The sequence below is a fragment of the Paraburkholderia silvatlantica genome (assembly GCF_003096715.1).
GTDB classification, from domain to species: domain Bacteria; phylum Pseudomonadota; class Gammaproteobacteria; order Burkholderiales; family Burkholderiaceae; genus Paraburkholderia; species Paraburkholderia silvatlantica.
Genome location: NZ_QEOL01000038.1, coordinates 1 through 57,671 on the forward strand (window position 1 = coordinate 1; position 57,671 = coordinate 57,671).

The window sequence follows — 57,671 nt, forward strand, 5'->3', positions numbered from 1 at the left end:
TACGAGTTCGTGAAGAACGAGGACGGCAGCGACCGTCTGCAGATCAACGCGCAGAACTGCGTGCACTGCAAGACCTGCGATATCAAGGACCCGACGCAGAACATCGTGTGGGTCACGCCGGAAGGCGGCGGCGGGCCGAACTATCCGAACATGTAAGTTCGGCAAGCGAAAAAAGCCGCTTCAGGTGCGAGCCTGAAGCGGCTTTTTGTTGTTCGCGCAACGAGTACGGCTCACGCCGCACGGTCGGTCTCACTCGTCGCTGGCCGCGATCTTCGGCGTCGTCACGACGACGTCGGCATTCTGCGCGCGGTGGCGCAGCGCGTGATCGATCAGCACGAGCGCGAGCATGGCTTCGGCGATCGGCGTCGCGCGGATGCCCACGCATGGGTCGTGGCGGCCGAAGGTCTCGACCGTCGCGGGATCGCCCGCCTTGTCGATCGAGCGTCGCGGCGTGCGGATGCTCGAGGTCGGCTTGATGGCGATCGAGACGGTGATGTCCTGCCCCGTCGTGATGCCGCCGAGCACGCCGCCAGCGTGGTTGCCGTGAAAACCGTTGGGCGTGAGTTCGTCGCCGTGCACCGAGCCGCGCTGTGCGACGCTCGCGAAGCCCGCGCCGATCTCCACGCCCTTCACCGCGTTGATGCCCATCATGGCGTGCGCGATATCGGCATCGAGCCGGTCGAACAGCGGCTCGCCCCAGCCCACCGGCACGCCGCTCGCCACCACGTTCACGCGCGCGCCGATCGAGTCGCCGTCCTTGCGTAGCGCGTCCATGTAGTCCTCGAGTTGCGGCACGACGTCGGCGTTGGGCACGAAGAACGGATTCTCGTGCACGTGCTCCCAGCTCACGAACGGCACGTCGATCTCGCCGAGCGCGCGCATGTAGCCGCGCACTTGCACGCCGAAGCGCTCGCGCAGCCACTTCTTCGCAACGGCGCCTGCCGCGACCGTGGGCGCCGTGAGGCGTGCCGACGAGCGGCCGCCGCCGCGGTAGTCGCGAATGCCGTACTTCTGCCAGTAGGTGTAGTCGGCGTGACCGGGACGGAAGGTCTCGACAATGTTGCCGTAGTCCTTGCTGCGCTGATCGGTATTGCGGATCAGGAGCGCGATGGGCGTGCCCGTGGTGCGCCCTTCGAACACGCCCGAGAGAATTTCGACCTTGTCCTCTTCCTGACGCTGCGTCACGTGACGCGACGTGCCGGGGCGGCGGCGGTCCAGGTCGGTCTGGATGTCGGCTTCGGTGAGCACCATGCCGGGCGGGCAGCCGTCGATGACGCAGCCAATGGCCGGGCCGTGGGATTCGCCGAAGGTGGTGACGGTGAAAAGCGTACCGAGCGTGTTGCCGGACATGGCGGTCGTCCAAAGGGAATCGGGGAATCCAATATTATGCCAGCCCGCGCGCGGCGACGCCCGACCGCGCGGTCGGGCGACAGGCGGCGCGAGGCCGGTTTGGGCGGCTCAACCGGCCGCCCCGCGTGACCCATGCGTCAGCGCCGCGCGCCGCGCAGCTCCGCCACCGTCTCCTGCAAAAGTTCGAGTGTGGCGTCCGCCGCCGCGATCGGTTCGCCCACCGCGAGCGTCAAACGGCTGGTCAGGCCTCGCCGCCTCGGGTGCTCCTGCCCCGAGGCCGCAAAGCGCGAGAACGCGCTGCCCCAGAGCCCACGCAGCGCCATCGGCACGACGGGAACCGGCGTGCGCCGCAAGATTTCGGTCACGCCGTGCCGGAACGGGTTCATGTCGCCCGTGCGCGTGAGCTTGCCCTCCGGGAAAATGCAGACGAGATCCCCCTCGGCCAGCGCCGCCGCGCACGCGTCGTAGGCCGCGTCAAGTGCGGCCGGATCCTCGTGCGCGGGCGCAATCGGAATCGCCCTGGCATGGCGGAACACCCAGCCGAGGAACGGCGAGCGGAAGATCTGCTGATCCATCACGAAGCGGATTGGCCGCGGGCTCTCGGCCATGATGACGATCGCATCGACATAGCTCACGTGATTGCAGACGAGCACCGCTGCGCCCTCGGGCGGTATGCGTTCGGTGTGTACGAGCCGCACGCGGTAGACCGTATGTACGAGCACCCACGCCACGAAGCGCAGCAGGAACTCGGGCACGAGCGTGTAGATATAGGCCGCCACGACGATATTGAGCAGCGCCGTGGTGAGGAAGATGCCGGGAATGCCGACGCCCGCGGACGTGAGCGCCATCGCCATGAGCGCCGAGACGATCATGAAGAGCGAATTGAGGATGTTGTTCGCGGCGATGATGCGCGCGCGGTGGCTCGGTGTGCTGCGGCTCTGGATCAACGCGTAGAGCGGCACGCTGTAGAAGCCGCCGAACATGGCGAGCAGGAACAGGTCGGCGAGCACGCGCCAGTGCGCGGCGATGCGCAGGAATTCGCCCACCGAAAGCAGATGGGACGCGGGAGGCAACGCGTGGCTCGCAAAGAAGAGGTCGATGCCGAACACGCTCATGCCGATCGAGCCGAGCGGCACGAGGCCCACCTCGATGCGCCGCCGCGAGAGCCGCTCGCAAAGCAGCGAACCCGAGCCGATGCCGAGCGAGAACATCGCAAGCAGCACGGTCACGACGTCGGGATCGGCCGACATCACGTCTTTGGCGAAATTGAAGAATGACGCCAGAAACGTTGCGCCGACGAACCAGAGCCACGAGATGCCGAGCAGGCTCAGAAACACCGTGCGGTTGCCGTGCGCGAGGCGCAGGTTGCGCCAGGTTTCGGAGAACGGATTCCAGTTGATGCGCAGATCCGGCTGCGACGGCTCGCACGGCGGCACGAAAGCCGACGCCACGCGCCCCGCGAGCGCGATCGCGATGCACATGCCGCCAAGCCACCATGCGCCGAGCGGCGGCCCAGCGTCGCCGTGCGCGGACGCGGCATCCATCGCCCCGATACCCGCTGCCACGCCCCCGACGATGGTGCCGAGCAGAATCGCGACGAACGTGCCCATCTCGACGAGCCCGTTGCCGCCGACCAGTTCCTCCGGCGCGAGCCGCTGCGGAAGATACGCGTACTTGACCGGCCCGAACACCGTGGAATGCACGCCCATGAGGAACGTGCACGCATACAGCAGCGGCGCGCTGTGCATCCAGAAGCCGGCCGCGCCGATCAGCATGACCGCGATCTCGAAGGTCTTGACCCAGCGCGTGAGCATCGCCTTGTCGTACTTGTCGGCGACCTGGCCCGAGGTGGCGGAAAAGAGCACGAACGGCAAAATGAATATCGCCGAAATGAGGAACGCGACCGTCTTCGGATCGACGCCCGAAAAGCGCGCGGCCTGATAGGTGACGAGCGAGGTGAAGCCGATCTTGAAGACGTTGTCGTTCATCGCCCCGAGGAACTGTGTCCAGAAAAACGGGGCAAAACGACGCTGGCGCAGCAGCGTGAATTGCGATGCGTGGTCGCCCTCATGGTGCACTTTGCGCTTGTCGCGCTGCGCCGCGGGCATCGGTCTATCGTTCATCGAGCAGGAGTCGCACTGACGGAAATCATGAGGCCCAGACGCGAAAAAGCGCGCCTGACGCGCGCTTTTTCATGCTGACCAACCAGATTGTTGGACGGCGCGCGCTCAGCGCGCCGGCTGATGCTCCTCTTCGGGCCAGTCGCGAATATACGCCTTGAGCAGCTTGTTCTCGAAGCCCTGCGCCTCCACCACGGCCTTCGCCACGTCGTAGAACGAGATCACGCCCATGAGCGAGCGGCTTTCCATGACCGGCAGGTAGCGCACATGGTGCTCGAGCATCATGCGGCGCACTTCGTCGACCTCGGTTTCCGGCGTGCAGGTGATGGGATGATCGTCCATGACCTTGCGGATCGTCGTGGTGCCGACGCTGCCGCCGTTCGCGCGCAGCGTGAGGATGATCTCGCGGAACGTGAGCATGCCGACCAGATCGCCGTACTCCATGACGACGAGCGAGCCGATATCGTGCTCGGCCATGGTGTTGACTGCCTCGTGCAGCGCAGTATCGGGCGTGACGGTGTAGAGCGTGTTGCCCTTCACCTTGAGGATGTCGCTGACACGCATGATGTGTCTCCAGGAATGCCGCTAGCAATGCGGGAAATGCTGAAAAGATGCCTACCTGATTCGATCCTAGCGGAAAGACTGTTAAAAGGAAAGCCGCGCGGCGGGCGCTCCGCGGCGCGCCGAAACGTCTGCCGAAAGCCATGGCAAGGGGTTTTCCGGCGCGAAACTGGCTACGCCCGCGGCCATACGGCGCTCACGCAGGGCGGCCTCCATCCGGCCCAAAACGCCCGGCCCGGCGTCCCCGCGCCCCGCCGCCGGTGTTACGATGCCTTTCACCCTCGATATCAGGCCGGTTCGCGCCGGCCGCGCCGCCACGATGTCATCGAATCCCGCATCGAATCCCGCATCGAATCCCGATAGCCGTTTCGACACGCTCGCGCTGCACGCCGGCGCGGCGCCCGACCCTGCCACCGGCGCCCGCGCGACGCCGATCTACCTCACCACGTCGTTCGCGTTTCGCGACACCGACCACGCCGCCGCGCTCTTCAACATGGAGCGCGCGGGCCACGTGTACTCGCGCATCTCGAACCCGACCGTCGCCGTGTTCGAAGAGCGCGTGGCCGCGCTCGAAGGCGGCGCGGGGGCGATCGGCACCGCCAGCGGCCAGGCGGCGCTGCATCTCGCGATCGCCACACTGATGGGCGCGGGCTCGCACATCGTCGCCTCGGCAGCACTCTACGGCGGCTCGCACAACCTGCTGCACTACACGCTCAAGCGCTTCGGCATCGACACGACCTTCGTGAAGCCCGGCGATCTCGACGCCTGGCGCGCGGCGCTGCGGCCCAATACGCGCCTGCTGTTCGGCGAAACGCTCGGCAACCCGGGCCTCGATGTGCTCGACATCGAAGCCGTCGCGCACATCGCCCACGGCCATGGCGTGCCGCTCCTCGTCGATTCGACGTTCACCACGCCTTACCTGCTGCGCCCCTTCGAGCACGGCGCGGATCTCGTCTATCACTCGGCCACCAAGTTTCTCGGCGGCCATGGCACGACGATCGGCGGCGTGCTGGTCGATGGCGGGACCTTCGACTTCGACGCGTCGGGCCGCTTTCCCGAGCTCACCGAGCCCTATGCAGGCTTTCACGACATGGTGTTCAGCGAGGAAAGCACGGTCGCGCCGTTCCTGCTGCGCGCACGCCGCGAGGGCCTGCGCGACTTCGGCGCATGCCTGCATCCGCAGGCCGCGTGGCAGTTGCTGCAAGGCATAGAAACGCTGCCGCTGCGCATGGAGCGGCATGTGGCGAACGCACGGCGCATCGTCGAATTTCTCGCCGCGCACGAGGCGGTCGAATCGGTCGCGTGGCCCGAGTTGCCGAGCCATCCCGATTACGCGCTGGCGAAGCGTCTGCTGCCGCGCGGCGCGGGCGCCGTGTTCAGCTTCAACCTGCGCGGCGGCCGCGCGGCGGGCAAGCGCTTCATCGAAGCGCTCACGCTGTTCTCGCATCTGGCCAACGTCGGCGACGCGCGCTCGCTCGTGATCCACCCCGCCTCCACCACGCATTTCCGCATGGACGCCGCCGCGCTTGCCGCCGCCGGCATCGCGGAGGGCACGATCCGGCTCTCGATCGGGCTCGAAGACCCCGCCGATCTGGTCGACGACCTCAAGCGCGCGCTGAAGGCGTCGCAAAAAACATCGAACGCCAGGTCCGCCGGCAAGGAGGCGTCATGATCGTCGACGTCGCCGGCAAGCCGGCCTATGTCTACACGGCCTCGCGCGCCATCGATCGCGCGCTGCCGTTCGCGGTGTTCGTCCACGGCGCGCAGCACGACCACAGCGTCTGGGCGCTGCAATCGCGCTATTTCGCAAACCACGGCTTCAATGCGCTGGCCGTCGATCTGCCCGGCCACCTGCGCAGCGCGGGCCCCGCGCTCACGAGCATCGGCGCGCTCGCCGACTGGCTCGCGGCGCTGCTCGACGCGCTGAACGCGCCTCAGGCCTTCGTCGCCGGCCACAGCATGGGCTCGCTCATCGCGCTCGAATTTGCGGCTCGCCATCCTGAGCGCGCGCAGCGCATCGCCCTGCTCGCCACCGCGTTCCCGATGACGGTCGCGCCAACCCTGCTCGAAGCCGCGCGCGAGCGCGAGCCGGAGGCGATCGCGCTCGTCAACGCGTGGTCGCACTCGACGCTCGCCGCCAAGCCGTCGAGCCCCGGGCCCGGTTTCTGGCTGCGCGGCGTGAACCGGCGGCTCATGGAGCGTGTGTCCGCGCGCGGCGAGCCGCAGCTTTTCCATACCGATTTCGCGGCGTGCAACGCTTACGCGGACGGCCTCGCCAGCGCCGCGAAGGTGCGTTGCCCGGTGCGCCTGATCGCCGGCAAAGGCGACGCGATGACGCCCCCGCGCGCGGCGCGCGGCCTCGCCGATGCCCTCGCACAGGCCGGCACGCCGGTGGACACGGTCACGCTGGACGCGGGCCACGCGCTGATGACCGAGCAGCCCGATGCGACGCTCGACGCGCTCTATGCTTTTGCAACGCAGCAAACGCCGGGCGTGGGCAACGGCTGACGGTTGGCGTGAGCCCGGGTTGCACGGTCGTTCGGAACGCCGGAAAATGCCTGAATCAACCATCCCCTGCGTGCTCTCGCAGAAAGGAGGAGACAGTGCAACCCACCACGCATACCGAGCACTTTTCGAGTTTCGCGCAGTTCTATCCGTTCTATCTGAGCGAGCATAGTCATCCTGTGTCGCGGCGGCTGCATTTCATCGGGTCGCTCGGCGTGATCGGCTTCGTCTCCATGGCGATCGCCACCGGCAACTGGCTCTGGCTGCCGCTTGCCATCGTCTGCGGCTACGGCTTCGCGTGGGTCGGACATTTCAGGTTCGAGAAGAACCGCCCGGCCACCTTCCGTCACCCCATCTACAGCCTGATGGGCGACTGGGTCATGTTCGCGGATATCTGCCGCGGCAAGATTTCTCTCTGATTCGAATCCGATGCGGAGGCGCGCCTGTCATAGGCGCGCTCCATCGTCACGCCGCCGGATGCGGGAGCACCGGCGGATGCTCCTCCGTGAGCGCCGGGACACGCCGCGTCGCGATCAGCGACGCGAGGGAAATGCCAAGCTTGTCGTTGTCGAGCGCGCCCAGCAGCAGGTGCGCATCGATACTGCTCGACTTGAGCTGATACGCCAGTTCCTCGCGATCGATCGCGAAGCGGTCGAAGATGCGCGCGACCGAAATGCGCGCGGGATTGCCGATCAGCAGGAACAGCGTTTTCGCGCGTTCCTCCTGTTCGAGACGCCCCACGAGCTCATCCTCTTCAAGGCCGTTGATCAGGCGCGTGACCGTGGCCAGGTCGCGCCGCAGCAGCTGCGCCAGTTGCTCGGCCGTGCGGCCCGGCTCGCCCGCTTCGCGCGCGTCGGCGAGGCCCGCGAGCAGTTCGAGCGCGTCGAGCAGATCGCTGCCCGGAAAGCGTGGCCGGTCGAAGCGCCCGGTGCGGATTTCGGGCAACGCCGAGGTGATCATCGCGCCCACGAGCGTGATGAACCAGCTCAGGTACATCCACAACAGGAACATCGGCGCCGCCGCGAACGCGCCATAAACGGCGGTGTAGGTCGGAATGCGCCGCACGTAGTAGCCGAAGCCGCGCTTGGCCGCCTCGAAGGCGATCGCCGCGGCGATGCCGCCCACCAGCGCGTCGCGCCATTGCACGCGGCAGTTCGGCAAGTACACGTAGAGCATCGTGAACGCGAGCGCCGTGAGCGGCAGCGACGCGCCGATGAGCATCCAGTCGAAAATGCCCGAAACGTGCTGCTCGGTTGCGATCGCAGCGGAACGCGTGAACACGTACGAGGAGATCGACAGGCTCACGCCGATCAGGATCGGCCCGAGCGTGAGGATGGCCCAGTAGACGAGCACGCGCTGCGCGAACGGCCGCGCCTTGCGCACGCGCCAGATCAGGTTGAAGGCCGACTCCACGGTCATCATCGTCATGACCGAGGTGACGAAGAGCACGATCATGCCCATCGTCGTGAGGCCCTTGGCCTTCGACGCGAACTGGTTCAGGTACTTGAAGATCTGGCTGTTGATCTGCGCCGGCATGAGGTGATCGGCGAGAAAGGCCTGCAGCGAGTTCTGGAACGACGCGAAGATCGGAAACGCGGTGAAGAGCGCGAATGCGACAGTGGCGAGCGGCACGAGCGAGAGCAGCGTGGTGAACGTGAGGCTGCCCGCGACCTGCGCAATGCGATCTTCGCGACTGCGCCGCGCCGCGAAGCGCGCGAGCCGCTTCACGATGTCCAGATCGATCTTCACCCTCGACAGCACATCCATTGACCCGCTTTCCTCGCCACCGTGAACACGTTGATTGCCGCGCATCGGCGGCAAACCCAACCCCTATAATATCCCGTCCACCGACGAGGCCCGATGAAACCGATTCTTGTGCTCTATTACAGCCGGCATGGCGCAACGCGCGAACTCGCGCGCGCGATCGCCCAGGGTATCGACAGCGTTGCCGGCGCCGAAGCGCGCGTGCGCACGGTGCCGCCCGTCTCGACGGTCTGCGAGGCCACCGCGCCCGATATCCCCTCCGACGGCCCGCCCTACGTCGAACTGCGCGACCTCGAAGAATGCGCGGGTCTCGCGCTCGGCTCGCCCACGCGCTTCGGCAACATGGCCGCGCCGCTCAAGTACTTCCTCGACGGCACCACGCCCCAGTGGCTTGCGGGCGCGCTCGCGGGCAAGCCCGCCTGCGTGTTCACGTCGACGGGCAGCCTGCACGGCGGCCAGGAAAGCACGCTGCTCTCGATGATGCTGCCGCTGCTCCATCACGGCATGCTGCTCGTGGGCATCCCCTACACCGAAAGCGCGCTCGCCACCACGCAGGGCGGCGGCACGCCCTATGGCGCCTCGCATCACGCGCGCCAGGACGCGCGCGGCCACGGCTTGAGCGCCGACGAGAAGACGCTCGCGAGTGCGCTCGGCGTACGGCTTGCGCGCGCGGCGCTCGCGCTCGGCGCCAGCGAACCAGGCCAGCGGCTGTGAACCCCGGCGCGCAGGGCGTCACCGAGCCCATCGCCCAACGGCGTGGCGCGGCGCTCGGCGCCTTTGCGATGCTCGCCGCGCTCACGCTGCTGTGCATTGCGTGGGAATGGCGGCTCGCGCCGCTGCGGCCCGGCGGCAGCGCGCTCGTGCTCAAGGCCGTGCCGCTCGCCATCGCCCTGCCCGGCGTGCTGCGACGCAGGCTCTACACGCTGCAATGGGCGGCGATGCTCGTGCTGCTCTACTTCGCGGAAGGCATCGTGCGCGGCATGACCGATCCCGCGCCCGGCAACCGGCTCGGCTGGCTGGAAGTCGCGCTTGCGCTAGGCTTCTTCGCGTGCGCGCTTGCCTATGTCGCGCCGTACAAACGCGCTGCAAAGCGTGCCGCAAAGCCGACGAAACGCGAGTCGGCATAGGCGGCTCAATCCGCGCCTCAATCCGCGCCTCATTCCGCGGCTCATTCCACCGCGCATCCACGCCGCGTCGGCATTGTCCGCGACCGCTGCGTGAAGGCTATCCCCGTGTCAAACTACGCGTTTGAGCCTCGCGACTTCAAGACAATCGCGCCGCGAGCCAGTCGAGCCCAGGCGCGAACCTCCGGGACACCATGACCGACTCCACCGCCTGCCAAGCCTTTCTCGACGCCTGCGCCGCCGCCATCGGCGTGCAAAACGTGCTGACCGACGCGCACGACACCGCACCCTACCTCGCCGACTGGCGCCGCCGCTACCAGGGCGCGGCCTTCGCCGTGCTCTGCCCGGCCAATGCCGAGGAAGTCGCCGCTGTCGTGAAACTCGCGCACGCGCATCGCGTCGCGCTCGTGCCGCAAGGCGGCAACACGGGCCTCGCGGGCGGCGCGACGCCCGACACGAGCGGCAGCCAGGCCGTGCTGAGCCTGCGCCGCCTGAACCGCGTGCGCGAAATCGACGCGCACAACAACACGATCACCGTCGAAGCCGGCGTGATCCTCGCCGAAGTCCAGGCGCGCGCACAGGAAGCGGGCCGCCTCTTCCCGCTATCGCTTGCGGCCGAAGGCAGCTGCACGATCGGCGGCAATCTCTCCACCAACGCGGGCGGCACCGGCGTGCTGCGCTACGGCAACACGCGCGAGCTGTGCCTCGGCCTCGAAGTCGTGACGCCCCAAGGCGAGATCTGGGACGGCCTGCGCGGCCTGCGCAAGGACAACACCGGCTACGATCTGCGCGATCTCTTCATTGGCGCGGAGGGCACGCTCGGCATCATCACTGCCGCCGTGATGAAGCTGCATCCGCTGCCGGCCGCGCGCGTCACCGCGCTCGCCGCGCTCGGCTCGGCGCATGCGGCGCTCGACTTCCTCGCGCTCGCGCAGCGCTACGCCGGGCCGCTGCTCACGGGCTTCGAGCTGATGTCGGACTTCTGCATGCAGCTCGTCGGCCGTCATTTCCCGCAACTGCGCTATCCGTTCGCGGAACATCACGCGCAGGTCGTGCTGCTCGAACTCTCGGACAACGAAAGCGAAGCACATGCGCGCGCACTCTTCGAGCGGCTCATGGAAGAAGCGCTCGAACAAGGTCTCGTGGAGGACGCCGTGGTCGCGGAAAGCCTCGCGCAATCGCAGGCGTTCTGGAATATCCGCGAGCACATTCCGCTCGCGCAGGCGCAGGAAGGGTTAAACATCAAGCACGATATCGGCGTGCCGATCTCGCGTATCGGCCACTTCATCGAGGAAACCGACGCCGAAATCGCCCACGCGGTGCCCGGCGCGCGCATGGTCACCTTCGGCCATCTTGGCGACGGCAATCTGCACTACAACGTACAGGCGCCCGAAGGCGGCGACCCGAAGCGCTTCCTCGCCGACAATGAGAAGACGCTGAACCGCATCGTCTACGACAGCGTGGATCGCCATCGCGGCACGATCAGCGCGGAACACGGCCTCGGGCAGTTGAAGATCGATGAAAACCTGCACTACAAGAGCGAGGTCGAACTCGCGCTGATGCGCGCGATCAAGACCGCGCTCGATCCGCTGAACCTGATGAATCCGGGGAAAGTGCTGCGCTGAACGCGCAGGCCGCAAGGAGCCGACATTGTGTTGAAGATCCGCGTGCTGTCCGACCTGCATCTGGAAAACGACGAGCCCGACACGATCCCGCATGCGCAGGCCGATCTCGTCGTGCTAGCGGGCGACATCCACAATCATGGTCTCGGACTGCGCTGGGCGGCGCAAACGTTCGATCCGAACGTGCCGGTGGTGTACGTGCCCGGCAATCACGAGTACTACGACGGCGACCTCGGCGCGCTGGAAACGGCGATGCGCGACGCCGCCTCCACGCTCGACAACGTGCACTTTCTCAACGACGGCGTGTATGTCGATCCGGCGGGCCGCTTCCGCGTGCTCGGCACCACGCTCTGGACGGACTTCGCCCTCTTCGGCGCAGGCGAGGCCGCGCGCGAGGCCGCCATTGCGGCCGCCATGCGCGTGATGCTCGACTTTCGCGGATTGATCCAGGTGTCCTGGCCGGATAGCCCGCAAGCGCTCGCACGCGACTTCACGCCAGCCGACTCGCTCGCGCTCCATGCGCGTTCGCGCGCGTGGCTCGAAGCGGAACTGGCAAAGCCCTTCGCGGGCGCGACGATCGTCGTCACGCACCACGCGCCGCACAGGCAGAGCCTCGCGCCGCGTTACGCGGAAGATCTCGTGTCGGCGGGATTCGTGAGCGATCTCGACGCGCTCGTGCGCGCGCCTGTCGCGCTATGGATTCATGGCCACACGCATACGTGCTTCGACTACACGGTCAACGGCACGCGCGTGGTGTGCAATCCGCGCGGCTATCGCGACCGCCGCACGGGGCAGCCGGAGAATCCGGCCTTTGCGTGGGACAAGGTGGTGGAAATCTAGCGCGGCAAACGTGCCCGCGGCTTTATTGCATGCGTGCGTCGTCGCGGCGCACGCGCAGCGTCACGGGCTGCAGCTGCGCGCGGCGCATGCGCAGCAGATCGCGCGATGCCGCGATGCCGATCAGGCCCATCATCACGGCGATGCCGATCATCAGATGCGTATCCATGTAAGTTCCCGGTGTTGGCAAATAGAGGGTTGCGTGAAACAGTCCCGCTACCTTACCAAGCCGCCGCGCCGCCGGGCGTAAGGAAATGTTGCCATCTGCGCAAGCTGTAACAGGCTGTCACCGGCCGCCTGCCGATCGGGCGCCTGGGCGCAGCGCCTCAGGTGCGTATGAACTGGCGCAGCTCGTTCTGGTCCCGCGCGAGCGTCGAGGGCATGCTCTCGCGCAGCAGTTCGACCCACGTGCGGATCTTCGCGTCGAGATACTGGCGTGACGGATACACCGCGAAGACGTTCATCTCCTGCGACTTGTACTCCGGCAGGATCCATTGCAGTTCGCCGCTGCGCAGACCGCTGATCGCCGAATAGATCGGCAGCAGGCCCACGCCCATGCCCTCGCGCACGGCCACCGCCATCGCCTCCGCCACGTTCACCTGGAAGGTCGCCGCGCCGAGATCGACGGTCGTCTCGCCTTCGGGGCCGGTGAACTGCCACTGCGCGGTCGGGAACACGGGTGTCACCATCTGCAGGCAGGTGTGCTGCGCGAGATCGGCGGGCTTTTGCGGCACGCCGCGCTTTTCCAGATACGCCGGCGAGGCAACCGCGATGCTGAACGCGCTCGTGAGCCGCTGCGATACGAAACCCGAATCCGGCAGATCGGTCGCGACCACGAGGGCCACGTCATAACCTTCGTCGAGCAGGTCCGGCATGCGCTGCGCGAGCGTGAGCTCCACGTGCACGTCGGGATAGCGCTGCTGATACTGCCCCACCGCCGGCACCACATAGTGCTGGCCGAAGCTCGTCATGGCGTGGACCTTGAGCTTGCCCGAGGGGCGCGCATGCGCGTCGCCGGCTTCCGCTTCAGCCTGATCGACGTAGGCCAGGATCTGCTCGCAGCGCTGCAGGTAGCGCTCGCCCGCCTCGGTGAGCGCGATGCGGCGCGTCGTGCGATTCAAGAGACGCGTGCGCAGATGCGCCTCCAGATCGGAGACCGCGCGCGAGGCGTAAGCCGTGGTCGTGTTCAGGTATTGCGCCGCGCCCGTGAAGCTGCCTGCCTCCACCACCCGGACGAATACACGCATGTTTTGAAGCGTATCCATACCAATCCTCTATCTGACACACGAATTGTTTCATATTTCGCAAGATCGATTGTCTCACCTTTCGTAAAAATGCCTTGCATCCTTACCGGTTATTCACCAATCGCGCAAAAAATATAATGACGCACAGTGATTCATAGCCAAGATAAGGAGTAAATCGTGCAGTCTCCGGTACCGAAAGGACTAGCCGCACTCACGGTTCTTACGTTCTCGTTGATAATCGCGGGCTGCGCCAGTACCGGGGGCATCGCACCGCAAGCGCAGCAGGCCGAAGCCGCGCAACTCGACGCCGGAGCGGCGATCCGCGCGGCCAACACCGACGCCGCCTGGCCCGCCAGCGACTGGTGGCGCGGCTATAACGACCCGCAACTCAACGCCTGGATCGAAGCCTCCGTGGCCGGCAACCCTTCGCTTGCCGCCGCCCAGGCGCGGGTGCGCGAGGCGCGCTCGATGGTGGGCGTGGCCCAGGCCGGGCTCCTGCCGCAAATCAACGGCAGCATGTCCATTCAGCGTCAGCAATGGTCCGACAACGTTTATTACGGACCGGGGCCGCTCGCGGGCGCGAACACGTGGAACAACACGGCGACGCTCGGCCTCTCGTATCACCTCGACCTCTGGGGCCAGGACAGGAACAACGCCGAGCGTGCGCTCGACGTGGCGCACGCCACGGCTGCAGACGCGCGCGCGGCGCAGCTCGAACTCGAAGTCAACGTCACGCGCACCTACATCGAGATGTCGATGAACTACGCGCTGCTCGACATTGCGAAGCAAACGCTCGCCCAGCAGCAGCGCATTCTCGCGCTCGCGCAAAAACGCCTCGCCGGCGGCATCGGCACCCAGCTCGAAGTGAGTCAGGCGCAAACGCCGCTGCCCGAGTACGAGCGCCAGATCGACGCGCTCGAAGAATCCATCGCGCTCGGCAAGAACCAGCTCGCGGCGCTCGCGGGCAAGGGGCCGGGCGCCGGCGAATCGATCGGGCGCCCTGCGCTCTCGCTCGCCGCGCCCGCGGGCCTGCCCTCGGCGTTGCCCGCCCAGTTGATCGGCTATCGCCCCGACGTGGTCGCGGCGCGCTGGCTCGTCGCCGCGCAGGCGCGCGGCATCGACGTCGCGAAGGCCGACTTCTATCCGAACGTGAACCTGCTCGTTTCGATGGGCGGCTACGCGGCGGCCGGCCCGCTGTTCCAGTTCCTCAAATCGATGAGCGGCAGCTACTCCGCGGGTCCCGCGCTGTCGCTGCCGATCTTCGACGGCGGACGCCTGCGCGCGCAGCTCGGCGCGCAGTCCGCCTCGTACGACATCGCCGTCGATCAATACAACCAGACGATCGTCACCGCGCTCAAGGAAATCGCCGATCAGGTCGTGCGGATGCGCTCGCTTGCGACGCAGGAAGACGACGCGCATCGCTCGGTCGCGGCCGCGCAGCGCAATTACGATCTCGCGCAGGAAGGCTTCCGCCGCGGCCTGACCGACTATGTCAACGTGCTGATCGCGCAAACGCAACTGTTGCGCGCACAGGAAGGCGTCGCGCACGTCCAGGCCGAGCGCCTCGCCGCGCACGCGACGCTCGTCGCCGCGCTGGGCGGCGGCATGATCGACGCCTCGAGCGATGCCGCGGCGAAGGGCCCGACCGAAGCCGAGCAACGCCCCGCGCACGGCAAGAAGACGCGCGACGTGCCGCTCATGCCCGCGGCGCTGCTCGCCCCGCCCGGCTCGCACGCTTCGTCCGGGCCCGACGCCGCCGATGCGCGCGCATCGGGCACATCGGGCAACGCTGGCGCGACCGGCGCGGCGCACTGAGGCAGCCGACGATGCAAGCGTCCACCTCCTCACCGTCGCAGCCGGGCGGTCAAAGCCTCTACGCCGCGCTCGTCGACTGGGCGCGTACCGACGGCCTCGTCTGGATCTATCTCTTCAAGGCGGTCGCCGCGGCACTGCTTGCGCTCGGCGTCGCCATGAAGCTCGATCTGCCGCAGCCGCGCACCGCCATGACCACCGTGTTCATCGTGATGCAGCCGCAAAGCGGCCCCGTGTTCGCAAAGAGCTTCTACCGGCTTTGCGGCACGCTCGTGGGCCTCGTCGTGATGCTCGCGCTGATCGGCCTCTTCGCACAGCAGCCGGAGCTCTTCATCGTCTCGACGGCGCTGTGGGTTGGCCTGTGTACCGCGGGCGCCGCGCGCAACCGCAACTTCCGTTCGTACGGCTTCGTGCTCGCGGGCTACACGGCCGCGCTCATCGGCATTCCGGCCTCGCAGCATCCCGACGGGGCGTTCATGTCGGCCATGACGCGCGTGGGCGAGATCTCCATCGGCATTCTTTGCTCCGGTTTCGTCAGCGCCGTGGTGTTTCCGCAATTTACGGGCGAACTGCTGCGCTCGAACGTGCGGCGCCGTTTCTCGTCGTTCGTCGACTATGTTTCGGCGGCACTCGCCGGGCATGTCGATCGTTCGCATATCGAAGCGAGCAATGCGCGCTTCGTCGCCGACGTCGTGGGTCTCGAAGCGAACCGCAGCATGGCGGTGTTCGAGTCGCCGGACGCGCGCATGCGCTCGGGGCGCCTCGCGCGCCTGAACACCGAGTTCATGACGGTCTCCACGCGCTTTCACGCGCTGCACCAGTTGATGAACCGTCTGCGCGCGGACGGCTCCTCGGCCACCGTCGATGCGCTCGAACCGTACTTCCGCGAGATCGCGCCGCTGTTCGCCAAAGCGGGCGAGCCGGTGCTCACGGCCGCCGACGCGATGCATGTCTCGAAGCAACTCGACGACTACCGCGCGGCGCTGCCAAAGCGCGTGCGCGCCACGCGCGCGGAGCTCGAATCACAAGGCGATGCGCGCCTGCTCGACTTCGACACCGCCACGGAACTGTTCTACCGCTTCGTGCACGAGATGACCGAGTACACGGCCACCTACGCGTCGCTCGCCGTCGATACGCATTCGCGCGAAAAATGGCTCGCGCGCTACGTGCCGAAGACGAACCTGATCGCAGCGGGCGTCGCCGGACTGCGCGCGGCGGTCGTGATGACGCTGCTCGGCGCGTTCTGGATCGCCACCGCGTGGCCGAGCGGCACGAACCTCGTGCTCAATGCCGCCGCGACCTGCGCGCTCGCCTCGTCCGCGCCGCAGCCCGCGCGCATGGCGGCGCAGATGGCATTCGGCACCGTGCTCGCATCGCTCGTCGGCATGATGCTCACGTTCGGCGTGTTTCCGCATATCGACGGCTTCGTCATGCTGTGCGTCGCGCTCGCACCCGCGCTCGCGTTCGGCGTGTTCCTCACGACGCGCCCGAAGTACGCAGGCTACGGTGTGGGCTACTGCATCTTCCTGTGCTTTCTCGCGGGGCCGGACAACGTCGTGCAGTACAACCCGGGCAGCTACATGAACGACGCGCTCGCGCTCATCGCGTCGATGGCGGTCTCCGCTCTCGCGTTCGCCGTGCTCCTGCCGCCTTCCACGCCGTGGCTGCGCCGGCGTCTGCTCGCCGACCTGCGCGGCGGCGCCGTGCACGCTTGCCGCGCGCGCCTGAAGGGACTGCGCAACCGCTTCGAGAGCGGCGCGCGCGACCTGATGTTCCAGCTCTCGGCGCTCGCGGGCAACGACGACGCACAACGCCGCGACACGCTGCGCTGGCTCTTCTCCACACTCGAAGTCGGCAACGCCGCGCTCGATCTGCGCCACGAGCTGGCCACGCTGCCCGCGCATCCACAGTACGCGCGGGGGACGGCGTGGCGCGTGGCGATCGACGCGACGCTCAAGGCCGTGAGCGCGCTCTTCGATCGCCCGGGCGAAGCGCGCTACCGCGACGCGCTCGCGGCGACGGCGCGCGCGATCGACGCAAGCCAGCTCGTGCTGCAAGGCATGTGGAAGCCCGAAGCGATGAGCGCAGCCGAACGTGGCGACGCGCCGCCGCGCGAAGCGCGCCACCAGTTGCAGCGCATCCAGAGCCATCTGCATTTCATCCGCACCGCGCTCATCGACCCGCAATCGCCGCTCGCGGCGTATGCGGGCAACGAAAGCGCGAACCCCGGCGTGAGCCAAGGAGCCAACCATGCCTCGTGACGTCGCATTTCTGGACGCCTATATCCCGGCGATCGTGCTGCTCTTCATTCTGGGCGCGGCGATCACCTGGGTGCTCGATTCCGTACTGGCCCGAACCGGCCTCTACCGGGTCGTGTGGCACCCGTCCCTCTTTCGCGTGAGCCTGCTCGTGGTCGTGTGCTGCCTGCTCGGTCTCGCGGTCTATCACTAAATGCGTCACTGAATGCATCGCTGAACGAATCAACCGAATCATGACAATCCGCAACCTCATTGGCTTTATCGCGACGGCCATCATCTTCGTCGTCGCCATTCTGGTCGGGCGCGTCCTGTGGGTTCACTACATGGACGAGCCGTGGACCCGCGACGGCCGCGTGCGCGCCGAAGTGGTGAACATCGCCCCCGACGTCTCGGGCGCCGTGGTCGAGCTGCCCGTGAAGGACAACCAGTTCGTGCACAAGGGCGACCTGCTCATGCAGATCGACCCGTCGCACTATCAGATCGCCGTCGAGCAGGCCGAGGCCGCCGTGGCCGCGCGCAAGGCCGAACTGACGATGCGCCAGGACGACGCGCGCCGCCGCGCCGACATGGACAGCGAAGTGGTCTCGGCCGAAAACCGCGAAAACGCCTCGCATACCGCAAACTCGGCACAGGCGCAGTACCAGCAGGCCGTCGCCGCACTCGACGCCGCCAGGCTCAACCTCGAGCGCACGCGCGTGATCTCGCCGGTGGACGGCTACATCACGAACCTGCAGGTGTTCCAGGGCGACTATGCGATCTCGGGCCAGGCCAAGCTTGCCGTGGTGGACAGCCATTCGTTCTGGGTCTACGGCTACTTCGAGGAAACCAAGCTGCCGCATGTGAAGGTGGGCAACAAGGCCGATATCAAGCTGATGAGCGGCGGCACGCTCCAGGGCCACGTCGAGAGCATCTCGCGCGGCATTTACGACCGCGACAATCCGCAAAGCCGCGAACTGCTCGCCGACGTGAACCCGACTTTCAACTGGGTGCGCCTCGCGCAGCGTGTGCCGGTGCGCATCCACATCGACAAGGTGCCGGACGACATGGTGCTCGCCGCCGGCACGACTTGCACGGTGGTCGTCAAACCGGGCACGTGACGGCGCAGTGACGCGGCATGCCGACCGCGCAAAAGCGCACGCAAAAGGGGAACGCCGGTTTGGCGTTGCCCTTTTTTGTTGCTGCGCGTGGACGAAGTGTTAGAGGTTGCCGCACATTGATCCGACAGTGAACCGATGAGTATGGCAAAACATCGCCGTTATCACGATTAAACCTATCTCGATTGATACACATCAACTGAGGTTTCTCGACTTACTCGGATTATTCCTACTCCCGCACGCCTCCAACCAGTCATCAACGTGATCCTTCGCCTCCATCGACCTGACGAAATCGGCGCCATGCCGCACGCATCGCGCGACGACGGCGCAGTGCGCGCCTTCGCCCGCCGCGCACTGGCCGGGCTCGCGAAACGCCAGGCCCTCGCACCGCAACGGGTGGTCGTGCTCGGCCTCGGCAATGTCCAATGGGGCGATGCCGGCATAGGCGTGCTCGCGCTCGAGCGGCTGAAGGCGGGCTGGCAATGCCCCGAGCAGGTCGAACTCGTGGAAGGCGGCACGCGCGGCCGTGCACTCGTGCCCGTCGTCGAATCCACGCGGCGTTTGCTCGTGCTCAGCGCAATCGATTTCGGGCTCGCGCCGGGCGCGCGGCGCGTCCTCACCGGCGATGCGGCGGCCGAATACCTCTACACGCTCCGTCCGGGCCGGCCCGGCATGGGCTTCGCCGACGCGCTCGCCTGCGCGCAGTTGAGCGGCCGCTCGCCGCGCGAGATCGTGCTGATCGGCGTGCAGCCGCAGGCCAGCGACTGTTACGGCGCGGGCTTGTCGAGCACCGTGCGCGGGCAGCTCGATGCGACTGTCGAAGCCGCCCGGCTCTGGCTGCGCCGCTGGCGCGCGGCGCCGCTGCCGCGTCTCGAGCATCCCGAAATCGGCGGCTGAGCGCGGCGCACGGGTTGCGCGGGACTTGCACGCGAGCGCCGAGCGCACCGCCGCCCCCGTACCCGGCAATCTGCCGTAAATCTGCCGGACAACCCGCGGGAGAACCCGCGTTGCCCGTGCGCGCTGCGCTGCACTATCCTGAGAAACTGCGCCGGATCCGGCCAACGGCTGCACCATCCGCACGGGAGGAAGGGAGTCATGCGTTACCGCGATTTTCACCGCGAGTCGGTCGCGAACCCCGACGACTTCTGGCGCCGCGAGGCCGGGCGCATCCATTGGCAGACGCCGTTCGACCAGGTGCTCGACCGCTCGAACCCGCCGTTCGCGCGCTGGTTCTGCGGCGGCCGCACGAACCTGTGCTTCAATGCCGTGGACCGTCACCTCCCGGCGCGCGCGCACCAGAACGCGCTCGTCTATGTCTCGACCGAGACCGGCATCGAGCGGCGCTACACCTACGCCGACCTGCACGCCGAGGTGAACCGCATGGCCGCCGTGATGCGCTCGCTCGGCGTGAAGCGCGGCCAGCGCGTGCTCATCTATCTGCCGATGATTCCCGAGGCCGTGTTCGCTGTGCTCGCCTGCGCGCGCCTCGGCGCGATCCACTCGGTGGTGTTCGGCGGATTCGCCGCGCCAAGCCTCGCCGCGCGCATTGACGACGCGAAGCCCGTGCTGCTCGTGAGCGCCGACGCCGGGGCGCGCGGCGGCAAGGTGATCGACTACACGCCGCTCGTGGACGAAGCCATGGCGCGCGCCGAATATGCGCCGCCCAAGGTGCTGCTGATCGACCGCCAGCTCGCGCCCGAGCGGCTGAACGCGCCGTATCTCGTCGACTACGAGCCGCTGCGCGAGCAGCACTACGACGTGCAGGTTCCCTGCGAATGGCTCGAATCGAACGAGCCTTCGTACATCCTCTACACCTCGGGCACGACGGGCAAACCCAAAGGCGTGCAGCGCGACGTGGGCGGCTACGCGGTGGCGCTCGCGGCGTCGATGGAATATATCTTCGAGGGACGCGCCGGCGACACCCTGTTCACGGCGTCGGACATCGGCTGGGTGGTGGGTCACAGCTACATCATCTATGCGCCGCTCCTCGCGGGCATGACCACAGTGATGTACGAAGGCACGCCGGTGCGCCCCGACGGCGGCATCTGGTGGCGCCTCGTCGAGCAGCATCGCATCAACCTGATGTTCACGGCGCCGACGGCCATTCGCGTGCTCAAGAAGCAGGACCCGGCGCTGCTGCGCAGTGCCGATCTTTCGAGCCTGCGCACGCTCTTTCTCGCGGGCGAGCCGCTCGACGAGCCCACGGCCGAATGGATTTCAGCGGCGCTCGGCAAACCCGTCGTCGACAACTACTGGCAGACCGAGACCGGCTGGCCGATGCTGGCCATCCAGCGCGGCGTCGAGCCGCTGCCGCAAAAGCTCGGCTCGCCGGGCGTGCCCTGCTACGGCTACGACCTCGTGCTGCGCAACGAACATACGGGCGAGCCCTGCGCGCAAGGCGAGAAAGGCGTGATCACGCTCAGCTATCCGTTGCCGCCCGGCTGCATGCAGACCGTGTGGGGCGACGACGCGCGCTTCGTCAAAACGTACTGGGAAAGCGTGCCCGGCCAGCCGGTGTATTCGACCTTCGATTGGGGCGTGCAGGACAGCGACGGCTACGTGACGATCCTCGGCCGCACCGACGACGTGATCAATGTGGCGGGCCATCGTCTCGGCACGCGCGAGATCGAAGAGGCGATCTCTTCGCACGCGGCGGTCGCGGAAGTGGCCGTGGTGGGCGTGAACGACGCGGTGAAGGGTCAGGCGGCGCTGGCTTTCGTCGTGCTGCGCGACGCGGGTGGCGCCGCCAGTCCCGCCGATGCACAGACGCTCGCGGCTTCGCTCGCCGCGACGGTGGACCGCCAGCTCGGCGCGATCGGCCGGCCTGCGCGCGTGCACTTCGTGCCGATGCTGCCCAAGACGCGCTCCGGCAAGCTGCTGCGCCGCGCGATTGCGGCGCTCGCCGAAGGGCGCGACCCCGGCGATCTGCCGACCATCGAGGATGCCTCGGCGCTGCAGTCGATTCGCGAGGCGGTGAGCGCAGGCGACAGCTGAGGCCTGCGCGTGCGCACGCTCAGCGGGCGAGCGGCCGGTACGCGGCCAGAAAGCGCTTGAGGATGCCTGTCGAGTACGTGCCCGCGATATCGGTGAGGAAGCTCGAGAACGACGTGCTCGCGTGCTCGTCGGCGGTGTCGGAAATCGTACGCACGATCGCGCACGGAACGCCGTACTCGTGACAGACCTGGGCGATCGCGGCGCCTTCCATCTCGACGGCGAGCGCATCGGGCAAGAGCGAGCGCAGCGCGCCGACGGCGGCCGCGCTCGCCACGAACTGGTCGCCGCTGATCACGAGCCCGCGATGCACCTGCGGCAACGCGGTCTCGAAGCGCGGCAGCGCGGCCTTGAAGCGCGCGGTCAACGCCGGCCCCTCCTCCGCGATGAAACGCTCGCACGCGGCGGCGAGCGACTGCGCCAGCGCGTGATCGGCATCGAAGCGCGAGCGCGCGAGCAGCGGAATCTCGTGACGCGGAAACAGCGGCTCGGCGTTCATGTCGTGCTGGAGCAGCGTTTCGCCCACCACCACGTCGCCCACGTGGACGCCCGTGCCCACGCCGCCCGCCACCCCCGTAAAGACGATTGCTTCGACATCGAACGCATGGATCAGCGCGCTGGCCGTGGCGGCCGCCGCCACCTTGCCGACGCGCGCGAGCGTCACCACACAGGGCGCGCCGTGCACGGTGCCGAGGTGATAGTCGCGCCGGCCGAACGTGCGGGTCGCGACACCCGATTCGGCCTGCATGGCCGCGATCAGGTCGCCGAGTTCCTGGGGCAGCGCGGCAAGCACGCCGAGCGGACGGGCGGCACTGCCGCTCGCCTGGGTCGAGAGGTTCATCTTCGAATGTTTTCCGTCTGAGTTGTTTGAGGCTGAGGCGCGCTCACTCCACCGGCTGCAGCCTGGCCACCGCCAGCGCGAGCCACTTCTCGCCATGACGCTTGAAGCGCACCTGCGCCTTCGCGTCGGTGCCGCTGCCTTCGAGCGCCGTGATCGTGCCTTCGCCGAACTTCGTGTGGAACACGCCCTGGCCTACGCGAAAACCCGTCTCGGCGGCGCGCTGCTCGTTGGCGAACGCGGGCGCCGGGCTCTTGTCCGCGATATAGGCGTCGCGCTCGCGGCGGCCGCCGCCGTAATTCCCGGCGTTGCCGCCCTCGCCGCCGCCTGGCCGCGCGAACCAGTCGCGGCCCCAGCCCGCGTTGTCGGAGCGGCCGCCCCAGCGCGCGCCCGCTTCGACCTTGGGCGTGAGCCACTTGAGCGATTCCTGCGGCAACTCGTCGAAAAAGCGCGAGCGCACGTTGTAGCGCGTCTGGCCATGCAGCAGGCGGCTCTGCGCGAACGAAATATAGAGGCGCTCCTTCGCGCGCGTGATCGCCACGTACATCAGGCGGCGCTCTTCTTCGAGGCCGTCGGCTTCCATCGCGCTGTTCTCGTGCGGGAACAAGCCCTCTTCGAGACCGGTGATGAAGACCGCCGTGAATTCGAGGCCCTTCGCCGCATGCACCGTCATCAGCTGCACGGCGTCCTGGCCCGCCTGCGCCTGGTTGTCGCCGGCTTCGAGCGACGCATGCGAGAGGAAGCCCGCAAGCGGCGTCATGACGTCGGGGTTCTGCGCGGGGTCGGTGATCGCGGGCGCGTCGAGCACCTCGATCTCGCCGTCCTGCGAGACGATCTCGGGCACCGCGCTCGCACCGGGGCGCAGCGGAATCGAGCGCGCGGGGGTGTCGAGACCGTAGCCCTCTTCGCTCACGAACGCCGTGGCCGCGGTCACGAGTTCCTGCAGGTTCTCGAGGCGATCCTGACCTTCACGCTCGTTCTGATAGAACTCGGCGAGACCGCTCATGCGCACCGTGTATTCGACGGTTTCCGGCAGGCTCATCTGCGCGGTCTCGGCGCGCATCTTTGCGATCAGACTGGCGAACGTACCCAGGCTCGTGCCTGCCTTGCCCGTGACGTACGGAATGGCCGCGGCCATCGAGCAGTTGTAGAGGCGCGCGGCATCCGCCAGTTGCTCGATCGAGCGCGCGCCGATGCCGCGCGTGGGGAAATTCACGACGCGCGCGAACGCCGTGTCGTCGTTCGGATTGTCGATGAGACGCAGATACGCGAGCGCGTGCTTGACTTCCTGACGCTCGAAGAAGCGCAGGCCGCCGTACACCTTGTACGGCACGCCCGCGTTCACGAGCGTGTGCTCGATCGTGCGCGACTGCGCGTTGCTGCGATAGAGGATGGCGATCTCGTTGCGCGCCAGCCCCTGGTTGATGAGCGCGCGGATTTCCTCGACGATCCAGCCGGCTTCCTGCGAGTCGGTGGCCGCCTCGTACACGCGCACCGGCTCGCCGTGGCCCGCATCGGTGCGCAGGTTCTTGCCCAGACGCCGCGAGTTATGCGCGATCAGGTAGTTGGCCGCATCGAGAATATGGCCGTGCGAACGGTAGTTCTGCTCCAGCTTGATCATGTGCTTCACGCGGAACTCGTTCTCGAAGTCGCGCATGTTGCCGACGTTCGCACCGCGGAACGCGTAGATCGACTGGTCGTCGTCGCCCACCGCGAAGATCGCGTTGCCCGGTCCCGCAAGCAGCTTGAGCCACGCGTACTGGAGCTTGTTGGTGTCCTGGAACTCGTCCACCAGAATGTCGCGAAAGCGCCCCTGATAGTGCGCACGCAGCGGCGGGTTGTACGCGAGCAGCTCGTAGCAGCGCAGCAGCAGTTCCGCGAAATCGACCACGCCTTCGCGCTGGCACTGCTGGTCATAGGCTTCGTAAAGCTCGACGAACTTGCGGTTGAAGTCGTCGCTCACGTCCACGTCTTTCGGACGCAGGCCCTGCTCCTTCGCGTTGTTGATGAAGTACTGCAGGTTCTTGGGCGGATACTTCTCGTCGTCGATGTTCAGGCCCTTCATCAAACGCTTGATGGCCGAGAGCTGGTCTGCGGTGTCGAGGATCTGGAAGGTCTGCGGCAGGCCGGCGTCGCGGAAGTGCGCGCGCAGCATGCGGTTGCACAGGCCATGGAAAGTGCCGATCCACATGCCGCGCGTGTCGATAGGCAGGAGCGCCTGAAGGCGCCCCATCATTTCGCGTGCGGCCTTGTTCGTGAAGGTCACGGCCAGGAGGGTCGAGGGCGAGGCCATGCCCTGCTGGATCAGCCACGCAATGCGCGTGATCAGCACGCGCGTCTTGCCGCTGCCGGCCCCGGCCAGAATGAGCGCCGGTTCGTTGGGCAACGTGACGGCGGCAAGTTGTTCGGGGTTCAGGTTCGCGAGCAGTTCGGGCATGGGCTGAAATGGAACGTGCCCCCGGGGAGCGGGACCCGGGGACGTGGCGCGCGGCACAGGCGCGCCGTTGAATGGCAGACCGCCATTATAAGTGCGCACGCACGCGGCGGCTTGGGCCGCCTGGGCGCGCCGCGCATCGGCCCGCGCATCGGCCCGCGCATCGGGCCACGTATCGGGCCACGTATCGGGCCACGTATCGGGCCACGTATTGGGCCACCTCGGCTGGCGCGTCGGCTCCGACAGGACTTCCCCTTATAATCGAATGTTTCCGCATCCTTTTTTCGGCAGATTCCACCCATGAGCGACAGCACGCTAGCGAAAAGCTTCGAGCCCCAGACCATCGAGGCCCACTGGGGCCCCGAATGGGAGCGTCGAGGCTACGCCGCCGCGACCTTCGAGCCCGGCCGCAAGAACTTCTCGATCCAGTTGCCGCCGCCCAACGTCACCGGCACGCTGCACATGGGGCACGCGTTCAACCAGACGATCATGGACGGTCTCGCGCGCTATCACCGCATGCTCGGCGAGAACACGCTGTGGGTGCCGGGCACGGACCACGCGGGCATCGCGACGCAGATCGTGGTCGAGCGCCAGCTCGACGCGCAGAAGGTCTCGCGCCACGACCTGGGCCGCGAGAAGTTCGTCGAGCGCGTGTGGGAGTGGAAGCAGCAGTCGGGTTCGACCATCACGGGTCAGGTGCGGCGTCTGGGCGCCTCGATCGACTGGTCGCGCGAATACTTCACGATGGACGACAAGATGTCGGCCGCCGTGCGCGACGTGTTCGTGCAGCTCTATGAACAGGGCCTGATCTATCGCGGCAAGCGCCTCGTGAACTGGGACCCGGTGCTGCTCACCGCCGTCTCGGACCTCGAAGTGGCGAGCGAAGAGGAAAACGGCAACCTGTGGCACCTGCGCTATCCGCTCGCGGACGGCTCGGCCACGCTGACCGTGGCCACGACGCGCCCGGAAACCATGCTCGGCGACACGGCCGTGATGGTGCACCCCGAGGACGAGCGCTACGCGCACCTCATCGGCAAGATGGTCAGGCTGCCGCTCACGGACCGCGAGATCCCCGTCATCGCCGACGAATACGTGGATCGCGAGTTCGGCACGGGCGTCGTGAAGGTCACGCCCGCGCACGACTTCAACGACTACCAGGTGGGCCTGCGCCACGGCCTGCCGATGATCGAGATCCTCACGCTCGACGCGAAGATCAACGACAACGCACCTGAAAAATACCGCGGCCTCGACCGCTTCGAGGCGCGCAAGCAGGTCGTGGCCGACTTCGAGGCGCTGGGTCTGCTCGACTCGGTGCAGCCGCACAAGCTCATGGTGCCGCGCGGCGACCGCACGGGCGTGGTGATCGAGCCGATGCTCACGGACCAATGGTTCGTGGCGATGACGAAGGCCGCGCCCGAAGGTACCTTCAATCCCGGCAAGTCGATCACCCAGACCTCGCTCGACGTGGTGCGCAGCGGCCAGATCAAGTTCGTGCCGGAAAACTGGACCACGACCTATTATCAGTGGCTCGAAAACATCCAGGACTGGTGCATCTCGCGCCAGCTCTGGTGGGGCCACCAGATCCCGGCGTGGTACGGCGAGAACGGCGAGATCTTCGTTGCGAAGAGCGAGGAGGAAGCGCGCGCACAGGCCGATGCCAAGGGCTACAAGGGCGCATTGAAGCGCGACGAAGACGTGCTCGACACGTGGTTCTCGTCGGCGCTCGTGCCGTTCTCGTCGCTCGGCTGGCCGCAACAGACGCCAGAACTGAAGGCCTTCCTGCCCTCTTCCGTGCTGGTCACGGGCTTCGACATCATCTTCTTCTGGGTGGCGCGCATGGTCATGATGACCACGCACTTCACCGGCAAGGTGCCGTTCGACACGGTGTACGTGCACGGCCTCGTGCGCGACGCCGAAGGCCAGAAGATGTCCAAGAGCAAGGGCAACACGCTCGACCCGATCGACATCGTCGACGGCATCGACCTCGAAGCGCTGGTCGCCAAGCGCACGACCGGCCTCATGAATCCGAAACAGGCCGCGACCATCGAAAAGAAGACGCGCAAGGAGTTCCCGGACGGCATTCCCGCGTTCGGCACCGACGCGCTGCGCTTCACGATGGCTTCCATGGCCACGCTCGGGCGCAACGTGAACTTCGACCTCGCGCGCTGCGAGGGCTATCGCAACTTCTGCAACAAGCTCTGGAACGCCACGCGCTTCGTGCTGATGAACTGCGAAGGCCACGACTGCGGTTTCAGCAAGCCGGGCGCATGCCAGCCGGGCGATTGCGGCCCCGGCGGCTACACGGACTTCTCGCAGGCCGACCGCTGGATCGTCTCGCTGCTGCAGCGCGTGGAAGCCGAAGTCGCGAAGGGCTTCGCGGACTATCGCTTCGACAACGTGGCCAACGCCATATACAAGTTCGTCTGGGACGAATACTGTGACTGGTATCTGGAACTGGCGAAGGTGCAGATCCAGACGGGTACGCCCGAGCAGCAGCGCGCCACGCGCCGCACGCTGCTGCGCGTGCTGGAAACGGTGCTGCGCCTCGCGCATCCGGTGATTCCGTTCATCACCGAAGCGCTGTGGCAGAAGGTGGCGCCGCTCACCGACGCGTACCCGCAAGGCGCCGCGGAAGGCGAAGCGTCGATCATGGTGCAGCGCTATCCGCAGGCCGAGCAGAAGAAGATCGACGAAGCCGCGGAACAGTGGGCCGCCGACCTGAAGGCCGTGATCGACGCATGCCGCAACCTGCGTGGCGAGATGGGCCTCTCGCCCGCCACGAAGGTGCCGCTGCTCGTCACGGGCAACGCCGGGCGCCTCGCGACGTTCGCGCCCTATGCGCAGGCGCTGGCCAGGCTGTCGGAGGTCCAGATCATCGCCGACGAAGCGGCGCTCGACGCGGCCTCGGCAGGCGCGCCAGTTGCTATCGTTGGGACGGACAAGCTGGTGCTGAAGGTGGAGATCGACGTAGCCGCCGAACGCGAACGCCTGTCGAAGGAAATCGCCCGCCTCGGCAACGAGGTCACGAAGTGCAGGGCCAAGCTCGGAAATGACAGTTTCGTAGCAAAAGCACCGCCTGCAGTCGTTGAGCAGGAGCAGAAAAGACTGGCAGAATACCAGGCAACGCTGGACAAGCTGACCGCGCAACTCACGCGGTTGCCGGCCTGAGCGCCATATCGGCCAAAGGCTGTCACGCGTGGCGCCGCACCCGTGGCGTCACGCGAGCACCAGGACAGGGACTAAAGACATGCTGAAAGTGACAAAAGCCGTATTCCCGGTAGCGGGCCTCGGCACGCGTTTCCTGCCGGCCACGAAAGCCAGCCCGAAGGAAATGCTGCCCGTGGTCGACAAGCCGCTCATCCAGTACGCGGTCGAAGAAGCCGTGGCGGCGGGCATCACGGAAATGATCTTCGTGACTGGGCGCAGCAAGCGCGCGATCGAGGACCATTTCGACAAGTCGTACGAGATCGAGGCCGAACTCGAAGCGCGCGGCAAGGCCAAGCTGCTCGAACTGGTGCGCAACATCAAGCCGAACAACGTCGACTGCTTCTACGTGCGTCAGCCCGAGGCGCTCGGCCTCGGCCACGCCGTGCTGTGCGCGGAAAAGCTCGTGGGCGACAACCCGTTCGCCGTGATTCTTGCGGACGACTTGCTCTACGGCACGCCGCCCGTCATGCAGCAGATGGTCGAAGTGTTCGACCACTACCATAGCTCGGTGCTCGGCGTGGAAGAGATTCCGCCCTCGGAAACGCGCTCGTACGGCATTGTCGACGGCAAGGAGTGGGAAGACTCGATCGTCAAGCTCTCGGGCATCGTCGAGAAGCCGGCGCCGGAAGTCGCGCCGTCGAACCTCGGCGTGGTCGGCCGCTACGTGCTCAAACCGCGCATTTTCGAGCATCTGAAGTCGATCAAGCCGGGCGCGGGCGGCGAGTTGCAGCTCACCGACGCGATCCAGTCGCTGCTCGCCGACGAGCAGGTGCTCGCCTACAAGTACCACGGCACGCGCTTCGACTGCGGCAGCAAGCTCGGCTACCTGAAGGCGACGGTGGAGTTCGCGCTGCGTCACCCGGAAGTCGGCGCGGATTTCGACGAGTACCTGCGTACGCGCAAGCCGGTGCTGGAAGGCTAGGCGCCCCCGGCTCAGACATTCCGGCCCGGCGCAAATGAAAATGGCCCGCATTCTCATGCGGGCCATTTTTTTCGGCCGATGCGCTTAGCGCCGGCGCATCAGGAACACGAACGTCTCTTCCTGCTTCGAGCTTTCCACGATCTCGTTGCCGGTTTGCTTCGCGAAGGCGGCGAAATCGCGCTGCGAGCCGGGATCGGTCGCGAGAACCTTGAGGACCTGGCCGCTTTCCATGTCGGCGAGCGCCTTCTTGGCGCGCAGGATCGGCAGCGGGCAGTTCAGCCCGCGCGCATCCACTTCCTTGTGAACCTGAATCTGCATCGGGGTTGGATCCTTCGGTGGCGCACCGTCACGGCGTGAGACAGCGCTGGCAATAGCATCGATTTTACCGCAGCCACGCCAGCCGCCGCTTGCGTCCCGATCACGCGCCTCGCTCACAGCGTGACCGCCGCCCCCGTATGCAGCGATTCGCGCAGCGCCTGGCCGATGCGCGTGGCCTCCAGCGCGTCTTCGAGCGTCGCGCCGAGGCTCCCCTTCTGCGCGTCACCTGCCTTGCGCGCCGCGACTTCCGCGACGAACGCCTGCGCTTCGATCAGGAACGCCTCTTCGAAACGGTCGAAGAACGTGGGCGTGCAGACGCTGCGCACGCCCGTCGCGTCGTAGACATCGACGCGATTCGCGCGCGGGATGCGGCCGATCGCCAGTGCGCCCGCCGTGCCGATCACTTCGCTCGACGTGTCGTTGCCGTGCGCCATCGTGCGCGAGGCGTAAAACATCGCGAGTCGGCCGCCCTCGAACTCGCAGATCGCCACGCCGTTGTCCACGTCGCCCGATTCGCGCAGGCCTTCGTGCAGCGCGATCGCCCCCGCGGCATAAACGCGCGTGGCGCGCGGCTTGCCGAGCAGCCAGCGCGCGACGTCGATGTCGTGGACCGTGCAGTCGAGAAAAATGCCGCCCGAAGTCGGCGCGAAGCGCACGAAAAAACCTTCGGGATCGTTGAGATCGCAGGTCTGCGAGCGCACCAGAAACGGCCTGCCGATCGCGCCCGCCTGCACTTTTGCGTAGGCATCCTGATAACTTGGATCGAAGCGGCGCATGAAGCCGATGGTGACCTGCCGGCCGGCATGACGGCGCGACACGTTCACCACCCGCTCGCACTCGGCCACGTCGAGCGAAAGTGGCTTTTCGCAGAACACGTGCTTGCCCGCTTCGAGCGCCTGCACGATCTGCCCGGCGTGCAATGCCGAAGGCGTGACGAGCCACACTGCGTCGACCGCTTGATCGGCCAGCAGGTCGGCGTACTCGCCGTACAGCCGCGCGGCCGGCAGCGCCTCGCGCGCCCACGCGAGATCCGCTTCGAGCGGACTGCACGCGGCCGCGAGCGTTGCACCCGGCACGCGATACGCCAGGTTCTGCGCATGCCGCCGCCCCAGCCTCCCCAGTCCCGCCACGCCCACGCGCAACGGCCGGGCACGATCGATTGCCTGCATCCTCGCTCTCCTCGCTCTCCTCGCTTGCCCCGCTTCAGTCGCCAAGCGTCACCACACGGCCCTCGCGCCACGACAGCGAGGCGGCTTCGGCCAGCTCCAGCGCCTTCAGGCCGTCGGCGACCGACGTGCGCACCGGCACGCCCTGCGTCACGGCTTCGTGAAAGTGCGCCATTTCGCTCGCGTAGGCCGCGCGATAGCGTTCGAGGAAGAACGCCTCGGGCACGTCCTGCGCAACGGCGGTCTTCGACCACGCCACGACTTCGGTCGGCTTCATGTTGCCCGCCTGCAGCATGCCCTCGCTGCCCAGCACCTCGAAGCGCTGGTCGTAGCCATAGGCCGCGCGCCGCGCCGTGTTGATCTGGCAAAGGCGCCCGCGCTTCGTGCGAATCGTGACCGCCGTCGAGTCGATGTCGCCCGCGTCGGCAATCGCCGGATCCGACAGGCAACTGCCCGTGGCATGCACGCTCGACGCCTCGTCGCCGAGGATCCAGCGGAAGATGTCGAAGTCGTGGATCAGCATGTCCTTGAAGATGCCGCCCGAATGCTTGATGTACTCCACGGGCGGCGCGCCCGGATCGCGGCTCGTGACGATCAGCATTTCCGGCGTGCCGATCTCGCCTGCGTCGAGGCGCGTCTTCAGCGCGGCGAAGGTCGGATCGTAGCGGCGCTGGAAGCCGATCATGGCCACGACGCCCGCGCGCTGAACCGCCTCCGCGCAGGCGCGAGCGCGCTCGATGGTCAGGTCGACGGGCTTTTCGCAGAAGATAGGCTTGCCGGCCGCGGCCGACTTCAGGATCAGTTCGGCGTGCGTATCGGTGCTCGAGCAGATCACCGTGGCGCCGATCGAAGCGTCGCCGAACGCGGCGTCCACGTCCACGACCTGCGCGCCGTGCTGGGCGGCGAGCGCGGCGGCGGCTTCGCGATTGACATCGACTACGTACTTCAGACGCACGCCCGGCTGGCGCGCGAGATTGCCCGCATGGATGCGGCCAATGCGCCCCGCTCCAAATACCGCCACATCGAGCGTTTGCGCTGCGCCGCTTGCTGCACTAGTCATCGTATCCTCCGGTGTCGGTCGATTCTTCCACGTTGAGTTCGAGCCGGTACGCAAGCGCAATGAAAAGCGCCTGGCACAGGCAGAAAGTGCTGGTGAGCGAGCGGAACGCGAACGCGCTCCCCTCCTTCACATAAAGTTGCGCGTTCGCGTGGCGCGCGAGCGGCGAGAGCTGGCTGTCGGTGATGACGAGCGTCCTGGCGTGATGCTGCTGCGCCACGCGCAGGCAGTACTGCGTCTCTTTTCCATAGGGCGCGAAGCTGATGGCGATCACCACGTCGCCCTTCTTCACGCCGCGGATCTGTTCGTGATACATGCCGCCGAGCCCCGAGACGAGGTGCACGCGCTTGCGCGTGTGCTGCAAGGCATAGACGATGTAGCTCGCCACCGGAAACGAGCGGCGCACGCCGATCACGTAGATGTTGTCCGCCTGCTCGAGCATCTTTACGGCTTCGTCGAACTGCGCGCCGTCGAGGCCCGCTTCGAGTTCGTCCAGCCCGCTGCGGCATGCGCCGATGAACTCGCGCGCCACGGCGCCGCCCATGTCCGGGCTCGCCTCGCCTTCCTTGGCGTCGATCAACTGGCGAATGCGCTGCTGATAGCTCGTGGCCGAGGCGCCCTGTCCCGCATAGGCCTGACGGAACACGGCCTGCAGGTCGGAGAAGCCCGAAAAGCCGAAGCGCTGCGCAAAGCGCACGACCGCCGAAGGATGCACGCCGCAGCTCGCGGCAATATCGCTCGTGCGGTCCATCATCACGCTCGCGCGGTGCTGCTCGATGTAGGTCGCGATGCTTTTCAGCTGACGCGGCAGCGCCTCGTAGTCCTGCGCAATGCGCTGCATCAATTCGTCTACGCCTGCTACGGCGTCGGTTGTGTCATCCGCCATGTTCGTTTTCCCCGGCTGCTTGCCGCACTGCCGCAAAGCCTTACCAGGCCTTGATTCCACGGCATGCCGACGGAGCCGATTATAGGCAGCGTGTCACACGAATGGAACAGATTTTCCATTTTTATTTGCAATGAAATTTTCGTTGCAAGTCGCGAGGCGATGTCCTACTCTTGTCGATGAGCGCTGCAGCGGGTGCAGGTAACAAGCAGCATGTCAAAAGCGGCATGGCAAAAGCACGGCTGCGGCATTCACCCCAAGAACGAACGACAGACCGAGAAAGGTGGAGACAATGACTCAACGCAAGGGCAAGACCCTGCTCCGAAGGTTGGCCGCAGCGCTCGCGCTGGCAGCGGGACTGACCGGTGCGAGCGTCCTCAGCGCCCCAACGGCGCAGGCCGCCGACGCGCATTTCGTGCTGATCAGCCACGCGCCCGATTCCGATTCGTGGTGGAACACGATCAAGAACGCCATCAAGCAGGCCGACGAAGACTGGAACGTCGGGACCGACTACCGCAATCCACCCAACGGGGACATCGCCGACATGTCGCGCCTGATCGAACAGGCCGCCGCGCGCAACTACGACGGCGTGATCGTCACCATCGCCGACTACGACGTGCTCAAGAGCTCCATCGGCAAGGTCACGCAAAAGAAAATCCCGCTCGTGACGATCAACTCGGGCACCGAAGAACAGAGCGAGAAGCTCGGCGCGATCATGCACGTGGGTCAGCCTGAATATGTGGCGGGCCACGCAGCCGGCGAAAAAGCCAAGGCCGCGGGCGTGAAGTCGTTCCTGTGCGTGAATCACTTCGCGACCAACGCCGTGTCGTTCGAACGCTGCCGCGGTTTTGCCGATGCGCTAGGCGTGGACTACAAGACCTCGACGATCGACTCCGGCCAGGACCCGACGGAAATCCAGTCGAAGGTGAGCGCGTATCTGCGCAACCATCCGAACACGGGCGCGATCCTCACGCTCGGCCCGGTGCCGGCGGCCGCCACGCTCAAGGCTGTCGACCAGATGGGCCTCGCGGGCAAGATCTACTTCTGCACGTTCGACTTCTCGGATGACATAGCCAAGGCGATCCGCGCGGGCACCATCCAGTTCGCGATCGACCAGCAGCCGTACCTGCAGGGCTATATCCCCGTGGCCGTGCTCGCGATCGTGAAGAAGGAGCACACCACGGACCCGCAGAAGATCCGCCAGATCCTCGAAGCGAATCCGAAGTTCAAGCAGCGTCTCGAAACCTATGGCCTGCAGCCCTCGTACGGACCGAAGAATATCCGCTCGGGTCCGGGCTTCATCACCAAGGACAATCTCGACAAGGTCGTGAAGTACGCCGGTCAGTATCGCTAAGCATTTTTCGTCAGCCACGCGCGGCGGCGGCTCGCATCTTCCGATGCCCATCGCCTCTCGCCAGCCCCGCCGCGCGCCATTCACCGTGTTGCTTCTCCTGCAAGGCCGTCGCTTGTGGGGAATGCGCTCGGGCATTTGAGTCAACGCAGGTGCAACCGCACCTCACACGGCCGATCGCCGTGCATAGGATCCGGGTAGGACGCTCAAGCGCCAACTCGGGTCAATACAGGAGACATCATGGGTGTAGCCGGCAAACACTTCCCCTCGCACGCTCCGGAAAGCGGCGCGCAAGACGCGCCGACGCCGCAGCCAGGCGTCAGCGACGAACGCGTGCGCCGCGAATCGTGGTTCGGCCATCTGCTTGGCCGCCCCGAATTCGCCGCGATCTCCGGCACCGTGCTGGTCTTCGCCGTCTTTGCGATCGGCGCAGGCGGCTCGGGCATGTTCGATCTCGACGGCGTGATGAACTGGTCCCAGGTCGCCGCTTACCTCGGCATCCTGAGCGTCGGCGCGTGCCTGCTGATGATCGCGGGCGAGTTCGACCTCTCCATCGGCTCGATGATCGGCTTCGCCGGCATGATGGTGGCGATCCCCACGATGTACTTCCACTGGCCCATCGCGCTTTCCATCCTGTTCGCGTTCGTGGGCTGCACCGCGCTCGGCGCGCTCAACGGCTACCTCGTGATGCGCACGCGGCTGCCCTCGTTCATCGTCACGCTCGCATTCCTCTTCATCCTGCGCGGCCTGACGCTTGCGCTCTCGATCATGTTCGCCGACCGCACGATCGTCTCGGGCGTGGGCGACGTGGCCAAGGCCGACTTCGTGACCAACCTGCTCTTTCACGGCACGGCGTTCAAGGGCCTGTTCGTGGCGCTCACGCATATCGGCATCGGCAAGATGCTCGATAACGGCCAGCCGCTCGTGCCGGGCGTGCCCAAGGTGATTCTCTGGTGGTTCGCGCTCGTGGCGATCGGCGCATTCGTGCTCGCCAGGACGCGCTACGGCAACTGGATTCTCGCCGTGGGCGGCGACTCCAACGCCGCGAAGAACGTGGGCGTGCCCGTGAAGCGCGTGAAGATTTCGCTCTTCATGCTCACCGCGTTCTGCTCCTGCCTGTTCGCCGTGCTGCAAGTGTGCGACATCGGCTCGGCCGCCGCCGACCGCGGTCTTCAGAAGGAGTTCGAAGCGATCATTGCCGCGGTGATCGGTGGCACGCTGCTCACGGGAGGCTATGGCTCCGTGATCGGCGCGGCATTCGGCGCACTGATCTTCGGCGTCGTGCAGATCGGCATCACCTATACGAACATCGACTCGGACTGGTTCCGCGTGTTCCTCGGCGTGATGCTGCTCATTGCCGTGCTCTTCAATCACTATGTGCGCCGCCGCGTCGCGCAATCGTAAGCCGGAGGCTCACATGTCCGATATGCAACCCGCCGCGAACGGCGACACGATTCTCGCGCTCGAGAACGTCAGCAAGTACTTCGGCAAGGTCATCGCACTGAACGACGTCACGCTGCGCTTGAAGCGCGGCGAGGTGCACTGCCTGCTCGGCGACAACGGCGCGGGCAAGTCCACGCTCATCAAGACGCTCGCCGGCGTGCACCAGCCGACCTCCGGACAGTATTTCGTGGACGGCAAGCCCGTGATGTTCGATTCGCCCAAGGACGCGCTCGACCTCGGCATTGCCACCGTCTATCAGGATCTCGCGCTCGTGCCGCTGCTCTCGGTCGCGCGCAACTTCTTCATGGGCCGCGAGCCGCAGAAGAAGCTGTTCGGCTTCATCAACGTGATGGACCTCGATGCAAGCGCGGCGATCGCGAAGGAGCGCCTCGCCGGAATGGGCATCAACGTGCGTGACCCGCATCAGGCCATCGGCACGATGTCGGGCGGCGAGAAACAGTGTCTCGCGATCGCCCGCGCCATTCACTTCGGCGCACGCGTGCTGATACTCGACGAGCCGACCGCCGCGCTCGGCGTGAAGCAGAGCTTCAACGTGCTCAAGCTGATTCACGCTGCGCGCGCCAAGGGCATTTCGGTGATCTTCATCACCCATAACGTGCACCACGCCTACCCCATCGGCGACTCGTTCACGCTGCTCAATCGGGGCCGCTCGCTCGGGACCTACACGAAAGACACGATCAGCAAGAACGAAGTGCTCGACATGATGGCAGGCGGCGCGGAGATGCAGAAGATGATCGCCGAGCTCGACGGCGCGACCATCTGAACGGGCGCACGGCACAGCACTCAACAGGAATACACATGGCCCTGACTCATTCAACCCCGTCCCGTTCAACGCCGGGCCGCTTCGCCGCCGGTCGCAGCCGCGACATCGTCTGCCTCGGACGCCTGGGCGTCGATCTCTACGCGCAACAGGTGGGCGCGCGGCTCGAAGACGTCTCCACGTTCGCGAAGTACCTGGGCGGCTCCTCCGCGAACATCGCCTTCGGCTGCGCGCGTCTCGGCCTGAAGTCGGCCATGCTCACGCGCGTGGGCGACGACCACATGGGGCGCTTCCTCGTCGAAACGCTCGCGAAGGAAGGCTGCGACACGAGCCACGTGCGCGTGGACCACGAACGCCTCACGGCGCTCGTGCTGCTGGGCCTGAAAGACCGCGACACGTTCCCGCTGATTTTCTATCGCGAGAACTGCGCCGACATGGCCGTCGATTCGGGCGATTTCGACGAAGCCTTCATCGCTTCCTCGAAAGCACTGCTGATCACCGGTACGCACTTCTCGACCGGACAGGTGAACCGTACGAGTCTCACCGCGCTTGAGTACGCACACCGCAACAACGTGCGCACCGTGCTCGACATCGACTACCGGCCCGTGCTGTGGGGCCTCACGGGCAAAGCCGACGGCGAGACGCGCTTCGTCGCGAGCGAGGACGTGAGCGCGCATTTGCAGCGCATCTTGCCGCACTTCGATCTCGTGATCGGCACCGAGGAGGAGTTCCGCATCGCGGGCGGCAAGGAGTCGCTCGTCGATGCGCTCAGACGCGTGCGCGAAGTCACGGGCGCGACGCTGCTCGTCAAGCGCGGGCCGCTCGGCTGCCAGATCGTGGAAGGCACGGTGCCCGCCTCGATGGACGAGTTGCCGATGCAGCGCGGCGTGGAAGTCGAAGTGCTCAACGTGCTCGGCGCGGGCGACGCATTCGCTTCCGGCTTCCTGTCGGGCTGGCTGCGCGACGCTTCGCTCGAAGACTGCGCGCGCGCGGCCAACGCAAGCGGCGCCCTTGTCGTCTCGCGGCACGGCTGCGCGCCCGCCATGCCTACGCCCGTCGAACTCGATTACTTCCTGCGCGAAGCCGCCGCCGACCCTGTGCGCATGCGCCGCCCCGACCGCGACGCGACGCTCGCGCGCCTGCATCGCGTGACGCCCGCGCGCAAGCGGCACGACGAAGTGCTCGGCTTCGCGTTCGATCATCGCAACCAGTTCTTCGATCTCGCGCAGCAGACCGGCGTCAGCGAGGCACGCATTTCTTATCTGAAGAATCTCTTCGTCGAGGCCGTAGCGCAGACCGAGCGCACGCTCGGCTTGCAAGGACGCATCGGTGTCCTGATCGACGACCGCTACGGCCAGGACGCGCTCAACGCCGCGACCGGACGCGGCTGGTGGATCGGCCGCCCGGTCGAGTTGCCGGGGTCCGTTCCGCTCGTGTTCGACCACGGCCGCTCGATCGGCACGACGCTCGCTTCCTGGCCCATCGACCACACGGTGAAGTGCCTCGTGCAGTTCCATCCCGACGAGCCCATCGAACAGCGTCTCGAACAGGAAGCGCAGTTGCGCGCGCTTTACGATGCCACCCAGGCGAGCGGCCACGAATTGCTGCTCGAGGTGATTCCGCCGAAGCTGGGCGGCAAGCCGAACGCACCCGATACGGTCTATCGTGCGCTCAAGCGGCTCTACAACATCGGCCTTTATCCGGAGTGGTGGAAGCTCGAACCGATGCGCGCCGCGCAATGGCGCGAGATCGACGCGCTGATCGCCGAGCGCGACCCATATTGCCGCGGCGTCGTGCTGCTCGGGCTCTCCGCGCCGATCGACCAGCTTGTGGAGGGCTTTCGCGCGGCGGCCGTCTCGAACACGTGCCGGGGCTTCACGGTGGGCCGCTCGATCTTCTATGAGCCGAGCCTTGCCTGGCTCTCGGGCGAAATCGGCGACGACGAAGTGATCGCCCGCGCGCGCCGCGCCTTTGAAACGCTGATCGGCGCGTGGCGCGCCGCGCGCGCCGAAACTCAAGGCAAGCACGACAACCATGAGGAGAAGGCGGCATGAATCGACGCATTGCTCCAGGCGATTGCGCCTCGCAGGATAGCGCGCAGAACGCGGCGCCCGGCGCGCACGCAAGCACAGTGCGGCTCACTGCGGCTCAGGCGCTCGTGCGTTATCTCGCTGCGCAGCGCGTGGCGAGCGAGGACGGCTCGGGCCGCACCGAGCCGCTATTCGGCGGCGTATTCGCGATCTTCGGTCACGGCAACGTGGCAGGCATCGGCGAGGCGCTCTATCAGTATCGGCACGAAATGCCCACGCTGCGCGCGCACAACGAGCAGGCCATGGCGCACAGCGCGATCGCTTATGCCAAGGCGCACTTTCGCCGCCGCATGATGGCGGTGACGACTTCGATTGGCCCGGGCGCGACGAACCTCGTCACGGCGGCCGCGCTTGCACATGTGAACCGCTTGCCGGTGCTGCTGTTGCCCGGCGACATTTTCGTGTCGCGCGAACCCGATCCGGTGCTGCAGCAGATCGAGGATCTGCACGACGGCGGCGTCTCCGCGAACGACTCGCTGCGCCCGGTGTCGCGCTACTTCGACCGCATCGTGCATCCCGCGCAGTTGCTCACCGCGCTGCCGCGCGCGCTGCGCGTGCTCACCGACGCGGCGCTCTGCGGCCCGGTCACGCTCGCGCTGCCGCAGGACGTGCAGGCCACGGCGTGGGACTACCCGGCGGGCTTCTTCACGCCGCGCCTCGTCACGTTCCACACGCCCGCGCCTGTGCAGGCCGAGATCGACGCGGCGCTTGCGCAGTTGCATCGCGCGAAACGCCCGCTCGTCGTGGCGGGCGGCGGCGTGCTCTACTCGCGCGCCTCGCAGGCCTTGCAGACGCTTGCCGCCGCGCGCGGCATTCCCGTGGCCGAAACGCAGGCGGGCAAAGGCTCGCTTGCGTGGGACGATCCGCTCAACGTCGGCGCGCTCGGCGTGACGGGCTCGCCCGCCGCCAACGAACTGGCGCGCGACGCCGACTGCGTGCTCGCCGTGGGCACGCGTTTGCAGGACTTCACGACCGGCTCGAACTCGCTCTTTGCGAACGCGCATGTGATCGGCGTGAACGCCAACGGCTTCGACGCGCTCAAGCACAACGGCTTCGCCGTGCAAGCCGACGCACGCCAGGCGCTCGCCGCGCTCAACGACGAACTGATCAACTGGCGCGCCGACGCGAACTGGACTGCCCGCGCCCAGCGCCTCGCGGGCGACTGGCGCGCGAGCATCGAGCGGCTCACGCACGCGCCGCAGGAACGCAACCGCCTGCCCTACGACGCCGATGTGATCGGCGCCGTGCAGCGCTCGTCGAGCCGTTCGTATACCGAAGACATCGTCGTGTGCGCGGCCGGCACGCTGCCCGCCGAACTGCACAAGCTCTGGCGAGCGGGCCAGCCCGGCGCCTATCACGTCGAATACGGCTATTCGTGCATGGGCTACGAGATCGCGGGGGGACTCGGCGCGAAGCTTGCGCGGCCCGATCGCGAGGTCATCGTGATGGTGGGCGACGGCAGCTACCTGATGATGAATAGCGAGATCGCCACCTCGGTCATGCTGGGCGCGAAGCTCATCGTCGTCGTGCTCGACAACCGCGGCTATGGCTGCATCAACCGGCTGCAGCAGGCCTGCGGCGGCGCGCCGTTCAACAACCTGTTCGACGACTGCGCGCAAGGCCCGCTCGGCGCGCCGCGCATCGACTTCGCCTCGCATGCGCGCTCGCTCGGCGCGCAGGCCGAGCACGTGGCGAACGTGGCGGAACTCGAAGCAGCGCTGCAACGCGCGCGCGCTGCTTCGCGCACTTACGTGGTCTGCATCGACACGGACCCCGCGCGCACGACCGAGGAAGGCGGCTGGTGGTGGGAAGTCGCCGTGCCCGAAGTGTCCACGCGCGCTGGCGTGCGCGAGGCGCGCGAGCGCTATGAAGAACAGGTCGCGCAGCGCAGCGGACGCGCGCCGGCGAGCGAAGATACGCCCGCCGGCGGCGACGAACCCGGCAACGCATCACGCGGCGACACAGACATCGAGGAGCGCACATGAGCGCATTTGAAGTACGCATCGGCATCAACCCGCTGTCGTGGATGAACGACGACCTGCCCTCGCTCGGCGGCGAGACGCCGCTGTCCCAGGCGCTGACCGAGGGCCGCGAGATCGGCTATGAGGGCTTCGAGCTAGGCAACAAGTTTCCCCGCGAGCCGCAGGCGCTCAAGACGCTCCTCGCACAATACGATCTTGCGCTCGTCTCCGGCTGGTACTCGGGCATGCTCGCGCGGCGCAGCGTGGCCGAAGAAATCGCCGCGGTGGACCAACATCTCGACCTGCTCGCGCAGAACGGCGCAACCGTGATGGTCTACGGCGAGGTCGCCGATTCGATCCAGGGCGCGCCGCGACCGCTCTATCAGCGCCCGCGCTTTTTCAGCGACAGGCAATGGGACGAATACGCCGCGCGCGTGGACGCCTTCGCGCGCCACACGCTCTCGCGCGGCGTGCGGCTCGCGTACCACCATCACATGGGCGCCTACATCGAAACGCCCGCCGACGTCGACAAGCTCATGGCGCGCACGAGCGAGGCGGTGGGCCTGCTGTTCGACGCGGGCCACATGACGTTTGCGGGCGGCGACCCGGTGGCCGAACTCGACAAGCACCTTGCCCGCGTGTGCCATGTGCACTGCAAGGACGTGCGTCCCGCCGTCATGAAACTCGCGCGCAACCGCAACTGGAGCTTTCTCGACGCCGTGCTCGCAGGCGCGTTCACCGTGCCGGGCGACGGCGCCGTCGATTTTCCCGCCATCATCGCGCGCCTGAAACGCCACGGCTATCGCGGCTGGCTCGTCGTCGAAGCCGAACAGGATCCGGTGATTGCACCGTCGTACGACTATGCGCAAAAAGGTTACCGTACGCTGCGCACGCTCGTCGATGCGTCGGACACCCAATCGAAGGAGGCAGCATGACTCTGCTGGTCAAGGCCGCGCGCGAAGGCCAGACGATCGCGCGCGTCACGCCCGACACCGCGGGCTGGCGCTATGTCGGCTTCGCCGCCTATCGGCTCGAGACGGATGAGCTCGTCTATGTCGGCGAGCCCGATCGCGAGAGCTGCATCGTCGTGCTCTCGGGCGCGGTGGATATCGAGGCGGGCGGCGAGCGCTGGTCGAGCCTCGGCTCGCGCGACAGCGTCTTCGAAGACGCCGCGCCGTATGCCCTTTACGTGCCGCCGGGCGTCAAAGCGACCGTGCACGCCACACGGACGGCCGAAGTGGGCGTCGCGAGCGCGCCCGCCAAAGGCACGCTGCCCGTTCGCCTCATCGAGCCTGCGCAGATGAAGCGCTCCACGCGCGGCAAGGGCGCGAATACACGCTACGTGTGCGATATCCTGCCGCAAGACTCGCCCGCGGAATCGCTGCTCGTGGTCGAGGTGCGCACGCCTTCGGGCCATTCGTCGAGCTACCCGCCGCACAAGCACGACGCCGACCGCTTGCCGGACGAAAGCGCGCTCGAAGAAACCTATTATCACCGGCTCAATCCACAGCAGGGTTTCGCGTTCCAGCGCGTGTACACCGACGGGCGCGACCTGGACGAAACGATGGCCGTGGAAAATCACGACGTCGTGATGGTGCCGCGCGGCTATCACCCTGTCGTCGTCCCGTATGGCTACGACTCGTACTACCTGAACGTGATGGCGGGGCCCAGGCGCGAGTGGCACTTCCACAACGACCCGGCGCACGAGTGGATCATCGAGCGCGACGCGAAGTGACGCGCGCCCATAAAAAACGCCGCGTGCGAAACCACGCGGCGTGGTTTCGTTGTTCCCGCAATGAACGGCAAGCGCGTCAAGCCAGCCGGAATTTCCCCACCAGCCGCTTGAGCACCTTCGCCTGATCGTCGAGCGATTGCGCAGCGGCAGTCGCCTCTTCCACGAGCGCCGCGTTCTGCTGCGTGCCGGCGTCCATCTGCGTGACCGCACGGCTGATTTCCTCGATGCCCGAGCGCTGCTCGCGCGAAGCTGCCGAAATTTCGCCGATGATGTCGTTCACGCGCCGCACGGCCTTCACGACTTCGTCCATGGTCGCACCCGCATCCTGCGCGAGCGTCGAGCCATTGGACACGCGCTCGACGGACGCGCCGATCAGCGCCTTGATCTCCTTGGCCGCCGCTGCGCTGCGCTGCGCGAGGCTGCGCACCTCGCCCGCCACCACGGCGAAGCCGCGCCCTTCTTCGCCCGCACGCGCGGCTTCCACGGCCGCATTGAGCGCAAGAATGTTGGTCTGGAACGCAATGCCCTCGATCACGCCGATGATGTCGGCGATGCTCTTCGCGCTGTCGTTGATCTCCTGCATCGTCGCGACCACGCGCCCCACCACCGAGCCGCCCTTCTCCGCGATGGCCGAGGCGTTGCCCGCGAGCGTGCTGGCCTGTTCGGCGTTTTCGGCATTCAGGCGCACCGTGGACGTGAGTTGCTCCATGCTGCTCGCCGTGCGCTCGAGCGCCATGGCCTGTTCTTCGGTGCGGCGCGACAGATCGAGATTGCCGGTCGAGATTTCGCCCGAGGCCGAGGCGATCGCCTCGGCGCTGGCCGCGATCTCGGCCACCGTGGCCGAGAGACCCTTCTGCATGTCCCGCAGCGCGCCCAGCATGCTCGCCGCGTCGCGTGCGTGAAGCGTGACGGGCTGAGCGAGATCGCCTGCGGCAATACGTGCCGCGATGGCCTTGGCGTGCGCGGGCTCGCCGCCCAGTTGCCGCGCGATCCGGCGCACGACCCATTCGCTCACGAAGAATGCGAGCACGAACATGGCCGCGGTCGCCACGGCCATCATCACGAACGACGACTTGAAGATGAACCCGGCCTTCGCGAGGGTCGCCTTCGCGGCCGTGGCGCGCTGCGCGACGAGGTCGTCGACGAGCGTTTCGAGCTTGCCGGTCTCCACGAGCAAGGAGACGTCCTGGGTGCCCACCTGCCAGTTCATCTGCGAGAGGTCGAGCGGCTGCTGCTTCACGAGCGTCACGAATTCGCGCAGATGGCCGCTCCACGCCGTGGTCGCATCGGCGAGCTTCTTTTGCAGTGCGAGCGCGTCGCCGCCCTGCTCCTGCGCGTATTGCTGCAGCTCGCCCATGCCGCGCTCCAGCGCGCCAAGATCCTTGTCGATGTCCTGGCCCAGTTCGTCGCGCTCGCGCGCCGTGGTCGCGGTGAGCAGCATCTTCTGCGCGCGGCTCGCGCGCAGCACGTGGCCGCGCGCTTCCTCGGCGGCGCGGCTCGCGACGTAGCCCTGTTCGTAGATCGATTGCGTCGAGCCGTTGAGACGGCTGATTTGCGCAAGCGAGATGGCGCCGATGGCAAGCGTGCCGATCAGCACCAGCGCGAAAGCAAGGCGCAGTGTGGCCTTCACGGAAAGCCGCGAGCTGCGCGTTGCCGCCCCGGCGCGCCCCGTGTTGCGGTGCTGCGCATTCGCCGCGCTGCCTGCCGGATCCTGCGGCACGAAGCCCGCGTGCCTGCCGCCTTGCGATACTGCTTTCATCTTTTCGGTCTCCAGCGTTTCTGCCCGTTGTCCGGCCTAACGCCATCGTTCGTGATTTGCGTTACGCCTCAACCCCGGTCTACGGCACACCGTCGCGCAATCTTTAACCCCGCCGTCAACCCTGCGGCGCGCAGTGCGGCTCGTATTCCGGCCCCGTATTGCGCACCTCGTGGGCGCGCATATCGGCGGTTTATACATGGCCAAAATGAGACGCCAAAAATCCCGCATCCATTTTCGAGTCTGGCTCCAGCCCCTTGCGGCATTGGGCCGCAGTGCAACGGCCCGCTGCACGTGTCCGATTCTCGACAAATCTTGTCCGTACGGTTCAAGCGAGACACATTACACTGCGCTCATAACTCTTATACATGTCCTTTCATGCCGTCGCCGCTGCCCGCCCTGGCGTGGTGCCCGCTGAAAACTCTCTGCTGCTGCCGAAAACATGGAAACCAGTCTCGACAAGCGCGCCTTGCCTGGCGCCGCCGCGGGTTCGTCCGCGGCCGTTGCCGCCCCCGCTGCGGGCGCGGCGCAACGCACCGTCTATTCGGTGCTGGGTGCGATCAGCTTCTCGCACCTGCTCAACGACATGATCCAGTCGCTGATCCTCGCCATCTACCCGATGCTCAAGGACAACTTCTCGCTGTCGTTCACGCAGATCGGTCTCATCACCCTCACCTACCAGATCACGGCCTCGATGCTGCAGCCGCTCGTGGGCGTGTTCACCGACAAGCGGCCTCTGCCGTACTCCTTGCCCGTCGGCATGGGCTTCACGCTGTGTGGCCTCTTGCTGATGTCGGTTGCGCCGACCTTCGGCGTGCTGCTCGTGGCAGCGGCGCTGGTTGGCTGCGGCTCGTCGGTGTTCCATCCGGAGTCGTCGCGCGTGGCCCGCATGGCCTCGGGCGGCCGCCACGGCCTCGCGCAGTCGCTCTTCCAGGTGGGCGGCAACGCGGGCACGTCGCTCGGGCCGCTGCTCGCCGCCGCGATCGTCATTCCGCACGGCCAGCGCAGCATTGCCTGGTTCTCGGCGGCGGCGCTCGTCGGCATGGTCGTGCTCACGCAGATCGGCCGCTGGTACAAGGCCCATCCCGCGATGAAGAAAAAGCGCGCCGAGGCACCGCTCGTCACGCTCTCGCGCAAGCGCGTGGCGACCGCCATGGGCGTTCTCGTGCTGCTCGTGTTCTCGAAGTACTTCTACCTCGCGAGCATCAACAGCTACTTCACGTTCTATCTGATCGACCGCTTCCACCTCTCCGTGCAGGCCGCGCAGATCCATCTGTTCGTGTTCCTCGCCGCCGTTGCAGCGGGCACGATCATCGGCGGACCGGTGGGTGACCGCATCGGCCGCAAGTACGTGATCTGGGGTTCGATTCTCGGTGTCGCGCCGTTCACGCTGCTGCTGCCCTACGCCAACCTGTTCTGGACCGGCGTGCTGACGGTGATCATCGGCGTGGTGCTGGCCTCGGCGTTCTCGGCCATCCTCGTGTATGCGCAGGAACTGATTCCGGGCAAGGTGGGCATGGTCGCAGGCCTCTTCTTTGGCTTTGCGTTCGGCCTCGGCGGCATCGGCGCGGCGGTGCTCGGCCAGTTGGCGGACGCCACCAGCATCGGCTTCGTCTACAAGGTCTGCTCGTTCCTGCCGCTCATCGGTATCCTCACCGTGATGCTGCCCGACGTGGAAGGCAAGCGCGCGAAGAAGACGGCGTAAGCGCAGCGGCGCGCGCGTCGCCCGGCAAAGCGGCCGGACGCCCTTCGGGGCTGCGGCCGTTGTTCGTTGTGCGCCGGCACACGCTTTGCCTTGCCGCGACTTCGTACTAGGCTTGTGGTTGGCCGCCGCCCGCCAGCCAGTCCGTTCGGCCCGGCAAAAGGCGGCGCTTTCGAGACGCCCGCGCGCGAGGTCCACCATGCAACTGTCCACGGTAGAGATCGAAAAGCCCGAAGCCACCAACTTCATCCTCGGTCAGACCCACTTCATCAAATCCGTCGAGGATCTGCACGAGGCGCTCTATGGCACGGTGCCGGGCATCCAGTTCGGCATCGCGTTCTGCGAAGCGTCGGGCAAGCGGCTCGTGCGGCGTTCGGGCACGCAGGACGCGCTCATCGAGATGGCGACGCAAAACGCGTTGCGCATCGCGGCCGGTCACAGCTTCATCGTCTTTCTCGGCGACGGCTTTTTCCCCGTCAACGTGCTCAACACGATCAAGGCCGTGCCCGAGGTCTGCCGCATCTTTTGCGCCACCGCGAACCCCACGCAGGTGCTGATCGCGGAAACGGACCAGGGGCGCGGCATCGTCGGCGTGGTGGACGGCATGCCGCCGCTGGGCGTCGAGGCCGAAGACGACGTGCGCTGGCGCAAGGACCTGTTGCGCGCAATCGGCTACAAGGCCTGAGCGCCGATGACGACCCTGTGCGCGGCGATCGAGCGGCAGACGGCGCACGCGCTCGCGTGCGGCGCGCTCCATCCCATCGAGACGGCACATACCTTCATCGACGATGGGGGCATGCGTTTCTCCGTGCGCGTGGCGGAGAATCTCGCGCGCAAAGAGGCGCTGCGGCTCACGCCGCAGACTTCAGCGGCGCCTGGTCCGAAGCCCCCGCGCGACCCGTTCCTGCCTTACGAGCCCGATCTCTTCGTCGGCGACCTCTCGTCCACACACGTCGCGCTGCTCAACAAGTTCAATGTGATCGACCGGCATCTGCTGATCGTGACGCGCCGCTACGAGCCGCAGGAAGCGCTGCTCGACGCGGCGGACTTCGCCGCGCTGATCACGGTGCTGCGCGAGATAGACGGACTCGGGTTCTACAACGGCGGCGCAGCCGCGGGCGCGAGCCAGCCGCACAAGCATCTGCAGATGGTGCCGCTGCCGCTCGCAGGCGACGCGCCCCACGCGGCGCCGCTCGAAGCGCTGCTCGGCGGCGCGCAGGCGGTCCACGGCGCGCGTCCCATCGCGAACGTGCCGGGGCTCGCGTTTCGTCATGCGTTCGCGCGCCTCGATCTCGGCGCCGGCATCGGCACAGCGGAAGATGCCGCGCATGCCGCACTCGACTGCTATCGCGCGCTGCTGGACGCGGCGTGCGTGCCCGCTATCGACGTGGGCGGGCTCGCGCATCAGGGCGCGCCGTACAACCTGCTCGTCACGCGCCGGTGGATGCTGGTGGTGCCCCGTACGACGGAATGTGTCGAAGGGATCCCGGTCAACTCGCTCGGCTTTGCCGGCTCGTTCTTCGTGCGCGATGCGGCGCAACTGCAGACGCTCGCACGGCTCGGCCCGATGACGGCGCTCGAACGCGTAAGCGTGCCGCGCTTGAGGGGCGCCTAGCCGACGACGAGCGGCTCGAGCGCCGCGCGCAGCGCGTCGGGCAACGCGCTCACGGGCCGGCGCGTCGCCCGCTCGACGTAGACGTGCACGAAATGCCCCTGCGCCGCGGGCGCGTCCTCGCCTTCGCGAAAGAGCCCGACCTCGTAGCGCACGCTCGACGACCCGAGACGCGCGACGCGCAGCCCCGCCTCCACGCGCTGCGGAAACACGAGCGGCGCGAAGTAGTTGCACTGCGTTTCGACGACGAGCCCGATGGTCGTGCCGTGCTCGATGTCGAGCGCGCCCGCGCGAATCAGATACTCGTTCACCACGGTGTCGAAGTAGCTGTAGTAGACGACGTTGTTCACGTGGCCGTAGACATCGTTGTCCATCCAGCGCGTGCCGATCGGCAGGAAATGACGATAGCCGGAGCGGGGGACGGTGACGGGTCGGTTCATCGAAGCGATCCAGGGAAGGCGTGGAGGGAAAGCGTCTGCCGGCGCGCGGCCGTCACTGGCCTGGACGCTCGACGAACTCGAACGGCAGGCCGCGCCGGCGCATCCATTCGCCGAGCGCCTGGCCCGTGCCCGCGCGCCACGGCCGCAGCTTCGCGGGCTCGACGAGGCGGTATTCGAGCAGTTCCGGCGAGAGCGCGATCGTGCCTGACGCCTTTACGTGATACGCGATGATGAGCTCGTTCTTGCGAATGAACTCGTACACGCCGACCAGTTCGACGCTCTCGGCGCGCAGCGCGGTTTCTTCGTGCACTTCGCGCGCAATGCCCTCTTCGGGCGTCTCGCCGTTTTCGAGAAAGCCGGTGATGAGCGCGAACATGCCTTCGGGCCAGGCGGCGTTACGGGCGAGCAGAATACGGCCCTCGTACTCGACGATCGCCGCCACGACGGGCAGCGGATTGTTCCAGTGGACGTAGCCGCAGGCGGGGTCCGGGCAGGCAAGACGCACGCGGCCGCCTTCGTGGGCGGGATCGGTGCGCTCGGTCAGGCGCGTGGCGCAGCGCGGGCAAAACTGGTAGTCGCTCATGGGGGAAAAGGCACGGGTCGATGGCGCTGGAAGCCGGCCGCGCGGCCCGGCGGACACGCTCGCGGCTTGCGCGAAAGCGTCCATTCTAGACATCATGTATGGACCTGCCGCACCTCAAGGTACGCGGATTAAGCTTGAGGTCGGTTACGCCGCGGCTCAGAGCCGCCATTGAGGGGGCAGGTCATGAACAAGTTTAGCAAGTACGTGGGCCTAGATGTACATCAGGAAACGATTGCCGTGGCGGTCGCTGACACGGCCGGCGAGGTGCGGTATATGGGCGAGATCGTGAACACGCGCGAAGCCATCGCGAAACTGGTTGCACAGCTCAAGCGACGCACGGAACGGCTGGCGTTTTGCTACGAAGCCGGCCCCTGTGGCTACCCAATTTGCCGACAGCTGCGCGATCTCAAGCAGGATTGCCAGGTCGTCGCGCCGTCGCTGATTCCGAAGAAACCGGGCGAACGGGTGAAGACCGACCGGCGCGATGCCCTGAGCCTGGCACGCCTGCATCGCGCCGGCGAGTTGAGTCCCGTGTGGATTCCGGATGAGGCACAGGAGGCGCTACGCGATCTGACCCGTGCGCGTGAGGACATGAAGCATCTGCAACGCCAGGCCAAGCAACGGCTGTTGTCGTTTCTGTCGCGCCATGGCCATCGCTACACGGGCCGCTCCAGGTGGACGCAAGCGCACTGGCGCTGGCTCGAAAGCATCAAATTCGCCCGACCGGAGCAACAGATCGTGCAGCAGGAATATATCGACACGGTGCAGGCCTGTGGCAAGCGCGTGGTCAGCCTCGACCGCGAAGTCGAGACAGCCGCGCACGCCAGCCAGGTTTGGCCGGTAATCGAGGCGTTGATGGCGCTGCGCGGCATCAGTCTGCTCGCGGCTGTCACGGTGGTCGCGGAACTCGGTGATCTCACACGGTTTGCCGGCCCACCCCAACTGATGGCGTATCTGGGCCTGGTGCCCAGCGAACACTCCAGCGGCAAGCGCGAGCGCCGCGGTGGCATCACCAAGACCGGCAACAGCCATCTCCGGCGGGTACTCATCGAAGCAGCGTGGACCTATCGTCATGCCGCACGAAAGACGGCGATCCTGCAGCGGCGCGCAGAGCGTACGGCCCCCGAAGTCCAGGAAATCGCCTGGTCGGCACAAAAGCGGTTATGTCAGCGCTTTCGAAACCTGATGGCACGCGGCAAGCTCAAGAACCAGGTCTGTACCGCCATTGCGCGCGAGCTCGTCGGTTTTATCTGGGCTATCGGGCAACACGTCGTCCCCCTCAGCCGAGCTTAGCCGGCATGAGAGGTTAGTTGGACATGCAACAGGATGTTTGGGCCAGGACCAGGCAACGGTGGGAGAACCCTCGTGGCAACACTAGGAGGTAACTGGAAACAGCACAACCCTCGAAACTAGATTGAGGCAGCTCCCCGACGCTTCGTTTGTCATGCGGTAACCAACCCGCGCATATCAGAATGATCAACCGTCGGATAACCGCCTCGTCCTGGCCCAAGCATCCTGTGATGACGACCGTCAAAAAGACGGTCTCGCATGGTCGTGAGCGCGCAAGCGCCGCCCCTCACGACCAATGCATAGCATGGAAAACCGACGTCGGGTCAAGGGTCCGCTACGCCGGGCTGACGCCCGCCCTTGACTCGTCAACCTTAGGGGAACCGGCGCTTCGGCACTTGACACGGTCCATACATATCAGTGTGCTATCGGAGTCGGCGTGCGGCCTCGCGCGTATGCCAGGCCCGCCATACGAGCCCGCTTGCGCCGGCCGCGAGCGCACCGGCCGCGAGCCAGAGCGACGGCGAGAACGAGCCTGTCGACGCCGTGAGCGGCGCGGCCACGAGCGGCCCCGCGATCTGCCCGACGCCATAGGCGGCCGTCGCATAGCCCATCAGCGCGGCGGCATGCTCGCCGCGCAGCAGACGCGCCTCGCGCATCGCGAAAAGCGTGATCGCCGTGAACGGCAGTCCGATCAGCACGCTGCCGAACGAGAAGCCCGCGGCGTTGGGCCAGACGATGCCGAGCGCGATACCCACGGCCTGCAGCACGTAGGCGGCCGCCAGCATCAGCCGGTTGTCCCAATGCAACGGCAGGCGCGCAGCCAGCAGGGCACCGGCGATCAGCGCCGCGCCGAACATCGGCCAGAACAGGTCGGGCCAGGCCGAGCCGGGCAGCGCGTGGCGCGCGATCACGGGCAGGAACGTCGCCGTGATGATGTAGCCGAAGCCCGGCACGCCGTAGAGCAGCACGAGCCAGAGGGCGTCGGCGCGCCGGCTTTCGCGCTGCGCGTGCGCGGCGCTTGCCGTGGCCTGTGCGGCACGCGCGGCGGGACTCGGCGCGAGCGCGCGCATGTCTTCTCCAAACGCCGGCCAGACGGCGGCGGCGAGGAGCGCGCTGATCAGCCCGAAGCCGATCCAGCCCGTGCGCGCGCCGAGACCGCCGGCCGCGCTCACGAACAGCCCGGTCGCAATGATGCCGACGCCGGGACCGGTATAGATCACGCCTGCCCACTCGTTCGCGCCGAGCTGCGCAAGCCGCCGCAGGCCCCACTGCGAGGCGAATACAAATGTCCATGCGCTCACCGCGCCCGCCACGAAGCGCACCACCGCCCAAATCCAGAACTGCTGCGTGAGGCCCATCGCGACCGTGAGGAGCACGGTGGCCACGAGGCCCGCGCGCACGAGCTTCGCGGGCGCCATGCGCAGCGCGGCGCAACTGATCGCGCCAACGAAGTAGCCCGCGTAGTTCAGCGAGGCGAGCCAGCCGCCGTGACGCAGGTCGAGCGCGCCGCCGTGCAGCATCAGCGGCAGGAGCGGCGTAAAGGCGAAGCGCCCGACGCCCAGCGCGACGGCGAGCGTCACCATGCAGGCCAGCGCCGCGCGGCGTCCGGCATGCGGGCGCGGCCCGGAAACGCGGAGGGTGCCGGGGACGTAGTCGTTCATGAGATCGGCGGATTAAGCAACTGCCGACCATCGTAGGCCATTCCATCGTTCACGAAAAATGAATTATCATGAATCGATGCATCCCGAGGAGAGAACTATGGACCTCGCCGAACTGGCGATTTTCCGGGCGGTCGTGCGGGAAAACGGCGTGACGCGGGCCGCTGCCAAGCTCAACCGCGTGCAGTCGAACGTGACCACGCGCATCAGGCAGCTCGAAGATCAGCTCGGCACGCCGCTCTTCACGCGCGAAGGCCGCCGCCTCATTCTCACGCCCGCCGGCGAAACGCTGCTGCCCTACGCCGAGCGCCTGCTCGCGCTCGCCGACGAAGCACGCCATGCGCTCAAGGCCGGGCGCCCGGCGGGACGCCTGCGCCTGGGCACCATGGAGAGCGCTGCAGCAAGCCGCCTGCCCGGCCTGCTCGCGCACTATCACCAGACCTGGCCCGAAGTCACGCTCGAACTGGAAACGGGCACGACCGGCACGCTGATCGGGCGCCTGCGCGAATACGAAATCGACGCCGCGCTGATCGCCACTCCGCTCGACGGTCTGCCGAACCCCGAGGTGTTCGAATTCGTGCCGGTCTATCGCGAAGAACTCGTGATGCTCACGCCGCGCGGCCACCGGCCGATCCGCCAGCCGGGCGACATCGCGCTCTCCACGCTCGTCGCGTTCGAGCGCGGCTGCACGTATCGCGCCTATGTCGAGCGCTGGTATCTGGAGCACGGCATCCGGCCTTCGCGCGTGCTGGAACTGGGCTCGTATCACGCGATCGTCGCGTGTGTGGCGGCGGGCGCGGGCGTGGCCGTCGCGCCGCGCTCGGTGCTCGAACTGCAGCGCGGCGCCGACGAGGTCACGATGCATTCGCTCGGCAAGCTCGGGCAGATCGACACACTGCTCGCCTGGCGGCGAGGCCACTTTTCACCCGCGCTCGGCGCGTTGAAGGACGCGCTGCTCGAGCACGCGCAACGCACGGGCAGCGCAGCGGCGTCGCCATTGGGGGAAGCCGCAGCCGCGCCCGCAGGCCTTCACACCGTATAAGCCGCGCGGGAAACAAAAAGGGCTGCCCTCACGGACAGCCCTTCTTCGTCGCAAAGCGGCGTTCACGCCGCCACGCCTCGTATTACAGCTTCGCTTCGACCCAGCCCTTCACGCCGGCAAGCGCCGCCGGCAGATTGGCCGGTTCGGTGCCGCCTGCCTGCGCCATGTCGGGACGGCCGCCACCCTTGCCGCCGACCTGCTGGGCGACGAAGTTCACGAGTTCGCCGGCCTTGACCTTCTTGCTCGCCTCGGCGGTCACGCCCGCGATCAGGCTGACCTTGCCGCCGTCCACAGCCGCCAGCACGATCGCCGCGCTCTTGAGCTTGTCCTTGAGCTTGTCCACGGTCTCGCGCAGCGTCTTCGAATCGGCGCCATCGAGCGTCGCGGCCAGCACGTGCACGCCGTTCACTTCGATGGCCTGCCCAACGAGTTCGTCGCCCTGGCTCGAAGCGAGCCTGGATTTGAGCGCGCCCAGTTCCTTTTCCAGCGACTTCACCTGGTCCTGCACCTGCGCGATACGCTGCGTCAGTTCCGAAGGTTGCGCCTTGAGCGCCGCCGCTGCCGCGTTCACGCGCGCGTCGAGCTCCTGCACGAAGCGCACGGCGTTGTCGCCGGTGATCGCTTCCACGCGGCGGATGCCCGCGGCCACGCCGCCTTCCATCACGATCTTGAAGAGGCCGATGTCGCCGCTGCGCGTGACGTGCGTACCGCCGCACAGTTCGCGCGAAAAGCCGAGATCGAGCACGCGCACTTCGTCGCCGTACTTCTCGCCGAACAGCGCCATCGCGCCGCCCTTCACCGCATCGTCATACGACATCACGCGCACGATGCCGGGCGCGTTCGCGAGCACTTCCGCGTTGACGATCTGTTCCACGCGGCGGATTTCGTCGTCCGTCATCGGCGCGTTGTGCGCGAAGTCGAAGCGTGTCTTGTCCGCGTCGACGAGCGAGCCCTTCTGCTGCACGTGCGAACCGAGCACCTCGCGCAGCGCCTTGTGCATCAAGTGCGTGGCCGAGTGGTTGCGCGCCGTGCGGGCGCGGCGGATGGCGTCGATTTCCGCCTTCACGACGTCGCCAACCTTCAGCGTGCCCTGCTCGAGCGTGCCGTGGTGGCCGCTCACATCGGCCTGGACCTTCAGCGTATCGGCCACGGCGAAACGGATGCTCGCATTCGAGATCACGCCCTGGTCGCCCACCTGGCCGCCCGATTCCGCGTAGAACGGCGTGTGGTCGAGCACGACCACGGCGTCCTGGCCCGTCTTCACCTCGGTGACCGATGCGCCGTCCACGTAGAGCGCGACGACCTTCGCGTCGTCGAACGCGATTTCCTCGTAGCCGTGGAACGTCGTCTTCGCGCCCGAGTATTCGAGGCCCTGGGTCATCTTGAACTTGCCTGCCGCGCGCGCCTGTTCGCGCTGACGCGCCATCGCTTCGTCGAACGCCGGTTCGTCGACCGTGACGTTGCGCTCGCGGCAAACGTCGGCCGTGAGGTCGAGCGGGAAGCCATACGTGTCGTGCAGCTTGAACGCGAGTTCGCCCGAGAGCGTCTTGTGACCCCTGGCTTCGAGGTCCGCGAGTTCGGCTTCGAGAATCGACATGCCATGCTCGATGGTCTCGAAGAAACGCTCTTCTTCCTGGCGCAGAACGTCCGTCACGCGCTGCTGCGCTTCGGCGAGTTCCGGGTAGGCAGCGCCCATTTCCGCGACGAGATCCGCAACCAGCTTGTGGAAGAACGCGCTCTTCTGGCCGAGCTTGTAGCCGTGGCGGATCGCGCGGCGCACGATACGGCGCAGCACGTAGCCGCGGCCTTCGTTGCCGGGAATCACGCCGTCGACGATCAGGAACGAGCACGCGCGGATATGGTCGGCAATGACCTTCAGCGAGTTGTTCGTGAGGTCAGGCGTGTTCGTTTCGCGCGAAGCCGCCTTGATGAGATTCTGGAACAGATCGATCTCGTAGTTGCTGTGCACGTGCTGCAGCACCGCGGCGAGACGCTCCAGCCCCATGCCCGTGTCGACGCACTGCTTGGGCAGCGGCGTCATGTTGCCCTGGGCGTCGCGGTTGAACTGCATGAACACGAGATTCCAGATCTCGATGAAGCGGTCGCCGTCTTCTTCGGGCGAACCCGGGGGGCCGCCCCAGATTTCCGGGCCGTGATCGTAGAACACTTCCGAGCACGGACCGCAGGGACCGGTGTCGGCCATCTGCCAGAAGTTGTCCGAGGCGTAGCGCGCACCCTTGTTGTCGCCGATGCGGATGATGCGCTCCACCGGCACGCCGATTTCCTTCGCCCAGATGTCGAAGGCTTCGTCGTCTTCCTTGTAGACGGTGACCGTGAGCTTCTCCGCCGGCAGCGCGTAGACCTTGGTCAGCAGTTCCCAGCAGTAGTGGATCGCGTCGCGCTTGAAATAATCGCCGAACGAGAAGTTGCCGAGCATCTCGAAAAACGTGTGGTGACGCGCCGTGTAGCCGACGTTCTCGAGGTCATTGTGCTTGCCGCCTGCGCGCACGCTGCGCTGCGCGGTCGTGGCGCGCGTGTACGGGCGCTTGTCGGTGCCGAGGAACACGTCCTTGAACTGCACCATGCCCGAGTTGGTGAAGAGCAGTGTCGGGTCGTTGCCCGGCACGAGGCTCGACGAGCGCACGATCGTGTGGCCCTTCGATTCGAAGAACTTGAGGAATTTCTCGCGGATGTCGGCGGCTTTCATGGCGTGCGTTGGGTCCTTCCTGGGACGTACGGTGCTGCAATCTTTGTCGTGGTCGCGCTCGGGGCTCACCTTGCTCATGCAAGCCCCGCTGCTGAATCGAACGATTATACGGGATCGCCGCGCGCTCGCGGCGGCGCGTCCGGGTGGTTTGCACGGGCGCGACAGGGCGCGCGGCGACGCGAAAGGTCGAGCGATCTTGTTCCGCAGTGCGAAACCTTGTACCGAATATTGACCCAGACCGTGCCTTTTCGCTTACCATGGGCGGCACCGGCCGGCGCGCAACGCGCGCTCGCGGCCCGCCATAGAACGACATTGGAAGACACAGCATGGGCGCTCTCAGCCATATCCGCGTACTCGATCTCACCCGCGTCCTCGCCGGCCCGTGGTGCGCACAGACTCTCGCCGACTTCGGCGCCGACGTGATCAAGGTGGAGCGCCCCGGCGCCGGCGACGACACGCGCCACTGGGGCCCTCCCTACCTGAAGACGCCCGATGGCGCGGACACGGCCGAGGCCGCCTACTACCTCGCCGCGAACCGCAACAAGCGCTCGGTGACGGTGGATATCGCCACTCCCGAGGGGCAGCGCATCGTGCGCGAACTGGCTGCGCAAAGCGATGTCGTGCTGGAGAACTACAAGGCGGGCCAGTTGAAGAAATACGGCCTCGACTACGCGTCGCTGCGCGAGGTGAAGCCCGACATCGTCTACTGTTCGGTCACCGGCTTCGGCCAGACCGGGCCCTACGCCTCGCGCGCGGGCTATGACTTCATCGTGCAGGGAATGGGCGGCTTCATGAGCATCACCGGCGAGCGCGACGCGCTGCCCGGCGGCGGCCCGCAAAAGGCGGGCGTCGCGATCGCCGACCTCATGACCGGCATGTATTCGACCATCGCCGTGCTGACGGCGCTCGCGCACCGCGACCGCACGGGCGTGGGCCAGTACATCGACATGGCGCTGCTCGACGTGCAGGTGGCGATGCTCGCGAACATGAATTCGAACTACCTGGCGAGCGGCAATCCGCCCGCGCGCTGGGGCAACGCGCATCCCAACATCGTGCCCTATCAGGCGTTCCAGACGAGCGATAGCTGGATCATCCTCGCCGTCGGCAACGACGGGCAGTTTCGCAAATTCGTCGAAGTGGCGGGCCAGCCCGAGCTTGCCGGCGACGAACGCTTCGCGACCAATCCGGCGCGCGTGCGCCATCGCGATACGCTCGTGCCGATCGTCGCCGGCCTGATCCGCAAGCGCACGAAAGCCGACTGGATCAGCGCGCTCGAAGCCGCGGGCGTGCCGTGCGGGCCGATCAACAACCTCGCCGAAGTGTTCGAGAACGAGCAGGTGATCGCGCGCGGGCTGCAGGTGGACGTGCCGCATCCTTCGGGCGGCACGGCGCGGCTCGTGGGCAATCCCATCCGCATGAGCGAAACGCCGCCGCGCGTGGCGAGCCATCCGCCCACGCTCGGCGAGCATACCGATGCGGTACTGCGCGAAGTGCTCGGCTATGGCGAGGAGCACGTGGCGGCGTTGCGCAGCAGGGGCGTGGTGTAACGCGCGGGCGCCCGCCTAGCCGCCCTCCTGCCCCATCGACATCAGCCACGCCAGCCCCTGCGGCCAGTCGCCGAGCCCGCTGTCCGCATTGATGTGCCCGCGCGCGCCGATGTCGATCCAGCGGCTTCCCCACGCCTGCGCGCAGCGCCGCGAAAACGCCACGCCGCCATACGGATCGTCGCTGCTGGCGACTACGGCGCCCGGAAACGGCAGCGCCGCCAGCGGGACAGGATCGAAGCCCCGCGCGTCGCGCGGAAATTCGGGACCGTGCGGATCGGGCAGCGCCACCAGCAGCGCGCCGGCCACCTTCGCGCGCGTCGCCGCGCTCGCGTGATGCGCAGCCCAATGCGCCACGGTCAGGCAGCCAAGGCTGTGGGCGGCGAAGCGCACGCCAGCAGGCGCGCGTTGTACGGCAGCCTCCAGCGCCGCGCACCACGCCTCGCAGTCAGGGTGCATCCAGTCGGGCATCTGCACCCGTGCAAAGCCCGCGTGGGCGGCTTCCCAGCGCGTCTGCCAGTGCCCCGGCCCCGAATCCATATAGCCCGGCAGCACCAGCACAGCCGTTTTACTCGTCGTCACCTTTTTGCCTCGCGTGTTGTGGTCTGCGCGACGATCCGGTACCGGGACTGGCACGGCCGGTCGCGTCAGGTAGAATGGAAGACACCATCGGGCGCCCGGTTACGCGCTTTTGTCCTTTTGACGGGCGCCCTCGAACGACTCCCTTTTCGCATGAATACCGAACGTAAAGACGCCGACCGCACGGACGCGCCTGCGGCATCCAATTTCATCCGCAACATCATCGACGACGACAACCAGTCGGGCAAGTGGGCGCAGCGCGTCGAAACGCGCTTCCCGCCGGAGCCGAATGGTTATCTGCACATCGGCCACGCGAAGAGCATCTGCCTGAACTTCGGTGTGGCGAAGCGCTATGGCGGCGTGTGCCACCTGCGCTTCGACGACACGAACCCGGAAAAGGAAGACGTCGAGTACGTCAACTCCATCATCGACGCCGTCGAGTGGCTCGGCTTCGAGTGGAAGAAGGACGACAAGGAATACCTCTTCTACGCGAGCGACTACTACGACAAGCTCTACGAATTCGCCGAACTGCTGATCCAGCGCGGCCGCGCGTATGTCGATAGCCAGTCGCCGGAAGAGATGCGCGCGAACCGCGGCTCGGCCACCGAAGCCGGCAAGAACTCGCCGTTCCGCGATCGCTCCGTCGACGAAAATCTCGACCTCTTCCGCCGCATGAAGGCGGGCGAATTCGAGGAAGGCGCGCATGTGCTGCGCGCGAAGATCGACATGGCGTCGCCGAACTTCAACATGCGCGATCCGGTGATCTATCGCATCCGCTTCGCGCATCACTACCGCACCGGCGACAAGTGGTGCGTGTACCCGATGTACGACTACACGCACTGCATCTCGGACGCGCTGGAAAACATCACGCATTCGCTGTGCACGCTGGAGTTCGAAGACCATCGCCCGCTCTACGACTGGGTGCTCAACGAACTGGCCGACGCAGGCGTGTTCACGCGCCCGCTGCCGCAGCAAATCGAGTTTTCGCGCCTGAACCTGACCTACGCGATCACGAGCAAGCGCAAGCTGCTGCAACTCGTGACCGAAGGCCATGTGGAAGGCTGGGACGACCCGCGCATGCCGACCATCGTCGGCGTGCGCCGCCGCGGCTTCACGCCCGAAGCGATCCAGCTCTTCTGCGAACGCATCGGCGTGACGAAGGTCGATTCGTGGATCGACATGAGCGTGTTCGAAGGCGCCCTGCGCGACGACCTCGACGACAAGGCCCCGCGCACGGCCGCCGTGCTCGACCCGCTCAAGCTCATCATCGACAACTATCCCGAAGGCCAG

Annotated in this window: 48 protein-coding genes (1 of these 48 running past the window's edge); 30 read left to right on the forward strand and 18 right to left on the reverse strand. The window is 66.7% G+C overall.

The features are described 5' to 3' along the window. Nucleotides 1-156: 4Fe-4S dicluster domain-containing protein (locus tag C7411_RS34110; RefSeq protein WP_133253749.1), on the forward strand; the 156-nt coding region annotated here is incomplete at its 5' end. Between the two features lie 93 nt (nt 157-249). On the opposite strand, the gene aroC is transcribed toward C7411_RS34110, so the two are convergent. From aroC to C7411_RS34125, 3 genes are all read right to left on the reverse strand, one after another. Then, on the reverse strand, nt 250-1,350 hold the full coding sequence (aroC, locus tag C7411_RS34115; protein WP_110388505.1) for a chorismate synthase: 1,101 nt from the start codon (nt 1,348-1,350) through the stop codon (nt 250-252). Nucleotides 1,351-1,487: 137 nt separating this feature from the next. Further along, nucleotides 1,488-3,473, reverse strand: coding sequence for an MFS transporter (locus C7411_RS34120; protein WP_110388506.1), 1,986 nt, complete (start codon nt 3,471-3,473; stop codon nt 1,488-1,490). Between the two features lie 105 nt (nt 3,474-3,578). Continuing rightward, nucleotides 3,579-4,034, reverse strand: a complete 456-nt coding sequence (locus C7411_RS34125) for a CBS domain-containing protein (protein WP_110388507.1) — start codon at nt 4,032-4,034, stop codon at nt 3,579-3,581. A gap of 316 nt (nt 4,035-4,350) precedes the next feature. Here C7411_RS34125 and C7411_RS34130 point away from each other — a divergent pair, with 316 nt between their 5' ends. The 3 genes from C7411_RS34130 (at nt 4,351) to C7411_RS34140 (ending at nt 6,955) form a co-directional block, all read left to right on the forward strand. Next, entirely contained in the window at nt 4,351-5,703 is a 1,353-nt protein-coding gene (locus C7411_RS34130) for an O-acetylhomoserine aminocarboxypropyltransferase (protein ID WP_110388549.1), read from the forward strand. After that, nucleotides 5,700-6,539 carry an alpha/beta fold hydrolase gene (locus C7411_RS34135; RefSeq protein ID WP_110388508.1) on the forward strand — a complete coding sequence of 280 codons (840 nt, stop codon included), beginning with the start codon at nt 5,700-5,702 and terminating at the stop codon, nt 6,537-6,539. The genes C7411_RS34130 and C7411_RS34135 overlap by 4 nt, the downstream gene beginning before the upstream one ends. A 95-nt stretch (nt 6,540-6,634) precedes the next feature. Then, nucleotides 6,635-6,955: an Mpo1-like protein gene (locus C7411_RS34140; protein WP_110388509.1), complete on the forward strand. Its 321-nt coding sequence runs from the start codon at nt 6,635-6,637 to the stop codon at nt 6,953-6,955. A gap of 46 nt (nt 6,956-7,001) precedes the next feature. Here the strand turns inward: C7411_RS34140 and C7411_RS34145 are convergent, their stop codons facing one another. Then, a complete protein-coding gene (locus C7411_RS34145; protein WP_181431409.1) occupies nt 7,002-8,303 on the reverse strand; it encodes a YihY family inner membrane protein in 1,302 nt (433 codons plus the stop codon). Nucleotides 8,304-8,396: 93 nt separating this feature from the next. Between C7411_RS34145 and wrbA the strand changes: the two genes are divergently transcribed. The 4 genes from wrbA (at nt 8,397) to C7411_RS34165 (ending at nt 11,886) form a co-directional block, all read left to right on the forward strand. Beyond that, entirely contained in the window at nt 8,397-9,014 is a 618-nt protein-coding gene (gene wrbA, locus C7411_RS34150; protein WP_110388510.1) for an NAD(P)H:quinone oxidoreductase, read from the forward strand. Then, nucleotides 9,011-9,427 carry a DUF2069 domain-containing protein gene (locus C7411_RS34155; RefSeq protein ID WP_373682745.1) on the forward strand — a complete coding sequence of 139 codons (417 nt, stop codon included), beginning with the start codon at nt 9,011-9,013 and terminating at the stop codon, nt 9,425-9,427. Before wrbA ends, C7411_RS34155 begins: the two co-directional genes overlap by 4 nt. Before the next feature lie 191 nt (nt 9,428-9,618). Next, complete coding sequence (locus C7411_RS34160; RefSeq protein WP_110388511.1) at nt 9,619-11,049, forward strand: FAD-binding oxidoreductase; 1,431 nt, start codon at nt 9,619-9,621, stop codon at nt 11,047-11,049. A gap of 30 nt (nt 11,050-11,079) precedes the next feature. Further along, on the forward strand, nt 11,080-11,886 hold the full coding sequence (locus tag C7411_RS34165; RefSeq protein ID WP_110388512.1) for a metallophosphoesterase: 807 nt from the start codon (nt 11,080-11,082) through the stop codon (nt 11,884-11,886). A 22-nt stretch (nt 11,887-11,908) separates the two neighbouring features. Here C7411_RS34165 and C7411_RS37720 read toward each other — a convergent pair whose 3' ends face one another. Further along, the gene (locus C7411_RS37720; RefSeq protein ID WP_165822954.1) at nt 11,909-12,052 is read right to left on the reverse strand and encodes a hypothetical protein; all 144 of its coding nucleotides are present in this window, start codon (nt 12,050-12,052) and stop codon (nt 11,909-11,911) included. Nucleotides 12,053-12,209: 157 nt separating this feature from the next. Further along, nucleotides 12,210-13,148, reverse strand: coding sequence for a LysR family transcriptional regulator (locus C7411_RS34170; RefSeq protein ID WP_110388513.1), 939 nt, complete (start codon nt 13,146-13,148; stop codon nt 12,210-12,212). Between the two features lie 156 nt (nt 13,149-13,304). On the opposite strand from C7411_RS34170, the gene C7411_RS34175 reads away from it, so the two are divergent. The 6 genes from C7411_RS34175 to C7411_RS34200 all read left to right on the forward strand — a co-directional run bounded on the left by C7411_RS34175 (nt 13,305) and on the right by C7411_RS34200 (nt 21,285). Further along, entirely contained in the window at nt 13,305-14,942 is a 1,638-nt protein-coding gene (locus C7411_RS34175; RefSeq protein ID WP_110388514.1) for an efflux transporter outer membrane subunit, read from the forward strand. Between the two features lie 11 nt (nt 14,943-14,953). Continuing rightward, entirely contained in the window at nt 14,954-17,200 is a 2,247-nt protein-coding gene (locus C7411_RS34180; protein WP_110388515.1) for an FUSC family protein, read from the forward strand. Then, nucleotides 17,190-17,390: a DUF1656 domain-containing protein gene (locus C7411_RS34185; protein WP_042271036.1), complete on the forward strand. Its 201-nt coding sequence runs from the start codon at nt 17,190-17,192 to the stop codon at nt 17,388-17,390. The genes C7411_RS34180 and C7411_RS34185 overlap by 11 nt, the downstream gene beginning before the upstream one ends. A gap of 40 nt (nt 17,391-17,430) precedes the next feature. Then, nucleotides 17,431-18,294, forward strand: coding sequence for an efflux RND transporter periplasmic adaptor subunit (locus C7411_RS34190; protein ID WP_042271035.1), 864 nt, complete (start codon nt 17,431-17,433; stop codon nt 18,292-18,294). Between the two features lie 297 nt (nt 18,295-18,591). After that, the gene (locus tag C7411_RS34195; RefSeq protein ID WP_110388516.1) at nt 18,592-19,188 is read left to right on the forward strand and encodes a hydrogenase maturation protease; all 597 of its coding nucleotides are present in this window, start codon (nt 18,592-18,594) and stop codon (nt 19,186-19,188) included. A 198-nt stretch (nt 19,189-19,386) separates the two neighbouring features. Beyond that, a complete protein-coding gene (locus tag C7411_RS34200) occupies nt 19,387-21,285 on the forward strand; it encodes a propionate--CoA ligase (protein ID WP_110388517.1) in 1,899 nt (632 codons plus the stop codon). 19 nt (nt 21,286-21,304) lie between these two features. Here the strand turns inward: C7411_RS34200 and C7411_RS34205 are convergent, their stop codons facing one another. Next, a complete protein-coding gene (locus C7411_RS34205; RefSeq protein ID WP_110388518.1) occupies nt 21,305-22,123 on the reverse strand; it encodes a 5'-methylthioadenosine/adenosylhomocysteine nucleosidase in 819 nt (272 codons plus the stop codon). A 43-nt stretch (nt 22,124-22,166) separates the two neighbouring features. Further along, a complete protein-coding gene (locus C7411_RS34210; protein WP_110388519.1) occupies nt 22,167-24,557 on the reverse strand; it encodes a UvrD-helicase domain-containing protein in 2,391 nt (796 codons plus the stop codon). Between the two features lie 297 nt (nt 24,558-24,854). Here C7411_RS34210 and C7411_RS34220 point away from each other — a divergent pair, with 297 nt between their 5' ends. Both C7411_RS34220 and galU read left to right on the forward strand, forming a co-directional pair. Then, nucleotides 24,855-27,722: a valine--tRNA ligase gene (locus C7411_RS34220; protein WP_110388521.1), complete on the forward strand. Its 2,868-nt coding sequence runs from the start codon at nt 24,855-24,857 to the stop codon at nt 27,720-27,722. Nucleotides 27,723-27,801: 79 nt separating this feature from the next. Then, nucleotides 27,802-28,683, forward strand: a complete 882-nt coding sequence (galU, locus tag C7411_RS34225) for a UTP--glucose-1-phosphate uridylyltransferase GalU (protein ID WP_028208043.1) — start codon at nt 27,802-27,804, stop codon at nt 28,681-28,683. An 84-nt stretch (nt 28,684-28,767) separates the two neighbouring features. Here galU and C7411_RS34230 read toward each other — a convergent pair whose 3' ends face one another. The 4 genes from C7411_RS34230 to C7411_RS34245 form a co-directional block, all read right to left on the reverse strand. Further along, a complete protein-coding gene (locus C7411_RS34230; RefSeq protein ID WP_110388552.1) occupies nt 28,768-28,995 on the reverse strand; it encodes a sulfurtransferase TusA family protein in 228 nt (75 codons plus the stop codon). Nucleotides 28,996-29,114: 119 nt separating this feature from the next. Continuing rightward, entirely contained in the window at nt 29,115-30,170 is a 1,056-nt protein-coding gene (locus C7411_RS34235) for a Gfo/Idh/MocA family oxidoreductase (RefSeq protein ID WP_110388522.1), read from the reverse strand. A gap of 34 nt (nt 30,171-30,204) precedes the next feature. Further along, complete coding sequence (iolG, locus tag C7411_RS34240; RefSeq protein ID WP_110388523.1) at nt 30,205-31,227, reverse strand: inositol 2-dehydrogenase; 1,023 nt, start codon at nt 31,225-31,227, stop codon at nt 30,205-30,207. Further along, nucleotides 31,220-32,110 carry a MurR/RpiR family transcriptional regulator gene (locus C7411_RS34245; protein WP_110388524.1) on the reverse strand — a complete coding sequence of 297 codons (891 nt, stop codon included), beginning with the start codon at nt 32,108-32,110 and terminating at the stop codon, nt 31,220-31,222. The genes iolG and C7411_RS34245 overlap by 8 nt, the downstream gene beginning before the upstream one ends. A 289-nt stretch (nt 32,111-32,399) precedes the next feature. Between C7411_RS34245 and C7411_RS34250 the strand changes: the two genes are divergently transcribed. The 7 genes from C7411_RS34250 (at nt 32,400) to iolB (ending at nt 41,468) form a co-directional block, all read left to right on the forward strand. After that, nucleotides 32,400-33,461, forward strand: coding sequence for a sugar ABC transporter substrate-binding protein (locus tag C7411_RS34250; protein WP_110388525.1), 1,062 nt, complete (start codon nt 32,400-32,402; stop codon nt 33,459-33,461). A 237-nt stretch (nt 33,462-33,698) separates the two neighbouring features. Continuing rightward, entirely contained in the window at nt 33,699-34,862 is a 1,164-nt protein-coding gene (locus C7411_RS34255) for an ABC transporter permease (protein ID WP_110388526.1), read from the forward strand. Nucleotides 34,863-34,884: 22 nt separating this feature from the next. Then, entirely contained in the window at nt 34,885-35,685 is an 801-nt protein-coding gene (locus tag C7411_RS34260; protein WP_110388553.1) for an ATP-binding cassette domain-containing protein, read from the forward strand. Between the two features lie 35 nt (nt 35,686-35,720). Next, a complete protein-coding gene (locus C7411_RS34265; RefSeq protein ID WP_110388527.1) occupies nt 35,721-37,736 on the forward strand; it encodes a bifunctional 5-dehydro-2-deoxygluconokinase/5-dehydro-2-deoxyphosphogluconate aldolase in 2,016 nt (671 codons plus the stop codon). Next, complete coding sequence (gene iolD / locus C7411_RS34270; protein WP_110388528.1) at nt 37,733-39,757, forward strand: 3D-(3,5/4)-trihydroxycyclohexane-1,2-dione acylhydrolase (decyclizing); 2,025 nt, start codon at nt 37,733-37,735, stop codon at nt 39,755-39,757. Before C7411_RS34265 ends, iolD begins: the two co-directional genes overlap by 4 nt. Beyond that, entirely contained in the window at nt 39,754-40,668 is a 915-nt protein-coding gene (gene iolE, locus C7411_RS34275; protein WP_110388529.1) for a myo-inosose-2 dehydratase, read from the forward strand. Before iolD ends, iolE begins: the two co-directional genes overlap by 4 nt. Continuing rightward, entirely contained in the window at nt 40,665-41,468 is an 804-nt protein-coding gene (gene iolB, locus C7411_RS34280; RefSeq protein WP_110388530.1) for a 5-deoxy-glucuronate isomerase, read from the forward strand. The genes iolE and iolB overlap by 4 nt, the downstream gene beginning before the upstream one ends. 76 nt (nt 41,469-41,544) lie before the next feature. On the opposite strand, the gene C7411_RS34285 is transcribed toward iolB, so the two are convergent. Then, entirely contained in the window at nt 41,545-43,227 is a 1,683-nt protein-coding gene (locus C7411_RS34285; RefSeq protein ID WP_110388531.1) for a methyl-accepting chemotaxis protein, read from the reverse strand. Nucleotides 43,228-43,666: 439 nt separating this feature from the next. On the opposite strand from C7411_RS34285, the gene C7411_RS34290 reads away from it, so the two are divergent. The 3 genes from C7411_RS34290 to C7411_RS34300 all read left to right on the forward strand — a co-directional run bounded on the left by C7411_RS34290 (nt 43,667) and on the right by C7411_RS34300 (nt 46,541). Then, nucleotides 43,667-44,929 carry an MFS transporter gene (locus tag C7411_RS34290; protein WP_110388532.1) on the forward strand — a complete coding sequence of 421 codons (1,263 nt, stop codon included), beginning with the start codon at nt 43,667-43,669 and terminating at the stop codon, nt 44,927-44,929. Nucleotides 44,930-45,125: 196 nt separating this feature from the next. After that, entirely contained in the window at nt 45,126-45,611 is a 486-nt protein-coding gene (locus C7411_RS34295; protein ID WP_110388533.1) for an adenosine-specific kinase, read from the forward strand. A 6-nt stretch (nt 45,612-45,617) separates the two neighbouring features. Continuing rightward, a complete protein-coding gene (locus tag C7411_RS34300) occupies nt 45,618-46,541 on the forward strand; it encodes an ATP adenylyltransferase family protein (protein ID WP_110388534.1) in 924 nt (307 codons plus the stop codon). Here the strand turns inward: C7411_RS34300 and C7411_RS34305 are convergent. After that, nucleotides 46,538-46,978: an acyl-CoA thioesterase gene (locus C7411_RS34305; RefSeq protein ID WP_110388535.1), complete on the reverse strand. Its 441-nt coding sequence runs from the start codon at nt 46,976-46,978 to the stop codon at nt 46,538-46,540. The genes C7411_RS34300 and C7411_RS34305 overlap by 4 nt on opposite strands. Before the next feature lie 52 nt (nt 46,979-47,030). Next, nucleotides 47,031-47,561, reverse strand: a complete 531-nt coding sequence (locus tag C7411_RS34310; protein WP_110388554.1) for an NUDIX hydrolase — start codon at nt 47,559-47,561, stop codon at nt 47,031-47,033. A gap of 183 nt (nt 47,562-47,744) precedes the next feature. On the opposite strand from C7411_RS34310, the gene C7411_RS34315 reads away from it, so the two are divergent. Beyond that, nucleotides 47,745-48,854 carry an IS110 family RNA-guided transposase gene (locus tag C7411_RS34315; protein WP_110388536.1) on the forward strand — a complete coding sequence of 370 codons (1,110 nt, stop codon included), beginning with the start codon at nt 47,745-47,747 and terminating at the stop codon, nt 48,852-48,854. A 419-nt stretch (nt 48,855-49,273) separates the two neighbouring features. On the opposite strand, the gene C7411_RS34320 is transcribed toward C7411_RS34315, so the two are convergent. Further along, nucleotides 49,274-50,512, reverse strand: coding sequence for a YbfB/YjiJ family MFS transporter (locus C7411_RS34320; protein ID WP_243413442.1), 1,239 nt, complete (start codon nt 50,510-50,512; stop codon nt 49,274-49,276). A 97-nt stretch (nt 50,513-50,609) separates the two neighbouring features. Between C7411_RS34320 and C7411_RS34325 the strand changes: the two genes are divergently transcribed. Then, nucleotides 50,610-51,551 carry a LysR substrate-binding domain-containing protein gene (locus tag C7411_RS34325; protein WP_110388537.1) on the forward strand — a complete coding sequence of 314 codons (942 nt, stop codon included), beginning with the start codon at nt 50,610-50,612 and terminating at the stop codon, nt 51,549-51,551. Nucleotides 51,552-51,633: 82 nt separating this feature from the next. On the opposite strand, the gene alaS is transcribed toward C7411_RS34325, so the two are convergent. Next, nucleotides 51,634-54,258 (reverse strand): alanine--tRNA ligase, encoded by a 2,625-nt coding sequence (gene alaS / locus C7411_RS34330; protein WP_110388538.1) that lies wholly within the window; start codon nt 54,256-54,258, stop codon nt 51,634-51,636. A 326-nt stretch (nt 54,259-54,584) separates the two neighbouring features. Between alaS and C7411_RS34335 the strand changes: the two genes are divergently transcribed. Beyond that, nucleotides 54,585-55,805: a CaiB/BaiF CoA transferase family protein gene (locus C7411_RS34335; protein ID WP_110388539.1), complete on the forward strand. Its 1,221-nt coding sequence runs from the start codon at nt 54,585-54,587 to the stop codon at nt 55,803-55,805. 15 nt (nt 55,806-55,820) lie between these two features. Here the strand turns inward: C7411_RS34335 and C7411_RS34340 are convergent, their stop codons facing one another. Next, entirely contained in the window at nt 55,821-56,384 is a 564-nt protein-coding gene (locus tag C7411_RS34340) for an RBBP9/YdeN family alpha/beta hydrolase (protein ID WP_110388540.1), read from the reverse strand. Between the two features lie 150 nt (nt 56,385-56,534). On the opposite strand from C7411_RS34340, the gene C7411_RS34345 reads away from it, so the two are divergent. Further along, a protein-coding gene (locus tag C7411_RS34345; protein WP_110388541.1) for a glutamine--tRNA ligase/YqeY domain fusion protein crosses the window boundary here: on the forward strand, nt 56,535-57,671 show its 5' portion. Its footprint extends 582 nt past the window's final position; only the first 1,137 of its 1,719 coding nucleotides appear in the window; it begins with the start codon at nt 56,535-56,537; the stop codon falls past the right edge of the window.

Bases quoted from the DNA above. Each gene is read 5' to 3' on its own strand.
- aroC (WP_110388505.1), bottom strand. From the start codon at position 1,350: ATGTCCGGCAACACGCTCGGTACGCTTTTCACCGTCACCACCTTCGGC.
- C7411_RS34120 (WP_110388506.1), bottom strand. From the start codon at position 3,473: ATGAACGATAGACCGATGCCCGCGGCGCAGCGCGACAAGCGCAAAGTG.
- C7411_RS34125 (WP_110388507.1), bottom strand. From the start codon at position 4,034: ATGCGTGTCAGCGACATCCTCAAGGTGAAGGGCAACACGCTCTACACC.
- C7411_RS34130 (WP_110388549.1), top strand. From the start codon at position 4,351: ATGTCATCGAATCCCGCATCGAATCCCGCATCGAATCCCGATAGCCGT.
- C7411_RS34135 (WP_110388508.1), top strand. From the start codon at position 5,700: ATGATCGTCGACGTCGCCGGCAAGCCGGCCTATGTCTACACGGCCTCG.
- C7411_RS34145 (WP_181431409.1), bottom strand. From the start codon at position 8,303: ATGGATGTGCTGTCGAGGGTGAAGATCGATCTGGACATCGTGAAGCGG.
- wrbA (WP_110388510.1), top strand. From the start codon at position 8,397: ATGAAACCGATTCTTGTGCTCTATTACAGCCGGCATGGCGCAACGCGC.
- C7411_RS34160 (WP_110388511.1), top strand. From the start codon at position 9,619: ATGACCGACTCCACCGCCTGCCAAGCCTTTCTCGACGCCTGCGCCGCC.
- C7411_RS37720 (WP_165822954.1), bottom strand. From the start codon at position 12,052: ATGGATACGCATCTGATGATCGGCATCGCCGTGATGATGGGCCTGATC.
- C7411_RS34170 (WP_110388513.1), bottom strand. From the start codon at position 13,148: ATGGATACGCTTCAAAACATGCGTGTATTCGTCCGGGTGGTGGAGGCA.
- C7411_RS34180 (WP_110388515.1), top strand. From the start codon at position 14,954: ATGCAAGCGTCCACCTCCTCACCGTCGCAGCCGGGCGGTCAAAGCCTC.
- C7411_RS34185 (WP_042271036.1), top strand. From the start codon at position 17,190: ATGCCTCGTGACGTCGCATTTCTGGACGCCTATATCCCGGCGATCGTG.
- C7411_RS34190 (WP_042271035.1), top strand. From the start codon at position 17,431: ATGACAATCCGCAACCTCATTGGCTTTATCGCGACGGCCATCATCTTC.
- C7411_RS34195 (WP_110388516.1), top strand. From the start codon at position 18,592: ATGCCGCACGCATCGCGCGACGACGGCGCAGTGCGCGCCTTCGCCCGC.
- C7411_RS34200 (WP_110388517.1), top strand. From the start codon at position 19,387: ATGCGTTACCGCGATTTTCACCGCGAGTCGGTCGCGAACCCCGACGAC.
- C7411_RS34205 (WP_110388518.1), bottom strand. From the start codon at position 22,123: ATGAACCTCTCGACCCAGGCGAGCGGCAGTGCCGCCCGTCCGCTCGGC.
- C7411_RS34210 (WP_110388519.1), bottom strand. From the start codon at position 24,557: ATGCCCGAACTGCTCGCGAACCTGAACCCCGAACAACTTGCCGCCGTC.
- C7411_RS34220 (WP_110388521.1), top strand. From the start codon at position 24,855: ATGAGCGACAGCACGCTAGCGAAAAGCTTCGAGCCCCAGACCATCGAG.
- galU (WP_028208043.1), top strand. From the start codon at position 27,802: ATGCTGAAAGTGACAAAAGCCGTATTCCCGGTAGCGGGCCTCGGCACG.
- C7411_RS34235 (WP_110388522.1), bottom strand. From the start codon at position 30,170: ATGCAGGCAATCGATCGTGCCCGGCCGTTGCGCGTGGGCGTGGCGGGA.
- iolG (WP_110388523.1), bottom strand. From the start codon at position 31,227: ATGACTAGTGCAGCAAGCGGCGCAGCGCAAACGCTCGATGTGGCGGTA.
- C7411_RS34245 (WP_110388524.1), bottom strand. From the start codon at position 32,110: ATGGCGGATGACACAACCGACGCCGTAGCAGGCGTAGACGAATTGATG.
- C7411_RS34250 (WP_110388525.1), top strand. From the start codon at position 32,400: ATGACTCAACGCAAGGGCAAGACCCTGCTCCGAAGGTTGGCCGCAGCG.
- C7411_RS34255 (WP_110388526.1), top strand. From the start codon at position 33,699: ATGGGTGTAGCCGGCAAACACTTCCCCTCGCACGCTCCGGAAAGCGGC.
- C7411_RS34260 (WP_110388553.1), top strand. From the start codon at position 34,885: ATGCAACCCGCCGCGAACGGCGACACGATTCTCGCGCTCGAGAACGTC.
- C7411_RS34265 (WP_110388527.1), top strand. From the start codon at position 35,721: ATGGCCCTGACTCATTCAACCCCGTCCCGTTCAACGCCGGGCCGCTTC.
- iolD (WP_110388528.1), top strand. From the start codon at position 37,733: ATGAATCGACGCATTGCTCCAGGCGATTGCGCCTCGCAGGATAGCGCG.
- iolE (WP_110388529.1), top strand. From the start codon at position 39,754: ATGAGCGCATTTGAAGTACGCATCGGCATCAACCCGCTGTCGTGGATG.
- iolB (WP_110388530.1), top strand. From the start codon at position 40,665: ATGACTCTGCTGGTCAAGGCCGCGCGCGAAGGCCAGACGATCGCGCGC.
- C7411_RS34285 (WP_110388531.1), bottom strand. From the start codon at position 43,227: ATGAAAGCAGTATCGCAAGGCGGCAGGCACGCGGGCTTCGTGCCGCAG.
- C7411_RS34290 (WP_110388532.1), top strand. From the start codon at position 43,667: ATGGAAACCAGTCTCGACAAGCGCGCCTTGCCTGGCGCCGCCGCGGGT.
- C7411_RS34295 (WP_110388533.1), top strand. From the start codon at position 45,126: ATGCAACTGTCCACGGTAGAGATCGAAAAGCCCGAAGCCACCAACTTC.
- C7411_RS34300 (WP_110388534.1), top strand. From the start codon at position 45,618: ATGACGACCCTGTGCGCGGCGATCGAGCGGCAGACGGCGCACGCGCTC.
- C7411_RS34305 (WP_110388535.1), bottom strand. From the start codon at position 46,978: ATGAACCGACCCGTCACCGTCCCCCGCTCCGGCTATCGTCATTTCCTG.
- C7411_RS34310 (WP_110388554.1), bottom strand. From the start codon at position 47,561: ATGAGCGACTACCAGTTTTGCCCGCGCTGCGCCACGCGCCTGACCGAG.
- C7411_RS34315 (WP_110388536.1), top strand. From the start codon at position 47,745: ATGAACAAGTTTAGCAAGTACGTGGGCCTAGATGTACATCAGGAAACG.
- C7411_RS34320 (WP_243413442.1), bottom strand. From the start codon at position 50,512: ATGAACGACTACGTCCCCGGCACCCTCCGCGTTTCCGGGCCGCGCCCG.
- C7411_RS34325 (WP_110388537.1), top strand. From the start codon at position 50,610: ATGGACCTCGCCGAACTGGCGATTTTCCGGGCGGTCGTGCGGGAAAAC.
- alaS (WP_110388538.1), bottom strand. From the start codon at position 54,258: ATGAAAGCCGCCGACATCCGCGAGAAATTCCTCAAGTTCTTCGAATCG.
- C7411_RS34335 (WP_110388539.1), top strand. From the start codon at position 54,585: ATGGGCGCTCTCAGCCATATCCGCGTACTCGATCTCACCCGCGTCCTC.